The sequence below is a fragment of the Hydrogenimonas urashimensis genome (assembly GCF_016593255.1).
In the GTDB taxonomy this organism is placed as follows: domain Bacteria; phylum Campylobacterota; class Campylobacteria; order Campylobacterales; family Hydrogenimonadaceae; genus Hydrogenimonas; species Hydrogenimonas urashimensis.
In genome coordinates, this window is the sequence record NZ_AP023212.1 from 569,649 (window position 1) to 627,319 (window position 57,671).

The 57,671-nt window shown below is 53.8% G+C and carries 55 protein-coding genes (2 of these 55 cut by a window edge); 18 read left to right on the plus strand and 37 right to left on the minus strand.

Annotation, left to right across the window (positions count from 1 at the left end; all coding sequences use genetic code 11):
- Positions 1-866: the 3' portion of an SPFH domain-containing protein gene (locus JMG82_RS02860; RefSeq protein WP_236579169.1), read on the plus strand. Its footprint begins 4 nt before the window's first position; the window shows 866 of its 870 coding nt (coding positions 5-870); the start codon falls outside the window, past its left edge; its stop codon occupies positions 864-866.
- Positions 867-911: 45 nt separating this feature from the next.
- Here the strand turns inward: JMG82_RS02860 and JMG82_RS02865 are convergent, their stop codons facing one another.
- The 9 genes from JMG82_RS02865 to JMG82_RS02905 all read right to left on the minus strand — a co-directional run bounded on the left by JMG82_RS02865 (position 912) and on the right by JMG82_RS02905 (position 8,282).
- On the minus strand, positions 912-1,427 hold the full coding sequence (locus tag JMG82_RS02865) for a hypothetical protein (RefSeq protein ID WP_201353432.1): 516 nt from the start codon (positions 1,425-1,427) through the stop codon (positions 912-914).
- 62 nt (positions 1,428-1,489) lie between these two features.
- Positions 1,490-1,885 carry a hypothetical protein gene (locus tag JMG82_RS02870; protein WP_201353433.1) on the minus strand — a complete coding sequence of 132 codons (396 nt, stop codon included), beginning with the start codon at positions 1,883-1,885 and terminating at the stop codon, positions 1,490-1,492.
- Positions 1,886-1,893: 8 nt separating this feature from the next.
- Complete coding sequence (locus JMG82_RS02875) at positions 1,894-2,145, minus strand: hypothetical protein (protein WP_201353434.1); 252 nt, start codon at positions 2,143-2,145, stop codon at positions 1,894-1,896.
- Positions 2,146-2,497: 352 nt separating this feature from the next.
- Positions 2,498-2,704, minus strand: a complete 207-nt coding sequence (locus JMG82_RS02880) for a hypothetical protein (RefSeq protein ID WP_201353435.1) — start codon at positions 2,702-2,704, stop codon at positions 2,498-2,500.
- A 193-nt stretch (positions 2,705-2,897) separates the two neighbouring features.
- A complete protein-coding gene (locus JMG82_RS02885) occupies positions 2,898-3,602 on the minus strand; it encodes a 2,3-bisphosphoglycerate-dependent phosphoglycerate mutase (RefSeq protein WP_201353436.1) in 705 nt (234 codons plus the stop codon).
- Entirely contained in the window at positions 3,590-5,725 is a 2,136-nt protein-coding gene (glgP, locus tag JMG82_RS02890; protein ID WP_201353437.1) for an alpha-glucan family phosphorylase, read from the minus strand. The genes JMG82_RS02885 and glgP overlap by 13 nt, the downstream gene beginning before the upstream one ends.
- A 2-nt stretch (positions 5,726-5,727) precedes the next feature.
- Entirely contained in the window at positions 5,728-7,005 is a 1,278-nt protein-coding gene (gene eno, locus JMG82_RS02895) for a phosphopyruvate hydratase (protein WP_201353438.1), read from the minus strand.
- Between the two features lie 30 nt (positions 7,006-7,035).
- Complete coding sequence (locus JMG82_RS02900) at positions 7,036-7,734, minus strand: Crp/Fnr family transcriptional regulator (protein ID WP_201353439.1); 699 nt, start codon at positions 7,732-7,734, stop codon at positions 7,036-7,038.
- Positions 7,731-8,282 (minus strand): hypothetical protein, encoded by a 552-nt coding sequence (locus JMG82_RS02905; protein ID WP_201353440.1) that lies wholly within the window; start codon positions 8,280-8,282, stop codon positions 7,731-7,733. The genes JMG82_RS02900 and JMG82_RS02905 overlap by 4 nt, the downstream gene beginning before the upstream one ends.
- 191 nt (positions 8,283-8,473) lie before the next feature.
- Here JMG82_RS02905 and JMG82_RS02910 point away from each other — a divergent pair, with 191 nt between their 5' ends.
- The 4 genes from JMG82_RS02910 to JMG82_RS02920 are packed head-to-tail and all read left to right on the plus strand — an operon-like array spanning position 8,474 to position 14,055.
- A complete protein-coding gene (locus JMG82_RS02910; RefSeq protein ID WP_201353441.1) occupies positions 8,474-10,339 on the plus strand; it encodes a TIGR00341 family protein in 1,866 nt (621 codons plus the stop codon).
- Positions 10,339-12,207, plus strand: coding sequence for a mechanosensitive ion channel family protein (locus tag JMG82_RS11680; protein WP_236579170.1), 1,869 nt, complete (start codon positions 10,339-10,341; stop codon positions 12,205-12,207). Before JMG82_RS02910 ends, JMG82_RS11680 begins: the two co-directional genes overlap by 1 nt.
- Positions 12,204-13,454, plus strand: a complete 1,251-nt coding sequence (locus tag JMG82_RS02915; RefSeq protein ID WP_236579171.1) for an Nramp family divalent metal transporter — start codon at positions 12,204-12,206, stop codon at positions 13,452-13,454. The genes JMG82_RS11680 and JMG82_RS02915 overlap by 4 nt, the downstream gene beginning before the upstream one ends.
- A 28-nt stretch (positions 13,455-13,482) precedes the next feature.
- Positions 13,483-14,055, plus strand: a complete 573-nt coding sequence (locus tag JMG82_RS02920; protein ID WP_201353443.1) for a DedA family protein — start codon at positions 13,483-13,485, stop codon at positions 14,053-14,055.
- A 68-nt stretch (positions 14,056-14,123) separates the two neighbouring features.
- Here JMG82_RS02920 and JMG82_RS02925 read toward each other — a convergent pair whose 3' ends face one another.
- From JMG82_RS02925 to JMG82_RS02935, 3 genes are all read right to left on the minus strand, one after another.
- The gene (locus tag JMG82_RS02925; protein WP_201353444.1) at positions 14,124-14,903 is read right to left on the minus strand and encodes a TrmH family RNA methyltransferase; all 780 of its coding nucleotides are present in this window, start codon (positions 14,901-14,903) and stop codon (positions 14,124-14,126) included.
- Positions 14,904-15,156: 253 nt separating this feature from the next.
- Positions 15,157-16,488 carry an APC family permease gene (locus JMG82_RS02930; RefSeq protein WP_236579172.1) on the minus strand — a complete coding sequence of 444 codons (1,332 nt, stop codon included), beginning with the start codon at positions 16,486-16,488 and terminating at the stop codon, positions 15,157-15,159.
- Between the two features lie 263 nt (positions 16,489-16,751).
- On the minus strand, positions 16,752-17,816 hold the full coding sequence (locus JMG82_RS02935; protein WP_201353446.1) for an SLC13 family permease: 1,065 nt from the start codon (positions 17,814-17,816) through the stop codon (positions 16,752-16,754).
- Positions 17,817-17,962: 146 nt separating this feature from the next.
- Between JMG82_RS02935 and JMG82_RS02940 the strand changes: the two genes are divergently transcribed.
- From JMG82_RS02940 to JMG82_RS02985, 10 genes are all read left to right on the plus strand, one after another.
- Positions 17,963-18,619, plus strand: a complete 657-nt coding sequence (locus JMG82_RS02940) for a response regulator transcription factor (protein ID WP_201353447.1) — start codon at positions 17,963-17,965, stop codon at positions 18,617-18,619.
- On the plus strand, positions 18,606-19,670 hold the full coding sequence (locus JMG82_RS02945; protein WP_201353448.1) for a sensor histidine kinase: 1,065 nt from the start codon (positions 18,606-18,608) through the stop codon (positions 19,668-19,670). Before JMG82_RS02940 ends, JMG82_RS02945 begins: the two co-directional genes overlap by 14 nt.
- Positions 19,671-19,714: 44 nt before the next feature.
- Positions 19,715-20,413, plus strand: coding sequence for a ferritin-like domain-containing protein (locus JMG82_RS02950; RefSeq protein WP_201353449.1), 699 nt, complete (start codon positions 19,715-19,717; stop codon positions 20,411-20,413).
- Positions 20,414-20,427: 14 nt separating this feature from the next.
- Complete coding sequence (locus JMG82_RS02955) at positions 20,428-20,754, plus strand: EF-hand domain-containing protein (protein ID WP_201353450.1); 327 nt, start codon at positions 20,428-20,430, stop codon at positions 20,752-20,754.
- Between the two features lie 41 nt (positions 20,755-20,795).
- Positions 20,796-22,037, plus strand: a complete 1,242-nt coding sequence (locus tag JMG82_RS02960; protein ID WP_201353451.1) for a TolC family protein — start codon at positions 20,796-20,798, stop codon at positions 22,035-22,037.
- Positions 22,027-23,160: an efflux RND transporter periplasmic adaptor subunit gene (locus tag JMG82_RS02965; protein WP_201353452.1), complete on the plus strand. Its 1,134-nt coding sequence runs from the start codon at positions 22,027-22,029 to the stop codon at positions 23,158-23,160. Before JMG82_RS02960 ends, JMG82_RS02965 begins: the two co-directional genes overlap by 11 nt.
- On the plus strand, positions 23,157-24,308 hold the full coding sequence (locus tag JMG82_RS02970) for an ABC transporter permease (protein ID WP_201353453.1): 1,152 nt from the start codon (positions 23,157-23,159) through the stop codon (positions 24,306-24,308). The genes JMG82_RS02965 and JMG82_RS02970 overlap by 4 nt, the downstream gene beginning before the upstream one ends.
- 192 nt (positions 24,309-24,500) lie before the next feature.
- Positions 24,501-25,226 (plus strand): ABC transporter ATP-binding protein, encoded by a 726-nt coding sequence (locus tag JMG82_RS02975; RefSeq protein ID WP_236579173.1) that lies wholly within the window; start codon positions 24,501-24,503, stop codon positions 25,224-25,226.
- 108 nt (positions 25,227-25,334) lie between these two features.
- A complete protein-coding gene (locus JMG82_RS02980) occupies positions 25,335-27,389 on the plus strand; it encodes a TonB-dependent receptor (RefSeq protein ID WP_201353455.1) in 2,055 nt (684 codons plus the stop codon).
- The gene (locus JMG82_RS02985) at positions 27,383-28,711 is read left to right on the plus strand and encodes a PepSY-associated TM helix domain-containing protein (RefSeq protein ID WP_201353456.1); all 1,329 of its coding nucleotides are present in this window, start codon (positions 27,383-27,385) and stop codon (positions 28,709-28,711) included. Before JMG82_RS02980 ends, JMG82_RS02985 begins: the two co-directional genes overlap by 7 nt.
- Before the next feature lie 36 nt (positions 28,712-28,747).
- Here JMG82_RS02985 and JMG82_RS02990 read toward each other — a convergent pair whose 3' ends face one another.
- From JMG82_RS02990 to acsA, 16 genes are all read right to left on the minus strand, one after another.
- Positions 28,748-29,296 (minus strand): HdeD family acid-resistance protein, encoded by a 549-nt coding sequence (locus JMG82_RS02990; RefSeq protein WP_201353457.1) that lies wholly within the window; start codon positions 29,294-29,296, stop codon positions 28,748-28,750.
- A gap of 259 nt (positions 29,297-29,555) precedes the next feature.
- On the minus strand, positions 29,556-30,464 hold the full coding sequence (locus JMG82_RS02995; protein WP_201353458.1) for a beta/alpha barrel domain-containing protein: 909 nt from the start codon (positions 30,462-30,464) through the stop codon (positions 29,556-29,558).
- A 28-nt stretch (positions 30,465-30,492) separates the two neighbouring features.
- Positions 30,493-32,910, minus strand: a complete 2,418-nt coding sequence (gene ppsA, locus JMG82_RS03000) for a phosphoenolpyruvate synthase (protein ID WP_201353459.1) — start codon at positions 32,908-32,910, stop codon at positions 30,493-30,495.
- A 10-nt stretch (positions 32,911-32,920) separates the two neighbouring features.
- Positions 32,921-33,118, minus strand: coding sequence for a hypothetical protein (locus tag JMG82_RS03005; RefSeq protein WP_201353460.1), 198 nt, complete (start codon positions 33,116-33,118; stop codon positions 32,921-32,923).
- Entirely contained in the window at positions 33,102-34,064 is a 963-nt protein-coding gene (locus JMG82_RS03010) for an LOG family protein (protein ID WP_201353461.1), read from the minus strand. Before JMG82_RS03010 ends, JMG82_RS03005 begins: the two co-directional genes overlap by 17 nt.
- Before the next feature lie 83 nt (positions 34,065-34,147).
- Positions 34,148-34,906: a polyphosphate kinase 2 gene (ppk2, locus tag JMG82_RS03015; protein ID WP_201353462.1), complete on the minus strand. Its 759-nt coding sequence runs from the start codon at positions 34,904-34,906 to the stop codon at positions 34,148-34,150.
- Positions 34,903-37,554, minus strand: coding sequence for a plasma-membrane proton-efflux P-type ATPase (locus tag JMG82_RS03020; RefSeq protein WP_201353463.1), 2,652 nt, complete (start codon positions 37,552-37,554; stop codon positions 34,903-34,905). The genes ppk2 and JMG82_RS03020 overlap by 4 nt, the downstream gene beginning before the upstream one ends.
- Before the next feature lie 79 nt (positions 37,555-37,633).
- Positions 37,634-39,031 (minus strand): MBL fold metallo-hydrolase RNA specificity domain-containing protein, encoded by a 1,398-nt coding sequence (locus JMG82_RS03025; RefSeq protein WP_201353464.1) that lies wholly within the window; start codon positions 39,029-39,031, stop codon positions 37,634-37,636.
- A 91-nt stretch (positions 39,032-39,122) separates the two neighbouring features.
- Positions 39,123-40,451 (minus strand): dihydrolipoyl dehydrogenase family protein, encoded by a 1,329-nt coding sequence (locus JMG82_RS03030; protein WP_201353465.1) that lies wholly within the window; start codon positions 40,449-40,451, stop codon positions 39,123-39,125.
- A complete protein-coding gene (locus tag JMG82_RS03035) occupies positions 40,448-41,221 on the minus strand; it encodes a 2-oxo acid dehydrogenase subunit E2 (RefSeq protein WP_201353466.1) in 774 nt (257 codons plus the stop codon). Before JMG82_RS03035 ends, JMG82_RS03030 begins: the two co-directional genes overlap by 4 nt.
- Positions 41,222-41,225: 4 nt before the next feature.
- Positions 41,226-41,567, minus strand: a complete 342-nt coding sequence (locus JMG82_RS03040; protein ID WP_201353467.1) for a carboxymuconolactone decarboxylase family protein — start codon at positions 41,565-41,567, stop codon at positions 41,226-41,228.
- Between the two features lie 19 nt (positions 41,568-41,586).
- Positions 41,587-41,832, minus strand: coding sequence for an acyl carrier protein (locus tag JMG82_RS03045; RefSeq protein WP_201353468.1), 246 nt, complete (start codon positions 41,830-41,832; stop codon positions 41,587-41,589).
- Positions 41,829-43,118 (minus strand): dihydrolipoamide acetyltransferase family protein, encoded by a 1,290-nt coding sequence (locus tag JMG82_RS03050; protein WP_201353469.1) that lies wholly within the window; start codon positions 43,116-43,118, stop codon positions 41,829-41,831. The genes JMG82_RS03045 and JMG82_RS03050 overlap by 4 nt, the downstream gene beginning before the upstream one ends.
- Positions 43,119-44,102: an alpha-ketoacid dehydrogenase subunit beta gene (locus tag JMG82_RS03055; protein WP_201353470.1), complete on the minus strand. Its 984-nt coding sequence runs from the start codon at positions 44,100-44,102 to the stop codon at positions 43,119-43,121.
- Positions 44,099-45,073: a pyruvate dehydrogenase (acetyl-transferring) E1 component subunit alpha gene (gene pdhA / locus JMG82_RS03060; RefSeq protein ID WP_201353471.1), complete on the minus strand. Its 975-nt coding sequence runs from the start codon at positions 45,071-45,073 to the stop codon at positions 44,099-44,101. Before pdhA ends, JMG82_RS03055 begins: the two co-directional genes overlap by 4 nt.
- Positions 45,074-45,085: 12 nt before the next feature.
- Entirely contained in the window at positions 45,086-46,837 is a 1,752-nt protein-coding gene (gene acsA / locus JMG82_RS03065; protein ID WP_201353472.1) for an acetate--CoA ligase, read from the minus strand.
- Positions 46,838-46,976: 139 nt separating this feature from the next.
- Here acsA and JMG82_RS03070 point away from each other — a divergent pair, with 139 nt between their 5' ends.
- Positions 46,977-47,741 carry a lipoate--protein ligase family protein gene (locus tag JMG82_RS03070; protein ID WP_201353473.1) on the plus strand — a complete coding sequence of 255 codons (765 nt, stop codon included), beginning with the start codon at positions 46,977-46,979 and terminating at the stop codon, positions 47,739-47,741.
- Positions 47,722-48,582, plus strand: a complete 861-nt coding sequence (lipA, locus tag JMG82_RS03075; RefSeq protein ID WP_201353474.1) for a lipoyl synthase — start codon at positions 47,722-47,724, stop codon at positions 48,580-48,582. Before JMG82_RS03070 ends, lipA begins: the two co-directional genes overlap by 20 nt.
- A 17-nt stretch (positions 48,583-48,599) precedes the next feature.
- Here lipA and JMG82_RS03080 read toward each other — a convergent pair whose 3' ends face one another.
- The gene (locus JMG82_RS03080) at positions 48,600-49,121 is read right to left on the minus strand and encodes a PAS domain-containing protein (RefSeq protein WP_201353475.1); all 522 of its coding nucleotides are present in this window, start codon (positions 49,119-49,121) and stop codon (positions 48,600-48,602) included.
- Positions 49,122-49,218: 97 nt separating this feature from the next.
- Here JMG82_RS03080 and JMG82_RS03085 point away from each other — a divergent pair, with 97 nt between their 5' ends.
- Entirely contained in the window at positions 49,219-50,370 is a 1,152-nt protein-coding gene (locus JMG82_RS03085; RefSeq protein WP_201353476.1) for a GGDEF domain-containing protein, read from the plus strand.
- On the opposite strand, the gene JMG82_RS03090 is transcribed toward JMG82_RS03085, so the two are convergent.
- The 8 genes from JMG82_RS03090 to JMG82_RS03125 form a co-directional block, all read right to left on the minus strand.
- Positions 50,367-50,720, minus strand: coding sequence for a metal-sulfur cluster assembly factor (locus JMG82_RS03090; RefSeq protein WP_201353477.1), 354 nt, complete (start codon positions 50,718-50,720; stop codon positions 50,367-50,369). The genes JMG82_RS03085 and JMG82_RS03090 overlap by 4 nt on opposite strands.
- Positions 50,717-51,145: a SufE family protein gene (locus tag JMG82_RS03095; protein ID WP_201353478.1), complete on the minus strand. Its 429-nt coding sequence runs from the start codon at positions 51,143-51,145 to the stop codon at positions 50,717-50,719. Before JMG82_RS03095 ends, JMG82_RS03090 begins: the two co-directional genes overlap by 4 nt.
- Positions 51,138-52,388, minus strand: a complete 1,251-nt coding sequence (locus JMG82_RS03100) for a SufD family Fe-S cluster assembly protein (protein ID WP_201353479.1) — start codon at positions 52,386-52,388, stop codon at positions 51,138-51,140. The genes JMG82_RS03095 and JMG82_RS03100 overlap by 8 nt, the downstream gene beginning before the upstream one ends.
- Entirely contained in the window at positions 52,388-53,140 is a 753-nt protein-coding gene (sufC, locus tag JMG82_RS03105; RefSeq protein ID WP_201353480.1) for a Fe-S cluster assembly ATPase SufC, read from the minus strand. Before sufC ends, JMG82_RS03100 begins: the two co-directional genes overlap by 1 nt.
- Positions 53,137-54,573, minus strand: coding sequence for a Fe-S cluster assembly protein SufB (gene sufB, locus JMG82_RS03110; protein WP_201353481.1), 1,437 nt, complete (start codon positions 54,571-54,573; stop codon positions 53,137-53,139). Before sufB ends, sufC begins: the two co-directional genes overlap by 4 nt.
- Before the next feature lie 116 nt (positions 54,574-54,689).
- Positions 54,690-55,199 carry an NADH-quinone oxidoreductase subunit B family protein gene (locus JMG82_RS03115; protein ID WP_201353482.1) on the minus strand — a complete coding sequence of 170 codons (510 nt, stop codon included), beginning with the start codon at positions 55,197-55,199 and terminating at the stop codon, positions 54,690-54,692.
- A gap of 12 nt (positions 55,200-55,211) precedes the next feature.
- Positions 55,212-56,579 (minus strand): hydrogenase large subunit, encoded by a 1,368-nt coding sequence (locus JMG82_RS03120; protein ID WP_201353483.1) that lies wholly within the window; start codon positions 56,577-56,579, stop codon positions 55,212-55,214.
- On the minus strand, positions 56,576-57,671 hold the 3' portion of the coding sequence (locus JMG82_RS03125; RefSeq protein WP_236579174.1) for a proton-conducting transporter transmembrane domain-containing protein. 320 nt of this gene lie beyond the right edge of the window; only the last 1,096 of its 1,416 coding nucleotides appear in the window; its start codon lies beyond the right edge, outside the window; it ends in the stop codon at positions 56,576-56,578. Before JMG82_RS03125 ends, JMG82_RS03120 begins: the two co-directional genes overlap by 4 nt.

Here is a 57,671-nt window from a genome sequence, read left to right on the forward strand (position 1 = left end):
ACATGACTCTCACCCCCGGATTCTCCATCGCTTTCGTACTCCTCGTCGCCGTTATCGTCATTCTAATCAAAGGTATCCGTATCGTTCCGCAGGGAGAGGAGTGGGTCGTGGAACGGCTCGGAAAGTTCCACAAACTTCTCAAACCGGGTCTTAACATCATTCTCCCTTTCATCGATACGATCCGATCGAAAATGACAACGCGCGACATTATTCTCGACGTCACCAAACAGGAGGTGATCACAAAGGACAATGCGGTCATCATCGCCAACGCCGTCGCCTTCATCAAAATCACCGATCCCGCCAAAGCCATGTATGGCGTCGAAAACTACAAACTGGCCATTCAGAATCTCATTATGACGACGCTGCGCTCGATCATCGGAGAAATGAAGCTTGACGAGGCGCTCTCCAACCGTGAAACGATCAAGGCCAAACTCAAAGAGCAGATTGTCGACGATGTGGCCGACTGGGGAATCACGGTCAAAACCGTCGAAATCCAGGATATCACACCGAGTCCTTCCATGCAGCAGGCGATGGAGCAGCAGGCAGCCGCCGAACGGGAGAGACGTGCCATCGAAACACTGGCCGAGGGAAAGAAAAACGCGATGATCCTCGAAGCCGACGGCAAGCTGGAAGCGGCCAAGCGGGAAGCGGAAGCGCAAATCAAGCTGGCCGAAGCTTCGGCGGAAGCGATCAGCCAGATATCATCTTCCATCGAAGGACAGGCCACCGGTGCGATGTTTCTGCTTGGCGACCGCTACATCGATGCCCTGAAGAAACTTTCCGAATCCGACAACAGCAAATTCGTCGTCTATCCGGCGGATCTTCAGGAGAGTATCAAAGGGTTGTTGGGCAAGATTCGGCAGTAGAGGGGGCCGCCGCAGCGGCACAGCCCCGGATATTCAAAGGGTGTATCAGAGGGCAGAGGCGTCGATGCTTTTCGATTCGATCTCGGCGCGTTCGACCTTGCTCGTTTTGTTGAGTGTGTTGTCTCTGTATTTGAGATAAAGATCACCACCGGCGAAACTTTTCGTACATTTGATAATGATGTCGCGATCGCCCATTCTTTTAAGACGTATCTGTTCAGTCGCATACTCCGGCTTTTCAAACTTGCCGTATTTCTTTTCCATGATCAGAACGAGCACATCCATATTGTTCTGGCACTCTTCCATCGTCGTAAAATATCCGATGCCCCAGATTTCACGAATCTTTTGGCTAAGCGGTGTAATCATGACGTAATATTTCTGGAAATATTTCACTTTTTTGGGCGGAACGACCTCGTAGAGCATATCGCCCGTTCCTGTTTCCTGGCTCGTTTCCGCCTTGTTCTTGTCGAATGTATCACCCAGCTTCAGACCAAACCCCCCGCTTATCTCCTGTGCCAACAGCAAAAGCGCCGACAGCAAAAACAGAGCTGCATACTTTTTCAATTCTCTCTCCTCCTCTTTTTTTTCGGATTATACCGTGATTTACTGACCCTACATTTAAAACGCTATCCCCTCTTTTTCTTCCTTTCAATCAGTACATCCGTTTTGGAACGGAGCCTGCGGGGTGTTTTGAATTTTTCGAGACGTTTCATATAGGGATCGTTCTCAAATTCACCGCCCTTTTTCATCTGCTTTTTTTCCTTTTTCTTTCTTTCTCTCACTCCCAGTTTGAAAATCGACCAGACGATAAGGAGTGAAAAAAAGAGAACGGCCGTCCATTTCATCAGAAGGTAGTGGCTGATATCACCGGTATGCTTTGTCATGACGGAATACGCCGCCATGTCCTGATAGACCGCATCGGCCACATAGATGCCGACAATTCCGATCAGTATGAAAAGAAGATAGCGAAGGTTTCTTTTAAGAAAGAGGCTCAGCGCCGCCCATTTGAGATAATGATACATCCGCCTTCCTAGAACCAGCTGATTCCCAGAAGAGCCAGCAGCGCGACGAGCCCTTTCGTCTTGTACTCACCAACCAGCTTGTCCTCTTCGTCGGCAATGATGATTTCCAATTCTTCATCGGAGAGTGTATCGATATCGACCCTGTTCTCCACAAGCCTCGCCCGCGTCCGCATGATCGCTTTTTCACGCAACCGCAGATAAAATTTCTCCTTCGTCTTACGGGGCAGATACTTCATTTTTTGTAGAATCAAATCTTTCATGCCTCTATTTTAGCATAACGCGTTGGGTCGAAATTTCTTCATCTCTTCGCTTCGATGCGTCGTTTCGAGGATGCTGAAGTCTCAAGCCATTGAGCATCCTGACTGAAACCCCGGGCGCTGTAACGACATTTTGGAAACATAAAAAACGGCTCACCCGGAAGGAAAATACGTTGCAGGCGGAATAGTTTCAACAGGGAGCGCAAGGGAGATTTCATCGAAGATATCGGACAAAAAAAGAAAAAAAGAGCAGATATTCCGACTATTTGGGCTTTTTGAGAGTATGGCGAAAGGTCTTTATCGCGTTCTTCTAGGTCGCCAAAGGGGCAATACCCGCACCTAGGAAACTTTACCGTTATTTTCTTTTTGACAAAAACGGTCGGTGTTTGGAGGCATTTTTCTTTTTTCGGGCAGAGACGATGCCGCTGCCATAGAACTGCTCTTCCTCCCTTTGGCCGTTTTTTGCATCTTTGATTGGCATGATTTTCAATTTGATCGTACCGTTTGCATAACATTCGTATCCGACCACTTCCATATCCTCCTCCTTTTTTCGTTTCGACACAAGAATAGCCACAATCCTGTCTGTCGAAATTCGCACAAGCGTGTGCGTCCTGGGGCAAGCGGGTATTGCATACGAGAGGTTGGAGGCCACATGTTATGTTTTCGCCTATGAACCCAAACTATTCATGGCTCTTTGACACAACACCTATATAATACCATTTTTTCCTGCGGATATCTGTCAGCCAGATAACACTTCAGAGAGTCGCCATTCTCCCCAAATCGGTTTTCCCAAGCAGGTGCAGTGTTTCGTCGAATTCATAGACGATCGGTTTTGCGGTGGGTATCTCCACTTTGACGATCTGCATGGGTGTCAAATGCTCGATCGCCATGACAAGGGCTCGCAGCGAATTGCCGTGTGCACTCACCAGGACCGTTTTGCCAAGAGCCAGTTGCGGCGCGATCCTTTCGACAAAATAGTTGAGTGTACGCTTGCGGGTATCTTTCAGCGATTCGCCGCGAGGCAGAAGCTGCGGATCGATTTTCCGATACTTCGGATCACTCTCCGCAAGACGCGGATCACCCTCCTTCAACGGCGGCGGCGGGGTGTCATAACCCCGTCTAACGGCGAGGAATCTCTCCTCTCCCACCTCTTTTTTTATCTCCTCTTTGTTGTGCCGCTGCCAGGCACCGTAATGACGTTCATTGAGTTTCCAGTGTTTGATGCAATCGATATGTTCCCATGCCATCTCCTTCATGACGATCTGAGCCGTATGGATAGCCCGCCTGAGCCACGAAGCAAAACAGATATCCGGATAGAGCCGGTACCGTTTCAGAATTTCACCGGCCTCCCGTGCCTCGGCAAGACCCCGTTCGCTCAGATCGATATCGGTCCAGCCGGTGAAGAGATTCTCCCGGTTATAAAGGCTCTCTCCGTGACGCAGCAGGATCATTTTTCCCATGAGAGGCACACTTTCGAAATGGGGATGTAGAACTTCCGCAGATAATCTTTCATCATGCGCCGGCCGCTGAATGCGGGGGCGATGCTTTTGATCGAAGCTTTCATCCGGCCGATCCATTCTGCAGGGTAGTGGTGCTCGTCGATCGAGTAATAGAGAGGAACGATCTCTTTTTCGATGATGTCGTACAGGACAGAAGCATCGGCCGCATCATCGGAGATGTCACCGCCGAACGCCCAGCCGTTTTCGCCGTTGTAGCCTTCGGGCCACCACCCGTCGAGTACCGAGCAGTGCAGCGTTCCGTTGATCGCCGCTTTCATGCCACTGGTGCCGCATGCCTCCATCGGAACGAGCGGATTGTTGAGCCAGACATCGCAGCCGCGCACCAGGTATTTGGCGACATTTTCGCCGTAATCCTCGACAAAGGCGATACGCCCTCTAAACCGCGGATCCTGAGCCACCTTGAATATGCGCTGGATGATCTGTTTGCCGGGCGTATCGGCCGGATGGGCCTTCCCGGCGAAAATGATCTGAACCGGCCGGGCGAAATTGTCGATGATTTTCTCCAGACGATCCAGGTCGTGCAGAATCAGGTCGGGACGTTTGTATTCCGTCATGCGCCGTGCGAAACCTATCGTCAGAACATCGGGATCGAGCATCACCCCTTCGGCCATCGCCACGACCGGATCGATACCCTCGTCGGACCATTTGCGGCGCACCCGCTCGCGGATAAAATTGACCATTCGTACTTTGTAGGTGTAGTGCAGGCGCCAGATCGTCTCGTCGTCGATTTCATCTATCCGCGACCATAGATCGCGGTTGTCCTGCATGTTGAGCCAGTTTTCTCCCAGTACGTGGTCCAGCTCTTCTGTCAGTTCATCCCCCAGCCATGTCGAGAGGTGCACCCCGTTGGTCACGTAGTCGATCGGTACGTGTTGGGCACTTTCGCGGTCGAATACGTTTTTCCATATGCGTCTTGTCACGTCGCAGTGCTTTTTGCTGACGGCATTGCGGTGATTGCACATCTTCAGGCCGAATACCGTCATGTTGAAACCCGATCCCGTGGCATCGGGATTGATGCCAAAATCCATGAAACGCTCCCTGTCCATCCCAAGGCGTTTCCAGTAATCCTCGAAATAGTGGCTCATCATATCGAAGCTGTAGACATCCGTAGCGGCCTGCAGGGGTGTATGGGTCGTGAACACGGAAGTCTCTCTCACCTTCTCTATCGCATCGTCGAGTGAGAATCCCTCGTTTTCGATAAAACTCCGTACCCGTTCGAAAAGAGCGAAGGCAGGATGTCCTTCGTTCAGATGGAGGATGCTGTATTCGATGCCCAGCTTTTCAAGTACACGGTACCCCCCGATGCCCAGCACGATCTGCTGGCGAAGCCGTTGGTTCATGTCCGGCGTATAGAGATGCGACGAAATCTGGCGGTCCCAGGGATCGTTCTGTTTTATATCGGTATCGAGCAGATAGAGTCTCACCCGTCCCACATTGACTTTCCAGACAGATGTATAGACCGGCGGGTCGATAAAGGGTACCTGGATCGTGAAATGGTTGCCATCTTTGTCGAGTACCCGTTCAATGGGTGCCCTGTCCTTGTCGATCGTCTCGTTGGCACCGTTTTGCCATCCGTCGCTTCCGATGATCTGGCGTACATATCCTTCCGGATACATGAAACCGATACCCACCATCGGCAATCCCATATCGCTCGACTCTTTCAAAATGTCACCGGCCAGGAAGCCGAGCCCGCCCGAATAGATGGGCAGCGAATGGTGTAGACCGTATTCGGCGCAGAAGTAGGCGATGGGCAGAGGCTCCTCTTTGCTGTAGACTGTCGTGTCGTCCATATACTGCCTGAAAAGCGCATAGACATAACGGTATTCACGCATGAAACCTTCGTTTTGAACCAGTGCCTGCAGCCGTTTTTGGGAGAGTTTTTTCAAAAGTTCGATCGGATTCTGACCGCTCTCTTTCCACAGATAGGGATTGATGAGTCTGAAAAGATTTTTTCCAGGCGGATTCCATGTCCACCAGAGGTTGAGTGCGATTTCGCCGAGTCCCGCTATCTCCCCGGGCAGCTCGGGAATGGCAATATTGGCGGAAGGATCACGTCCCGGCATCTCTATTTCCAGTAATAAAGCGCGTTGGATTGCAGCAGATCTTCTATTTCAAGCAATCGGTTGTACTTGGCGAGTCTCTCGCTGCGGGATGCCGATCCGGTTTTCAGATGGCCGCTTCCCATCGCCACGGCGAAATCCGCCAGGAAGGTATCGGACGTTTCGCCCGACCGGTGCGAAAGAAAGGCACGCCACCCGTTTTCAAGACAGAGGCGCACCGCATCGACCGTTTCGGTAACCGTACCGATCTGATTGAGTTTGATCAGCGAGGCATTTGCCGCATGTTCCCGAATGCCGCGGCGAATGAATTTTGTATTGGTAACGAAAATATCGTCGCCGACGACTTCGATTTTGTCACCAAGCTCTTTCGTAAACTTTTCAAACCCTTCCCAATCCTCTTCGGCCAGCGGGTCTTCCCAAAGAACGATCGGATACTTTTCGACCCACCGTTTGGCAAGATCGATCATTTCGTCACTCGACAAAATGCCGCCACCCGACCACTTCAGATCGTATTGTCCTTTTTTGTCCACGACGAAAGATGTCGCGGCACTGTCGATGGCGATGGAGATATCGACACCCGGTTCGTAACCCGCTTTTTCGATCGCTTCGATGATCAGATCCATCGCCTCTTCGTTGCTTCCGAGATTGGGGGCGAATCCGCCTTCGTCCCCCACCGCTGTCGCATACCCCCTGGCTTCGAGTATCTTTTTGAGTGTATGGAACGTTTCGGCCACGTACCGCAGTCCTTCGGAAAAGGTGGGTGCACCGAGCGGCACCGCCATGAATTCCTGAAAATCGACACTGTTGTCGGCATGCTCACCGCCGTTGAGAATGTTCATACAAGGAACCGGGATTCTCCGCGCTTCCGAACCGCCGAGATAGCGGTAGAGTTCGGTTCCCTGACTTTCGGCCGCCGCCTTCGCGACCGCCATCGAGACACCGAGTATCGCGTTGGCGCCCAGGCGCGCTTTGTTTTCGGTTCCGTCGAGCTCGATCATGAGGCGATCGATCATTGCCTGCTCTGTGGCATCGAGCCCAACGACCTCCGGTGCGATGATTTCATTGACGTTTTTGCACGCCTGCAGCACCCCCTTGCCGTTGTAGCGGTCAGGATCGCCGTCGCGCAGCTCCACCGCCTCAAACTCGCCCGTACTGGCCCCTGATGGCACCGATGCGCTCGCTTTCGTGCCATCTTCAAGCGTAACGAATACGCGAACCGTGGGGTTTCCCCGTGAATCCAGAATTTCGATCGCTCTGAGCGATGCAATGTTGCTTTTCGACATAATCGGCTCCTTTTTAGAATAAAATTCCTCTCAAAGATTATAGCGTTTCGCCAGTTCCTCCAACTTTTTCACGGCCAAATATCCGCGTTTGTAGAGAATGATTTCATCCTCTTTGAGTTTTCGCAGCTGCGCCGTTACGACAGAACGGACCGAGCCAATCATTTCGGCAAGAAGTTCATGGGAAAGATTATTGATGATTTTTACCGGATAATGATTTTCACCACTCTTTTTTTCCTTTTCCGTATGCCTGAGAATCAGCTTGGCAAGCCTTGTTGCGGTATCGTCGAAAACGACGGTTTCGGCGAAAGATTCGAGATGTCGCATCAGTTTTCCGATATAGGGAAGAAAACGTTCATTCAGTTCGGGATAGGTTTCCAGCCAGTTGCGTGCCGTCGCCATAGGCACTCTCAGCATATAGGTATCCGATACGGCGACAGGCGAAGCGATATGTTTTTGGCCATCAAGAAGAGACAGAACATCGAACACATCCCCCTCTTTGAGAAGAAAGATGACGATGCTCCGGCCACTGTGGGGATCGGTCTGCATCAGTTTGACACGCCCCTGCACGACAATATTGAAGGTCTCGATACCTTCGTCGTTGTCGATATCCATCGACTTTTTCCAGAATGTCAAACGGCACGCCGAAACGATTTTGTCCAGTTCCTGAAAATCGAGACCACTGAAGAGTTCCGACTTGCCAAGGATATCGCATACCATTTCGTGAGTCATTCCGGCCATCCTTGAGAAATTTCGGAACGTAAGGAGCCCTCTTCTGTCGTTGTTTCAATCTCGAGAAGATTGCGGTAGGTGAACAGGAGAGTACTGAAATGGGCAAATCCGTTCTTCGCTTTTTCCATCGTCGCTTTCTCTATCATCGGCCTGGAAAAGAGTGCGTTGTACCGTTTCAAGCCCTCAAGTGCCGCACGGAAGCACTCTTCGTACACCATGCTTTTGCCGTCGAATCCGATCAGAACATTCGGGTCTGTGTCGTCTAACATGCCGATTTTTTCAAACTCTTTGCGCAAAACGCATCTAAGATGGTTGTCGATACATTCTATCATACTCTCGGCAAAATCGTTTACAGTCTCTCTTTTTTCGATATCGTTTCCTTCCAGATTTTCATGCAGTCTGACGAGGATATCGAAGCAAAAACCTTCCTCGACACGGCCGTGTTCAATGCTCGAGAAAAAAAGATACCTAAAATCCCTGTAGATCTGTGTCGATATCTCTTTGAAGATGCGAATGTTCATCTTTTTCGCCTTTTTCAAAACTCTCATTTGAAAATTCGTTAATGATAACAAAACGGAAACTCTTTTTATGTCAGCTGACTGACATTCTCCTATGCCAAACCGGAAAGATCGACGTGACGGCAGATCCACTTTTTCCAATGGCGTTTTTTCAGGAATTACAGAGGTGTGCTGCAATACAATAGTTGAAGTCCATCCTTATCACCGGTTGAAGGAACAGAATGTCTTCACCCATTATTTTGCTGCATGACCACCGGTTTGAAAAAGCGCACCTCGATGAGCTTTCAAAGAAAATAGAGGAAACGACGTCGCGACCGGTGGAGAGGCACATCTTCAAAAAAAGAAAGAAAAATTTCCCCGACGGCTCTTTGATTTTCGTTGTGGTTCCCGACGAAGAGTTCAGGGAGTGGCTGCTACACATAGGCGACCTTGATGTGACGATCGTTCTGATACCCTACGAGCACAATCCCCTTCAGCAGGCTTCCTACGCCATTCCCAACAAGGCCGAGGAGGCAATAGCACTGGCGATTTCCGAATCCGCCGGAAAGATCAGCTCCCATATTCGGTGCGACGGCAAACCCGTCATCGGATGCGTTACGGTGGGCGCTTCCCGCTGGCTCGAACGTGCGGGCATCGTTGAAACAGTGCGAAGACTCTTCTCGATGCGTTTGCGAACCTTCCATATAAAAACGGCGAAAGAGCAGGAGATCAAAACGGCCGCCCTGATGATCGAAGCGGGAGACGAGTCGCTGCTGAACAGAAAACGATCCTATTTTTTCAAAGCATCAGACAATCAGTGCCGGCGAGTAGCCGCCGTCATCTACGCCCCTCAGAGTATCGTGGGTGCTCTGAAACTACGGCTTTTTCTGGCCAACAAAAAACGCGAGGAGGCCGAGAACCTGCCACCGGGTATCGGCACGCTGAAAACCGAAACGCTGACAATAACCTCTCCCGACAACCAACCTTTCCCCTTCGCATACGACGGCAAAACGGAAAGGAAGCGAACCCTTGTCATCGAGAGTGTACCGATGAAAGCCGCCATTCTTACGGGTGCCAGCTGCGTGGGCGGCGAAGAGAAGGAGAGCGTACGGATACAGAATCTCCCCACCGACAGCGATGCGATCGGCTTTTTCTCGAAAAAGCCGCTGCCGCTCGTACCGATCGCCGACGAAAGCGCTTTCGCCGAACTTTTCAAAAAACTCCGCGATTCGGCGAAGATCCGGCGCGCCTATCTGATACTGCTGCTTGTAAGCATTTTCATGGCGGCTGTCGGCCTCTTTCAGAACTCCTCACCCACCATTATCGGTGCGATGATTCTTGCCCCGCTCATGGGTCCCATCATCGCCTTTTCGATGGGGGCTATCCGTTTCGACGAAGCGCTGATGAAAAACAGCATCAAAACCGTTCTCTTTTCTGTTTTCCTCGGTCTGGCCGCTTCGGCATGGATCGCATGGTCCATGCCTTTTGCTCACCTGACCGACCAGATGGCGATGCGAACCCATCCCACCCTGCTCGATCTCGCCGTCGCCATCTTCGCGGGCATCGCAGCCGCCTACGGCTACGCAAACTCAAAGGTCGGGGAAAGTCTCGCCGGTGTCGCCATCGCCGTGGCGCTCGTACCGCCGCTGTGTGTTTCTGGCATCGGCATAGGCTGGGGGTCCTGGAGCATCTTTTCCAATGCGCTTCTTCTTTTTCTCGCAAACATCGTCGGCATCGTCGTCGCCTCCGGCGCCATGTTCTATCTGATGGGATACGCATCAAGAAAATACGTATCCACCGCCTTTTTCATCAAGTTGATGATGGTGGCGGTGATCGCCATCCCTCTTTGGCTCTCGACTCGCACACTCCTGGCCGAAGAGCACATCTACAGCGAATTTTCGCAGATCAAACGCATCGAACTGCCGAAAAAACGGGTTCAGATCCAACTTTCGCGAATTCTGCACAAAGAGGAAGGCACTTTTGCCGTCGTCACAATCACCGCCCACAACGGTCTGACGCCTGAGGAGAAATCTCTCATCGCCCGGCAGATCAAGACGAAGCTGGGAGAGAATGTGGGTCTGATATTCAATTTCAGGGAAATCTACTGATGAAAGTTTCAAAAGGCTTTTTCGTATTTATCGTCTCTTTTTTTCTTCTGCTTCTGACGGCCCCGTGCCGCGCAGCGGAAATCAATGCCACGATTGCCGAGGGCAACGTTTCACTCTATTCGGCTCTGCTGAAACAACTTGAAAGCGAAAGTACACAGAGCGAAGAGGAAAAACTCCGCAAAGCTCTTTTGAAAAAGCTGATCTACCTCGAAAAATCGGGCCACATACGCAAATTCGAGCTTGCCGTGCCCAAAAACGAAGAGGAGTACCGCTCCCTCATAATCCAGTACGGCAACTGGTCCCTTTCCAAAAAGGAGCTGAAGGAGAATATCAAACAGCTTGGAGAGAAAATCGACGTCATCCACAAACAGATCGAATCGCTCGATCCAAAGGATCCCAAAATCGCCATTTTACAGTTGCAGTATGCCTTCTACCTCAAAGGAGTGCGTCTCTACCGCAGAAAACTGGCAATGTATCTGAGTCTCATCGACAGGGCACCTCCCTATTTCGTCAAAGGAGTAACAGAGGTTACATTCGATCTCAACGCGACACAGACCCATCTCAGGCACATCGAAGAAAAGCTGCAGGATATAGAAAATGAGATAAAGTCCTACGATATCGAGAGAGAGCGACTGAATCTGCTCGGCAAGACGGAGATGGTCCGCAGGCTCAACTACGGCATCCAGGTGCTCCAGGCGAAGCGCTACAGCATTCTGACCGACAAACTGGCCGAAATGTTCATTCTCTACTCCAATGCCCTGAAACGCCACGACAGTGCCGAAACTTTCGCCCTGCAGAGCCGTATGATCGAAATTATGGAGAGCTTCTTCCCCTCCGAAGTCAGGAACGACCTACGCAATCTCTTCACCACGATGGACACCTCCATCCTCGGACACGCCGAGACGATCAAAGGAGCGACATTCGAAGAGATAAGACAGACAGCGCTGACGTTCTGGAAAAAGCTCAACCGGCCTCTCTTTTCGATCAACCAGACTCCCATCAGCACATTCAAACTGATTCTCGCCATCGTCATATTCGTACTTGGCATTCTGATCGGCACCCTTTATAAAACCTATCTTTTCAAACTTTTCCGAAACCATCGCAGCGTCACCCAGTCGACGCAGACACTTCTGGCCAATCTCGGCTACTATATCATCGTCATCATCGCCTTTTTCATCGCCCTCAACACGATCGGTGTGAGTCTCTCCTCCATCGCGCTCGTAGCCGGAGCGCTTTCGGTGGGTATCGGTTTCGGGCTCCAGAATGTTGTCTCCAACTTCGTTTCGGGTCTGATTTTGATGTTCGAACGCAGTATCAAAATCGGTGACTACATCGAATTCGACGAAAACCTTCGCGGCCATGTGACCGACATCCGGATGCGCTCGACGACGATTACCACCAATGCCAATATCGACGTCATCGTCCCCAACCAGGATCTTATCCAAAACCGGGTCATCAACTGGACCATGAACGACCGCATCCGCCGATTCGACATTCCATTCAGTGTCGCCTACGGCAGCGATGTGCACGAAACCCAAAAGGTCATCCTCGAAGCCCTCAAGAAGAGCGGTTTTGGCGACGTACTGGAGACGCCGACCCGTTTCAGCCGTGTCATCATGACCGCCATGGGCGAAAGCAGCGTCGATTTCGAACTGCATGTCTGGATACGCGGATGGGAAACTCTCTATCCCAAACGCACCCGATCCAGGTTTCTTGTTCTCATCTACGATGCGCTTTACGAAGCGGGTATCGAAATACCTTTCCCACAGCGGGATCTGCACATCCGCTCCGTAGACGGGGAGATTCCGCTGAAACTCGACACGGGTATACGGCCGGACACTTCTTACAACGGCAGGCCTTCGCATTGAGCCTAAAAGAGAAAATCCGCGCCGACATTATCAAAAATCGGCAGCGACTGGAAAAGCTCGGGCCGGGACTGATAACCGGCGGTGCCGGTGACGATCCGGCCGGAATCGTCACCTATACGATGGTCGGCGCTTCTGCCGGTTTTTCTCAGCTGTGGCTGCTCTTGCTTTCTACCCCCATGATGATCGCCATCCAGAACATGGTCGCCCGTATCGCTATCGTCACAGGTAAGAGCCTTCCTGAAATAACCACTGCATTCTATTCCAAAAAACTGACCGTCGTCATGATCTTCGTTTTGGCAATTGCCAATATCTTGACGATCGGTGCCGACCTCAACGCCATCGCAGCCATTCTTCATATTCTCAGTGGTTTTCCGACCGTCTATTTTCTCATTCCCATCACGGCCCTTATCGCCTATCTCATTACATTCGGCAAATACAGAAGCATCAAAAAAATCCTCATTACCCTAACGGTCGTACTGGGAGTCTATATTCTTTCGGCCGTTATGGCCAAACCACCGCTTTTGGCGATTCTTCGAAACACTTTTATTCCCAACATGGAATTTGAAAGAGCCTGGGTCATTGCGGCGCTGGCCCTGCTGGGTACCACCATATCGCCCTATCTTCTTTTCTGGCAGGCTGCCGAAGAAAAAGAGGAAAAAAAGAGTGTCGTCCAGGCGTATGAAGTCGACTTGGATACGATGATAGGCATGATCTGGTCCAATCTTCTGGCCTATTGCATAATTATCACCGGTGCCGTCATGCTTTACGGTACCCATGCCGATATCCAGGATGTCGGCACATTGGCCCATACCCTCAGACCGGTCTCGGACGACTACGCCTTCGCCCTTTTCTCTTTCGGCATCATCGTTTCCGGTCTTCTGGCCATCCCCGTGCTTGCCGGCTCGACCGCCTATGCCGTCGCCGACACTTTCGGATGGCGCGAAGGAATGGATTACAAAGTCAGTGACGCCAAAGGCTTCTATATCGTCTTTGTCGGGGCGCTCATCGTCGGTGACCTTGTCGACATAATCCCTGGTATCACGGTCGTCGATGCACTCTACTACTCCCAGGTACTCGACGGCATGCTGATTCCCGTTTTGATCGGTATCGCCATGATGATCGCCAACAACCGCAGGATCATGGGCGAATACCTGCCCGGACGGTGGGGCAATCTGTTCACTCTGTTCGCCCTGCTCGTCACACTGGGGCTTACCACTCTCATGGTCTGGCAATGGATCACTTCATGACCGCATCTCCTATTAGAAAGTATGAGAAATGATGCTGCAGCTGTTCGCTTTTCCCATTCATCTGCTTCTAAACCACGGCTATACCGCTCTTTTCATCTGGAGCATCACGGAGGGAGAAATCGGTCTGATGCTGGCAGGTTGGCTTGCATCGGAGCACAAAGTCTTCACATACAGCCATATTATTCCTGTCGCCATTGCAGGCGCAGTCATCGGAGATCTCTCTCTTTTTCTTTTTGGACGTATTTTCGAAAAAAGAGCCTTGGCCTGGCTCGAAAAATCGCCGGGAAGAAAGGCGAAAGCCCAAAGCTGGCTTCGCCGCTGGGGATCCGCGGTTATCGTTTTCGAACGGTTCGTCTACGGCACCCACATTCCGGCACTGCTTACCATCGGAATGTCGGGGTATCCTTTCTTGAAGTTTCTCTTTTTCGACATTATCGGCATCGTCATGTGGGCTTTTGCGTTCGTATCGATCGGGTACTATTTCGGCGATACCGCTATCAATCTGATTCTTCTGGTCCAAAAAAACGTCATGGTGGTACTCTTTTTCATACTCCTCTTTGCCATGATTCTTTATTCTCAAAACGAAGAGGAGACGCGATAACATACAAAACACTTTCACAAAAGTGAAACTGCAATTGGAATAATCGTCGGATTCTTATCTGAAAATTCTTAGCCGTACCGAAGCCGGTACATCACGATGGCACCGGCGGTGGCGACATTGAAGCTTCTGACATCCGGTTCCATCTCGATGCGCAGGAGTGCATCGCACCGCTCGAGCATCGCACTTGGGACGCCTTCTTCTTCGTTGCCCAGTATCAGTACCCATCGAAGGGGTGGTGAAGCATATTGCGAAAGGGGTGTCGCGTTGGCCGATGTCTCAGCGGCCAGGAGCGTATATCCCAGATCCCGCAGCCGCTCCATGGTTGCGATGGCATCATCGTAGCAGTGGATTCTCAACCGGGTCACATGGCCGGTACTCACCCGGATCGCCCGGCGACCGTAGGGATGGGGGCCGGCGGCTGGGACGACATAACCCCCGACACCCAAAGCGGCGGCATTGCGGGCGATGGCACCGACATTTTCCATATTGTTGAGTCTTGAGAGCATGACGATGCGGTCAGGAAGTTCCCTCAGTGCAATGTTGTCGGGCCGTATGGCATGAGCCATAACATTGTGATGGATTTTGTGCCCCACGATCTTCTCCAGCAGCCCTCTTTCTGCCAGATAGACCACGGGCACCCCAGCTGCCTCGATACGACTTCGCTCTTTTTCGAAATAGTCCGGCGTACAGAGCAGGCTGCAAAATTCCAGACCGCTCTCGAGCAATTGTTCCACGACACGCGGCGAATCGGCCACGAATCCCCCTTTTTTGTCGAAACGGTTGCTACGAAGAGTTCGATAGAGCGCCAATTCGGGAAGATCGAGGGTTTCGAGATGGTGGATTTTCATGAAAAGGCCGCTCCCGTCCGGTTTGATTAGTGAATGTTAGCAAAAAACTTCCGATTCCTGCTAAAGAACGGTTCTGGCAAAGGCCAACTGTTGAAACCCTGTACGCACGCGAACAATTCGACGCCGCAAACTGACGCAAACGGATCTGACCGTCAAACTTCGGCGTCTCATGAGCCTAAACCCTATCCGATGCCGTATCATGTATCATCGCCCTATACCTACGATATCGAGTGGAGGGTCCGGTAGTATCACCCTACTTCTCGAGTTCTTCATAAAAGCGCTTCACATTGAACAGATCGACGATCTGACGGGAAACGACGCGCCTGGTAAAAAAACGCAGCATCACTTCCACCGCGAAAGCGAGGGCGAAGGCACCGAGCAGATAGTAGCCGATCATCGGGTCGTGCCGGCTGTTGTAGTAGAGGGTCAAAGCGGTAATGCCGAACATCGCCACGATGGCAAAGCCAATGACCCAGACGTTCGCGCCCGTCTCCTTGATGCGGAAAAGGTGTCCCACATGGGTCAACCCCTGCACCACCAGCACCGCAAGCGCCGCGACGGTCGTCACTTCGGAGAGATTGAAAAAGACGATCAGAGGAACGATGAGTAGGGCGCTGATGATCAACCCTTCGAAAGAGTGGAAGACGTTGTAGCTGTAGACTTTGGGCAGATTCCCCTCTTTGGCCATCGTATAGCCGATCTCCGTGGCGGCGTAGAGGGTAGCGTTGATGGCCGAAGCGGTGGCCAGGAGGGCCGTTGCGGCCATGATCTTGAAACCCCAGACGCCGAAGATCGGCTTGGCGGCCTCCGCCAGGGCGTAATCTTTGGTTGCGATGACTTTGGAAAGGGGCAGATTGCCCAAAACGGCGATAGAGACGAGAATGTAGAGTGCCGCCACGATGCCGATGGCCCACATCATCGCACGCATCATGGTGCGCCGCGGGTCATCCATATCTTCGATGGTATTGGTGATGACGCTGAATCCCTGATAGGCGAAAAAGGTGAGCCCGATGGCGAACAGCATATTCTGAATGGGCGGCATCTCTTTCATCGAGAGATATTCGGGATGGACCGTAAAAAGCGCGGCAATGGCGAAGACGACGAGAATCGTCACCTTGATGAAGACGAGGATGTTTTCCGATTTAGCGACGATGGAGGCACCGATAAGATTGATGAGGGTGAAGAAGGTGACGATGCCGATGGCAAAAACGTTGACCACCAGCGGGTCCTGATTTGCGTGGGTGAAGGTACTCGCATAGGCCCCGAACGATTTCGCCACCGCCGCCAGGGCGATAAGTTGCGAAAAATAAAAAAGGACACTGGCCGCGCCCGAAAAGACTCCCTCGCCGAAACCCTGGACCAAATACTCCACGATCCCCCCGCGCGAGGGATAGCGAAGAGCCAGCTTCGCCAGCGAATAGCCGCTGAGCAACGCGGCGATACCGCCGAAGACAAAAGAGAGCCAGACGATATTGCCGGCAATGGCGCCGGCCTGGCCGATGACGATGAAGATGCCCGCCCCCACCATCGAACCGATACCGAGAAAGACGGCACTCCATAGACCGAACGCTTTTTGGTTTGCCATCATCATCCTTTAGTTCACTGATATTGCGTTATCATACCATTTTGGTCAAAAAACGTATGCAACCGAGGTTACACTTTCATGCTGAAGATATTTTTCAATTTTCTTTGGCGAATCCCGCAAACTTTAAATCTGCATTGAATCAATTGATACTACCTAAAAAGCGGAACATCATTTTAAAATCTATGATATCGTAACTCCAATGGGATGCAAGAAACGCTCAGTCCCCGCCAAAGAATGGGCTTCGCCCATGCTTTGCATAACATCTAATAGAAAAGATAGAAAATTGCATACCCCGCGAAGAAAGCGACAAACCCCGCCCCGACGAATTTTCGTACAAAAGAGAGACTCTTTCCCGCTTCGGCACCGGCGACATAGATGCGGTAGGTGATGAGATTGGCCAACGCCGCGACGAGGGTACCGAAACCGCCGACGTTGGTCCCCCACAGCAGCGCCTGCCAGTTGCTCGTGAACTTTTCCATCAGCAGGGTCGTGGGCACGTTGCTGATGACCTGGCTCATAAGGCTGGAGAGGATAAAGATATGCATCGGATGTTCCAGCGATGCGCCGATCATCGCCTGGATATTGGTGGTAAGCCCCAAAAACGCGATGAAAGTCAAAAGAAGGGCGTAATCGACTTTCAGGCTTTTTCGGTCGAAAAAGAGAGCGAAAACGAGCGCCAGCAGTGCCGTGCCGGTCGGCAAGATCCGAAGGACACAGAGTACGACGATAAGCAGAAGGACGCCATAGATCAGTGCCAATGGCTGACTTATGGGCCTCTTTTTACGTTTCGAGCCGGAGTTGGGACGGTTTTTGAGGAAGAGGGCCGCTATGGCAAAGAGCAGAAGCATTCCGAAGGAGAAAGGCGCGATGGTCTGGATGAAGGGTATGGTCTGGAGTTCGTAATAGCTGAAAATGAAGATATTCTGGGGCGTTCCGAAAGGGGTGAGCGCCGCACCCGCGTGGGCCGTCAGCGCGACGAGGATGACGAGATTCTCTTTTTCACGGATATTCATAGCCATGACGATGGGCAGAACCGTCACAAGCGCCACGTCGATCGTGACGAACATGGAGAGTACGAACGTGACAACGACCAACAGCAGAGGGATGCGTCCCCTTTTCTCCAACACTCTGGCGATCATACCGAGAAGTTGGCTGTTTTCGATCCCCTTGACGACGACGAAGAGGGCGAAGAGAAGAAAGATCGGCTCCATCTCCTTTTCGGTATAGAGAGGCCAACTTTTCAGATAGAGCGAGGTAGCTGCCAAACCGGCTAGTGAAATAAGAAGCAGCCATTCGTCGATCAAAAAACGTATCAACCTTTTTCCCATATCATCCCGTCTATCTGTCCATTCCGTTCATTATAACATCATCGGAGTATATGATCGTCATAATTATCCATGGTTTAGATTCAATAGAATCTGAAATCGATATGGGATTCACGTTGCGTTAATGTCATAATCCATATAATGGTGCCATGAAAGCGAAATTTCTCCTTCTCGAAGATGACGAAATTCTTTCCGAAACATTGGTCGATATACTCGAAAGCCATGGATTTTCCGTTACGCATGTCATGACGGGGGAGGGTGCGGTCGATGCGACGTTCTACGAACGATTCGATCTTTTGATTTTGGATGTCAACGTCCCCGGCATCGACGGTTTTTCACTGCTTGAAAGTCTCAGAGACGCGGGTGTCACGACGCCGGCCATCTTCATCACGGCACGCACCGACATCGCCTCCTTGGCCCATGGATTCGATGTGGGTGTGGACGATTATCTGAAAAAACCCTTCGACTTCGACGAACTGCTCATCCGCATCGACGCTTTGCTTAAAAAGGCGTACCATGCCCGCTCCGACGAGATCACGGTCGGGGCATTCCGGTATTTGATGGGACGAAACGAACTTTACGAAAAAAACTCATACATCCCCCTGCCGCCCGCGCAGCTAAAACTCGTCAAACTCTTTTTCCAACAAAGAGGCCACACCGTCCCGAAAGAGGTTTTGTTGGAGATATTGGCCGAAGGGGACGAAGCGAGCGAAGGGGCGCTGCGGGTACACATCGCGAAATTGCGCAAAATCGGTCTGCCCATTTTGACCGTGAAAGGCATAGGATACCGACTTGAAACGGCATGAAAAACGGGCATTCTGGAAATTCTTCCTTCTCTATTTCACGAGTGTGGCGGCGCTGGTGCTGGTGGCCGGTTTTTTCTATTTTCAAGAGTCCAAAGCCCATATGCTCAAAAGCGAAGAGTTCTCGCTCATAGAGTTCGCCCGTCACATCAAGATGGGCGGTCCGGCCGGCGAGTTTTCCGACGCTTACGCCTACCGGTTCATTCCCGCGAACAACCGTCATATCGACATTAGAAATTTCACCGTTCGAAACGGCCGTTTCGTCAAGATTATCCCGATGCCTCTGGGCGATGTTTACCTCGAAGTGAGCAAATCGACCCGTGCTTACCAAGAAGCGTTGCACGATTTGCGTCTGCGAATATGGGCCGTGCAATTTCTCATTTTGCTCATTTTTGGCCTCATCAGCTACCGATTGGCCAAAAACGCCATCAAGCCGCTCGAAGAGAGCATCGAACTGCTAGACCGCTTCGCCAAAGACCTTATCCACGATCTCAACACCCCCGTCACCGCCATCAAACTCAACTTGTCGCTTTTGAAAAAGATCCCCGCCCTTCACGAATCACGCGTGCTGCATCGCCTGCAAAAAAGCGTGCATACCATCTCCGAACTGCACGAAAACCTGACCATTCTTCTCGAAGAGAAAACCTTTCAGATGCAGCGCACCGATCTGTGCTCCATCGTCCAGGAGGTGGTGCAGATACAAAAACCGCTCTATCCCAACCTCGATTTTTTCGTCGAATGTCACCACTTCTTCGCCACCGTCCATGCCAAAGCCTTCAAACAGTTGCTTCAAAACATCGTCTCCAACGCCTGCCGCTACAACCGCCCCGGGGGGTTTGTCAAAATCTACACCCGTGGCCGAACCCTCATCGTCGAAGATAACGGCATCGGCATAGAAAATCCCCAAAAGATATTTGAGCGCAACTACAGCGAAAGCGGAAGCAGCGGCATCGGTCTTGACATCGTCAAACGCCTCTCCTATGCCATGAACATAAAAATTAAAATCGAATCTTCCAAAAACGAAGGAACCCGCTTTCTCTTAACGATGCGTTAATACGATCATGCGACAATGCACCATCTCAAACAAAGGAGATGGTGATGGAACACTCTATCCTTTCTGTAGTTGTATCGGCGACATTGGTAATGGCCGGCATGGCCGGTTGCGGTGGTGGCGGCGGTAGCGGCACACCCTCGTCCACCGAGTTGACGGATGCGCAGAAGTACTCTTTGGCTTATATGTGGAACGAAGAGAAGCTCGCCAAAGATATCTACCTCGCTCTGAATGAAAGCCTGCCCCACACCACTCTTTACAACATTGCCACACGCTCCGAAACCCAGCATGAAGCGGCTGTCGAAGGGTTGGTACAGCAGTACGATATCAATATCACGAATCTGAAAGACTATCAGGTCAGCTACTCCGAAGCAGAGCTCAGAGCCCTGCCCGCAGGGAAATTCGCCGTACCCGAAATCCAAAACCTCTACGACAAGCTCTACCTTAAAGGAATGCAATCTTTGGAAAGCGCCCTGCAGGTCGGCTGCATGGTTGAAGTGACCGATGTGGAAGATTTGGACAGATATATCACCACCGCGGGCGGCAACATGGATCTTGTCACGGTATTCACCAACCTCAGAAGCGGCAGTTACAACCACTACTGGGCTTTTGACAGAGCGCTTAAAGCGATCGGCGTTGCGAACGGTTGCTGCAGCCTAGGCGACAAATACTGTAAAACGCCCGAAGAGTACCCGGCAACCAACGGATCAGGCAACGGCAACCAGGGATACCGTGGCGGAAGATAACATAGGAGAATAAAATGAAACGAACACTTTTGATCGCCGTTTTGGTCATTACAGGAACCCTCATGGCAAGTCAGGGCATGCAAAGGCCGTCTTTTGCCGATTTCGACAAAAACGCGGATGGTAAAATCAGCCCCCAGGAGTTCGAACAAACACGCCAGGAACGGATGAAAAAGATGGCCGAAGCGGGGCGGATGATGCGTCACGTGGGTAATGCCCCGCAATTTGGCGATATCGATACCAACCATGACGGATATCTGGAGAGAAACGAGTTTCAAAAACATCGCCAACAGTGCCGACAACGCCGAGGGCAAGGCATGGGTATGGGAAGAAACCGGTATTGATTCTATCCTCATCCACAAACACTGGATACAAAGGGCATCAGTTGAAATCAATTATTGCTGTTTTCTTCGCTTTCACCCTCTCATCCTGGGCCGATACACTCACGCTTGATAAGTGTATCGATATGGCGTTGAAAACCCATCCGGATATCAAAGCGTGGCTTTATAAAACCGAGCAGGCGAAAAAGGATGTTTCCGTACAAAAGAGTCTCCGACTGCCGCAGGTGACGGTTTCGGCCGAATACGACCCACAGCGTACCTACGTCATGCCCCAGTTGGGTACTTTTCATACCATCGACGATGACGGTTGGAGTGTCGGCGCCCAGCTGCGTCAAAAAGTTTACGACTTTTCCCAAACGACCGGCCACATCGAAGCGGCCAAAAGCCGTAAGGAGATCGCCCGGCTGAGCAGTGAAGAGGCCAAAGCCCTCATGCGCTACCGGGTCAAAACGGCCTATGCCCTGGTATTGGTGCAAAAGGCCGCTTTGATCGCCCGCGAGAAAGACCTGGCGGCCAAAAAAGCGCTCTACGAACAAGCCAAAGCGCTTTATGCCCAGGGGCTCAAGACCCATGCCGATGAAATCCGCTTCTACGCCAGTGCCAAAGCGGCCGAAGATGCCCTAGCACAGGCACAGGCGGCTTTCACGAAAGCCCGAGATGCCCTCGCCGCGTTGATCGGTCAGCCCGTCGACGAACGAACGACCCTGCAGGAGGAGGTTTTGACCCGAATCTCCCACCCCTTGGAGGATCTGAACACGACACTCTCCCGTAACCTGCAGCTTCGAATCGCGCAAAAATCGATCGACGCGGCCAAAGCGGAAGCCAAAGCGGCTGAAGGCGCGAAATTTGGTTCTGTCGAAGCCTTCGCCCAGGCTTCCCACGTGGGCGCCCTGAACGAATACGATACGACACTGTTGGGCATCGGTTACACCCTGCCCCTTTACAGTGGCGGCCGGTTGAGCGCCCAGGCCCAACGGGCAAAAATCGAACAACTCGTCGCCGCCTCCCAGAATGAAAGCGCCAAAAGAGCCATCGTTCAGGAGTTCCAAGGGCTTCTGGCGGATTTGCAAGCGGCCAAGCGGGGAATCGAAGCGCGCAAAGCGCAGGAGCGCGCGATGGAAGAGTCGAAAAGGCTCATTGATGCCCGCTACAAAGCGGGGCTGGAGACCTACGTCGCGGTACTGGATGCCCAGGCATCATGGCTGGATGCCAGGTTGGGGCTGCTGAGCGCCCACTATTTGCAAGCGACATCAACTTTCAGACTGGAGTATCTCAATGGCCAATAGATCGATCAAAACCGCCCTCTTTCTACTGCTTGCCGGCCTCGCCGGTTGGCTTTTCTATGAAAAAGTTTACATTCCCAAATCAACCTACCAGGCCGTCACGGCCAAAGAGGGTGTGATGGAAGCAACGGTCTTCGGTATAGGAACGGTAGGAGCGAAAAATCTTTACCCCCTCTGTTCCGTCACGGGTGGCAAACTTCTGACGGTTGCGAAAGAGGAGGGAGAGTGGGTGAAAAAGGGGGATATCATCGCCCGCATCGATCCCGTGGATCTGCCCCAGCAGCTCGAAGCCGCCCGTGCGACGGAGCGAAAAGCCCGTTTCGAGATAGAAGCGGCCAAAAAATCGTTGGAAGCTCTCCAGGCACAAAAACGTCTGGCAACGATCACCTACCAAAGATATGCGACGCTCAAATCCCAAGGATTTGCCGCAAAAGCCGAATATGACAAAGCCAAAGCCGACCTGGATGCGTTAAAGGCACAGATCGCGGCGGCGAAATCCCAGATCGCGGCTTCCAAAGCCCTGGCACGCCAAGCCGAGCACAACGTCAAAGCGATTGAAAAGCGACTGACGACCTTGACGATCACCGCGCCGTTTGACGGTTACGTCGTCAAAAAAGAGGCCCGTGCCGCCCAGACCATCGCACCCCAGGCTCCCATTCTCACGCTGGTCCGCCCCGAAGAGGTGTGGGTACGCATCAACATCGACGAACGGATCAGCGGACGCGTGAAAGTTGGCCAAAAAGCGAATATTCACCTGCGCTCCCATCCCAAAGAGGCGATGACTGGTCATGTGGCACGCATCGAGCCCGAAAGCGATCCGGTCACCGAAGAGCGCATCGTCGACATCCGGTTCGACCGGCTGCCTCACCCTTTCTACCTCAACGAACAGGCCGAAGCGCGTATCGCGACGGGAAAAATCGACCGTGCCGTCATTCTGCCTACCAAGGTTTTCACCCATGGCGGCGTCTGGGTCTACAAAGATGGAAAAGTCCATTTCAAAAAGGTGGAGATCCTTGCCGAAAACGAGGGCAGAGCCGCCGTCCGCGGCATCGAAGCGGGAAGCAAGGTTCTAATTCCCGATCCTCACAAAAAACCGTTGTTTGAAAACGGGAGCGTTCGGCTGTGATCGATCTCGCTTTCAAAGATATCGCCCACGCTAAGCTCAAATTCCTCGTCACCGCCATGGGGGTGGGGATGCTGCTGGGTATCGTGCTCATCATGGTCGGAGTCTACCGGGGGATGGTCATCGACGCCCAGGTGCTGCTCGACGACACCGGCGCCGACCTCTGGATCGTCCAGCAGGATACCCTGGGCCCCTTCGCCCAGAGCTCCCGGATCCACGAAGACCTAAAAAACACCCTCCGCGCCCAGCCCGGCATCGACAAGACCGCCGCCATGGCCTACATGGGCTTTCAGGTCCGCATACCCGGTGGAGAGATGAAGCGGATCTACAGCGTCGGCTACGACCCCTTCGGCGCCATCTGCCCCATCAACCCCAAGCGCCTCGTCGCCGGCCGCCCCATCGCCAAAGCCCACTACGAGACGGTGGTTGCCAAAAAGCTCGGCTTCAAACTCGGCGACAAGATCCCCATGGGGCGTGACCTCTATACCGTGGTCGGCATCACCAAAGGGGCCGTCTCCTCCGGCGGGGAACCGCTGATCTATCTGAGCCTCAAGGATGCCCAGAAATTGCAGTTTCTCTACTCCAACGCCCGCATACGAAACGACCGGGCCAGAGGCATGAACGTCCAGGCTGACCAACACCTGGTCAACGCCATCGTCGCCACCTTGAAACCCGGCTACAACCCCGACACCGTGGCAGAAAATATCCGCCGATGGAAGCATCTGAGCGTCTACACCGACGCCCAGGAGCGCTGGGTGCTCACCGTCAACGTCATCGAAATGGCCAAAAAGCAGATTGGGATGTTCACCGTCATCCTCATCGTGGTCTCCATCATCATCATCGCCCTGATCATCTATACGATGACCCTGGAGAAGATCAAGGAGATCGCCATCATGAAGCTGGTGGGCATTCCCAACGCCATGATCACCACCATGATCGTCAAGGAGACCCTGGCATTGGGCGTGCTCGCCTTTCTCTTCGCCAATCTATTCGCCCATTCCATCTGGGACAAGTTCCCCAAACGGGTGGTGCTGGAACGGCCGGACGCCTGGGGGCTCTTCGCCGTGGTGCTCGTCGCATCGATCCTGGCTAGCCTCTTCGGCGTCTTCAAGGCGATCCGCGCGGATGAACGGCAGGCGATTGGGGGATGATGGGTCATTGGTCATTGGTCACTGGTCATTGGTCATTGGGAATGACGAATATGGCATTGGGCAATAGGCATGGGGCATTGGTGGTAAAGAGGTACGGGGTCTGCCCCAATGCCTCATGCCGATTTGCGAAGCAAATCTCAATGCCCTATGCCTTTTTTGAAGTCTTGAAACCGTATGGAAAAGGGTATTTCAGTGAGTAATAATAGAAACGATGTCGGCATTCGCGTCGAGAATCTGACCAAAATCTTCGGCAAAGGGGATACGGAGGTCCATGTTCTCGACAATGCCTCCATGGAGGTCAAGAAGGGGGAGTTCGCCGCGCTCGTGGCTCCCAGCGGGGCCGGGAAGACGACGCTTTTGATGATGATCGGCTGCGTGGAGAAGCCAACCAGCGGCAAAATCTGGCTGGGTGAGGAGCTGGTCTGGGACGAGGACCACTGGAGCGTCCGAGATCCCCGACGCATCCGGCGGGAAAAGCTGGGCTTCATCTTTCAGGCGCATTACCTGATTCCCTTTCTGAATATCCTCGAAAACGTTATCCTCATCCCTACCACCAACGGCATGCCCCGCAAAGCCGCCGAACAAAAAGCGATGGAGTTACTGGACTATTTCGACATCGGCGACAAAGCCCACGCCATGCCCAGCCAACTCTCCGGCGGCCAGAACCAGCGCGCCGCCATCGCCAGAGCTCTCTCCAACGATCCCCGGATCGTCCTGGCCGATGAACCCACCGCCGCGTTGGACATGACCCGTGCGGTCAACGTCGTCAAAATGCTGCGTAAAATCGCCAAAGAGCGCAACGTGGCCATCATCATGGTCACCCACGACGCTAGGCTCCTGTCCTACTGCGACAAGATCCTCTCCATCGAGAACCGCAAAATCGTCACCAAAACCCAGGTGGCCGAGGAGTTTGTTTAAAAACATCGATAAGAGAGAAAATTAACGTAAAGTTAACATTATCTTAATTAATGCTTAACATTTGATTGTTATGATTCATTTTCAGAATTTCCACGACAAGGATCGAAAATGAAGAAAAGCTTTCTGCTGCTCTCTCTGGCTGCCGTATGGGCCATGGCAGATGAAACACTTGCACCGGTGAGTGTCGTCGCTGTAGGGGAAGAGGAGCCAGTCATCCAGCAACCGCTCAGTGTCTCCGTCAAAAAGAAAAAAGAGATCGAGCTCGATCAGGTGATATTCCAGAAAGATCTTTTCAATTCTCTCTCCGGTGTCCGCATCGAACAGACCGGGTCGGTCTTCGGGCATATGACCTCCATACGTATGCCGATCAATACCGGCCCCTACTACCTTTTCACTCAGGATGGCATTCCGGTACAGTCATCAGGGTTTTTCAACCATAACGGCTTGGCTTACACCAGTTTCGACAGCGCCTCTTCCGTTGAGGTTCTCAAAGGCGCAGGAACGGCCCTTTATGGATCGGACGCCGTCGCCGCCGTCGTCGATGTGCAGACACTCCAGGCACCTGCCAAAAAGCCGGAAGCGAAGGTATCGGTACGCGGCGGAAGCGACCAGTACGCCAGCGGCTACGTCGAAGCTTCTGCGCCCATCGACGAAGATAGCGGCATTCGGGCCAATGTCAACTACGTCTACAGCGGCGGATGGCGGGACCACACCCAGGCTTACCGGATGGCAGGCAATTTCCGCTATGACACACCAATCGGTGAAAACAACGTCCTCAAACTTCTGCTCAACGCCACCAAAACCGATGCCGAACAGGCCGACAGCTTCAACGACTATAAAAACATCGAAGACGGCTCCACCGCCGCCAGCGACGATCCGGACTATTTCAAAGCCCTGCAGAAAACCGACGTACGCCGTAAATTCGACTTCGCCCGTATCAGCGCGGAGTGGAGCAACTACAGCATCGAAGATCTGGAGGTGGTCGTCACCCCCTACATCCGCTACAACCGGAACCGCTACGTCGCCACTTGGCAACCCAATCTGCCGAGCAATGACAACGAATTGACAACGTTCGGCCTGGTGCAGCGCAACAACTGGGATTTGGGCCGGGGACGCATCATTTTCGGTTTCGATACCGAATATACCAAGTCCAGCCTCGAATATACCCAGGACTTCGATATCACCACAACGGGATGGAAACCAAAAACTTATGTAGCGGGTCCCCTCTACGACTACGATGTCGACTATTTCGCCATCGCCCCCTATCTGCATGGCGAACTCGATGTTACATCGACCGTGCGACTGACCGCGGGCCTACGCTACGACTACAACCGCTACGAGTACACGAACAATCTCGAACCCGACAGCGTTGATCCCTCCGGCACCTACTTCCGGCCGGCGGACCGCACCGACAGTTTCAACCACCTCAGCCCCAAAGTCGCCCTCAGCTACATGCCCTCACCGGCATTCAACCTCTATGCCCGCTACGCCAACGGCTTTCGCATTCCCCAAGCCTCCAGGCTCTACTCCATGAAAGCCGGTTATGAGAATGTCCGCCTCGATCCCGAAACCAGCGACACCTATGAAGTGGGATTGAAAACCCTTTTCAACGATCATCTCTTCGTCGACATCGCAGCCTACTACATGTCCATAGACGACACCATCATCCGCTACAAAACGGAGAATGGAGACTACTATTACGACAATGGCGGCGCAAGCATCCACAAAGGGATAGAGCTCACCACCGCCTACGAGATCTCCAAAGCGTGGCGTATCAAACTGGCCTACGCCTACTCGAGACACAATTACGACAACGACCCCAAATACGGCGACAACGAGCTGCAGCAGGCCCCCAACCATACGGGAAACCTGCGGGTCTTCTACAAGCCTCCCGTATTCCCGGGTCTGGAGGTGATGGGTGAATATGTCTACGTCGGCTCCTGGTGGCTCGACGACGACCATGAAGCGGGCAAATACAAAGGGTACCGACTCGGCAATCTCAAAGCGACCTACCGCATGAACGACCGACTCAAGCTCTTTGCTAAAATCGACAATATCACCGATGAAAAGTACGCCGTGATGGCCCGCTACGCCTACGGCAAAACGGACTATACCCCGGGCAGTCCGGCACAGGGATATCTGGGCATCGAGTACCAATGGTGAAACTTCACCGCTGGCACAGGCGACTGGGCCTGAGTGCCGGTGCCGTGCTTTTTCTGTTGGGGCTGACCGGTTTTTTTCTCGACCATGACCAGTGGCGTTTTCTCTATACGCTGCGCCTCCCTTTTTCGAACCACGCCCTGGAACATGCCGAAAACCGCCTCTTCGAAAGCTACCATATATACAAAGGAAACGGCCCTGAAACGGTCGTTTGCGGCAAACGGGGCATATTCGCGCGCCGGGACGGAAGTTCAAGCTATTCGCTGGTACTTGATCGTACCTGCAACGCTTTGGCCCAACAAAACGGCACACTCTACGCCGCCACCGACGACGGTATCTACACAAAAAATGCAAAAAGCGGCTGGAAACGGCTAGCGTTGGCCGAAAAATGGGTCAACGCGATGGCCCTTCACGGCGACAGACTATTCGCCGCGGTGGACAAAAGCGGCCTCTACCTCCTCGACGCGAAGAGCGGAGCTATTCTTGAGAAAGGAAGCGTCCATCTAAACCCCGATGAACTCGGTTTTCCCATCAAACTCTCCCGTTTCGTTAGGGACCTGCACTACGGCCGCGGGCTTTTCGAAGCCCCCTGGTCACTCTGGATCAACGACTACGGGGCATGGATACTGCTATGGCTAACGATCGGCGGACTTGTAATATGGTGGCGTATAAAACATAAAAGCGGAGGGAAAAGTACACGCCGCTGGATCCGTTGGCATGCCAATCTGTGGAGTGTCGCTGCGATCGTACCACTTTCGATACTCGCGATCACCGGCCTCTTTCTCGATCACGCGGGAACCCTTTCGGGCTTCATGCGCTCCGTCACCATCCCTTCCGTGCTGCTACCGCCGGTCTACCGCTCGCTGCAACACGATATCTGGTCGGTCGATTACGACGGAGCCACCTATCGCATCGGCAATCGCTACGGTATCTACATCAGTTCCGACATGCGGAAGTGGCGTTTGGAAAACAGAGGCTTCGCCTATCGACTGGTCCGCCATCATGGCACCCTCTACGTCAGCGGCATGGGGGCGCCCAACAGAATTTTAGAATCGCAAGGCTACAGGCCCCTGCCCCATACCCCCCATATGTTCAAAAGCATCGTCGAAACAACAGAGGGTTATCCCCTCTTCTTTTCACCCCACAACCCGGGTGTCGCACTGCCCCATTTCAACGACGCGACGCTCTACTCACTACTTCTGACGATCCATGACGGAACCTTTTTCGCCGAGTGGTGGAAATGGGTCGACGACTACGCCGCCGTCGCGTTGCTGCTGCTTCTGGCAACCGGGGTGATACGATGGTGGCGAAAACGTTTTCACTGATATTGGGTTTAGTACTTACACTTCGTGCCATCTCCTTCATTCGCTTTTTTTCAGGTAGCTGCCCAGGGTGATGAGTATAATGCCGTCGAACAGCAGGCTGATTCCGACGAAGAGCCCTACCAGGTAGAGGGAGGAGAAGGGCCATCCTACGAGGAAAATGATAGCGAGCACGAGGGATAGAAGGCCGTTGAGCAGCCACATCCACCACCCTTTGGCCGGTTTCATCGCAAAAGCGAGGGCCATGTTGCCAAAAGAGTCGAAAAAGAAGTAGATGGCCAGCAGCAGACCTACGGCGGCGATGCCGGGGAGCGGTTTGAAGATGAGCAGAAGGGCCGTGATGACGAGTACGAAGGTTTTGAGCCATCCCAGCCAGTCGCTTCGGTCACTCATCCAAGTGAAGTAGCCGGTCATCAGGCCGCCAAACAACATCATCCAGGCGACGAAAAAGACGACCGCCACCGACATCAGGCCGGGGAAGATGATCCCTACCAGGCCGATCAACGCGAGGATAATCCCTGCCACTTTCGCATTCTTTGCGACTCTCTCCTTTGTCTCCGGGTCCATGTCAATCCATAGTTGCCACATTTTTCATCCTTTTCGTTAAATTTTACTTTATCATATCGTAATGTAGTGAAAAAGTTCCGCTACCTGAGTTACAACCAGGGTAGTTCAAAAGTAAGGTTTAGGAAGGTTTTTGAGCGATCCTGAAGGCGTCCGTTTGCACAGGAGGTGCAAACAAACAGCCCAAAGCCTTCTCGCGGAGGTTTTTGGCCCAATATGCACTATCCGACCGCATTGGTGGATGGGCATTCGAAGCATTCTACACCCGGCTCAGTTCCAAGCTTCAGTTTTTTAAAATTTTCACTGCGTCTTCGACACTGCGGTTTTCGCAGGTGATCGCATAAATGGCATCGGCCATCTTCACCGCTTCTTCCAACGGACGCTGGTGAATGTTGCGTCCCGTGCCGTTGCCACGGCTGCGGCCGATATGTATCTGATCGTACAACTGGCGGAGGAAGACGCTCTCATCGATCTTGGATCCCCCTTCGCACAATACACCGGTACGTCCCGCCGCCTGGGTCGCCTCCTGCAGCAACGCCGCGTCCGCTTCACCGTCTGTGGCATAGGACACCTTGACCTTGGCGAAGTCGGCACCCAGACAGGCGGCCACGCCCGCCGCTCCGGCGATCAGGTGGGGATCGTGCTGGTTTTTGACATAGGGCCCTTTGGGATACATCCAAAGCACCGCCAGCATGCCGTGTTCATGCGCTTCGTGTACGATTCGTGCCGCTTCGCGCAACATGGCATGCTCATGCTCGCCGCCCAGATAGACCGTATAACCGACACCGCGGATATCCAGGCCGCTGCTTTCGCGGAAACGGGCCACATCCCCCACTTCCAGCCACTGCTGGGAATAGGGGTCTTTGGCTTCGTAGGGGACCAGATTCGTTTTGGAGTTGAGTTTCACCAGGTACGGGACATTGCGGTACTCCCGCCCATAGCGGGAAATCAACCCGAACTGGGTCGCAAAAACCCCGATCTTCGCCCGGGACGCGATCCGGAACATATGCTCCGGGTCGTTGTCCTCTTCGGGGATTCCCTCCCCATGGAAATCGTTGTTGAGATGTTCCACCTTCTGGTCGCCAGCAAAGAGCATCAACCGCCCGCTGCCGCCGGTACTCTTTTCAAAATTTTCAAGAAAAACGCCCTCTTTTTCCGCCGGTACGTCGGCCGGGAGATATTTTGCGAACATTTTGAATCCTTTTTTTCTTTGGACACCTTCATTTGCGTCCCAGCTTCTCCTCCAGCTTCACCACATCCCGAATCGTGCGAAGAACGCTGTCGGGGTTGAGGCTCATGGAGTCGATGCCAAGCTTCACCAGAAACTCCGCCACTTCCGGGTAGTCGCTGGGTGCCTGGCCGCAGATGCCGCTGTGGCGATGGTTGCGCTGACACCCTTCGACGGCCAGCTCGATCATCTTCAGTACGCCGGGGTCCCGCTCGTCGTAGTCGAAGGCGACGATTTCGCTGTCGCGGTCGACGCCCAGGGTCAGCTGGGTCAGGTCGTTGGATCCGATGCTGAAACCGTCGAAGATTTCACTGAAAGCGTCGATCTGGATGACGTTGTTGGGAATTTCGCACATGACGTAGATTTTGAGACCCTTCTCCCCTTTTTTCAGGCCATATTTGGCCATGGTCTCGACCACCTTTTTACCCTCTTCGACACGGCGGCAGAAGGGGATCATCAGGATGATGTTCTCCATTCCGATCACCTCTCGGGCACGCTTCATCGCCGCGCACTCCAGGGCGAAGCCCTCTTCGTAAGCGGGATGGCTGTAGCGGGCCGCGCCGCGGAAGCCGATCATCGGGTTGTCCTCTTCGGGCTCGAAGAACTTTCCGCCCGTGAGCGTGGCGTATTCGTTGGTTTTGAAGTCACTCATCCGTACGACGCAGGGGTTGGGGTAGACCGCCGCGGCGATGGTGGCGACCCCCTCGGAGAGGGTTTTGACGAAGAAATCCACCATATCGTCATACGCGCGGCTCAAAGTTTCCAGCTGTTCGCGGGTGGCGTCGTCGACCTTTTCGGGATGCCTCAGCGCCATCGGGTGCGCTTTGATATATTCGTTGATGATGAACTCCATCCGCGCCAGGCCGATACCGTCCACCGGCAAAGAGGCGAGGCTGAAGGCCTGGTCCGGGTTGCCCAGGTTCATCATGATCTCGGTTTTGGGCTTGGGCAGGCCGCTTAAGTCCACCTTCTCAATCTCGAAGGGCAGGATGCCTTCATAAACGAATCCACTCTCCCCTTCGGCACAGCTGACGGTGACATCCTGGCCCGTTTCGAGGATCTTGGTCGCCCCTTCGGCACCGACGACGGCGGGAATGCCCAGTTCCCGGCTCACAATCGCGGCGTGACAGGTGCGGCCCCCTTTGTTGGTGACGATGGCCGCGGCGGTTTTCATCACCGGCTCCCAGTCGGGGGTCGTCGTGTCGGCCACCAGGACTTCGCCTGGCTGGAACTGGTCTAGATGTTTCACGTCAGGAATATAGCGGACTTTGCCCTGGCCGATCTTGGTACCCACAGCGCGGCCGGTCACCAGGACCCTGCCCCGCTCTTTGAGATGGTAGATCTCCAGAATGTCGCCTTTTTTCTGGGATTCGACAGTCTCCGGACGGGCCTGCACCATGTAAAGATGCCCGTCTTCACCATCTTTGGCCCACTCCATATCCATCGGCTTGTGGTACCCCGCTTTTTCGGAGTAGTGGCGTTCGACCTTGATGGCGTAATCGGCCAGCACCATCACGTCGTCGTCGCTGATACAAAAACGGCTGCGTTCTTCGGGTGTCGTTTCGATGTTCTTGGTGTATTCGACCGCGATATTGTCGGTATTGAGAGTGTCGGTGAAGACCATTTTGAGCTCTTTGCTCCCAAGGCGCCGCTTCAAAACGGCACGGAAGCCCTTTTCGTAGGTCGGTTTGTGAACATAAAAACTGTCGGGATCGATGGTCCCCTGCACGACATTCTCCCCCAAGCCCCACGCCGCGTTGATGAAGACCACGTCTTTGAATCCCGTCTCGGTATCGAGGCTGAACATGACGCCGCTGGCCCCTTTGTCGGAACGCACCATTTTCATGACCACCACACTCAGGTAGACTTTGGCCCAGTCGAAGTGGTTGTCGTGCTTGTAGTGGAGGCTGCGGTCGGTGAAGTTGGAAGCGAGGCAACGTTTGTAGGCATCCAGCAGCGCCTCGTCGCCTTGGATGTTCAGGTAGGTGTCGTTCTGCCCGGCGAAGGAGGCTTCGGGAGAGTCCTCCGCCGTGGCGGAAGAGCGAACCGCCAGAGAGAGATTTTCACCGTATTCCTCTTTGAGTTTCGCGTAATTGGCGACAATCTCCTCTTTCAGGTCGTCGGGTATTTCGGATTCGATGATCGCTTTGCGACACGCCTCGCCCGCTTTCTGCAGCGCCTCCACATTGTCATAGTCGAGTCCGTCAAGGTATCCGTGAAGTTTCTCTTCGAGGCGGTTGGCCTGAAGATAGTGTCGGTATGCCGTGGCCGTGACAGCGAAGCCGTTGGGCACCCTGACGCCTTCTTGGGTGAGGTTGCGGTACATCTCTCCCAGCGATGCGTTTTTGCCTCCTACTTCGGGAACATCTTCGATACCGATTTCACTGAACCATCTGACATACGTGCTCATAGCGATCCTTTTACAATGTATGGGGTGGTGACATCATCACCATGTTGAAAAAGCCGCCGAAAAGCATCCCCAACACCACGAAGATAAAATAAATGATAAACAGTGCCGGAATCGAAGCCAGCGCCAGCTTCACCATAAACCATACCAGATCCCAAAAAGGAATCTCCAGGCCCGAAACGATCACTCTTTCTTTATCGCACTTTTCCATGTTGCGGTTTCTCTCCTTCCGTGTAGACGCGATAGAGGTGCGTCTTTCTTTCTGTATGCCAGCCGATGATGTGCTTGAATGCCTCTTCGGCATTCTCGACAATCGTGAATATCTCCAGATCTTCGGGGGCTATCATCCCCTCTTCGACGAGTACATCGAAATCGATGATCCTCTTCCAGTAGCGATGGCCCACGAGAACGACAGGAATTTCCGGATTCTTGCGGGTCTGCACAAGCGTCAATACTTCGAACAGCTCATCCAATGTTCCGAATCCACCGGGATAGGCCACCAGTGCCTGGGCACGAAGCATGAAATGGAGTTTTCGAATCGCGAAATAGTGGAACTGGAAACAGAGTTCCGGGGAGATGTAGGGGTTGGGATACTGCTCATGGGGCAGATTGATATTGAGGCCGATGGTTTTCGCTCCCACATCGTAAGCACCTCGGTTGGCTGCTTCCATGATACCCGGACCGCCGCCAGTCATCAGAATGACCCGGTTGTCTTCAGGACCCGTCCCCGCTTCGCCGATCATCCGGCCAAAACGGCGGGCATCGTCGTAATAGGTGCTCATTTCCACCATCCGCTCCGCTTCGCGCAGTTCGGCCAGAAGTTTGACATTGTCCGGATCGGCATCGAGTTTTTTCTGCACCGTTTTGAAGTGTGCGAGTGCGGTTTTGCGTTCCTTGATGCGCGCACTCCCGAACACCACGATCGTATGCTGCACATCCAGGTCCGTCATGATAAGTTCGGGTTTTAGATAATCCAACTCCAGTCTCACTCCACGGGTCTCGTGGATTCTGAGAAATTCCGGATCTTCTTCCGCCAGCCGGTAGGATGGTGAGTTCATCAGCTGTTGAACAAGCTTCAATGCTTTCGGATCTTCCGATTTCGGTTTAGGATGCTGCCAGGGCAGTTCATGCCACCTTTTTCGCCCGGTTTTTTTCATAAGACCCTCCTGTGATATGAATATTCTATCCAAATTGCCTCGTTTTGGTCGCAATGGCCAAAAACAGCACAACAGGCATCACTCTATGGCGCGATGAGTCCTTTTTCGTAACAGACGGGATCAAATTCGCACACCACATCGGTATCGTATACCAGCAGTTCGGCGTTTTTGCCAGGGTACTCCACATGGGCGAGAAAGTGTTTCATCACGTGGATGCGCGCCGTTTTTTTGTCATCGCTGTGGACCACATGCCAAGGGGCGAAGACAAAAGAGGTTTTGGCGAACATTTCGTCTCTGGCTTTGGAGTACTCTTTCCACAGTCTCTGGGCCTGCTGGTCGATGGGACTCAGTTTCCACTGTTTGAGAGGATCTTTTCGACGCTCTTCGAGCCGTTTTTTCTGCTCTTTTTTGGAGATGTCGAGGTAGTACTTGAAAAAAAGCATCTCCGAGTGGGTCAGCATCTGTTCGAAACTTCCTACCTCTTTCATGAAGAGCCTGTGCTCTTTTTTCGTGCAGAACCCCATCACCTTCTCGACCCCTGCCCTGTTGTACCAGCTGCGGTTGAAAAAGACGATCTCCCCGCCGCTTGGCAGATGGGGAACGTACCGCTGGAAATACCACGACTTCCTGTCACGGTCGCTCGGTTTCCCCAATGCGACGATACGTGCCTCGCGGGGACTCAGATGCTCCGTGAAGCGTTTGATCGTCCCATCCTTTCCCGCGGCGTCCCGTCCTTCGAAAACGACGCATACTTTTAGATCCTTTTCGATCACATGGCGCTGGAATTTGACCAGCTCCACCTGCAAACGGTAAAGCGTTTTTTTGTAAATCCTTTTGTTCATATCACCTCGATTCCCAGTTTCCTGCGATAGTAGCGCAAAACCGCGACTTTGACCACATCGTTGAATACGAACCATGTCAGTGCGTAAGCCCACATGAAAATAGCCCACTCCCACCCGATGGGCGTCATGAGTCCGAATCCATAGACGGCGATGATTGTACCGATGATGCGTGTCGAAAATGTGGCACCGAAAAGTATCAGCGACGGCCAGGGACGTTTCCAGAACCAGTCATCGATACGGGTATTGTAGATGGTCCCGTGACCGGCGATGACCATTTTGGCGAAAAAGATCGACTGGACAAAAGCTTCGTAGCTTTTGATGTCTCCCATATCGACCCATAAAGGCACATGGGGCAGGAAATCGGCACTTTCAGGATGCGCCTTGAGATAGACCATAACGATGTAGAAGATAAGAAAGGAGCTCAAAACGCCGGCGACTCCCAACCAGGAGGAGAGGATGAGCATCTCCCTCATGTCCCAGCGCACCGGCTTTTTTCTGATCTTCGTGTTGTCGTAGGCAATTGTCAGAATCGGAATATCGTTAAGGAGTGCGAGTACGATGATCATGACGGTCGTCAACGGATAGAACTGGAAGACGACAATAGCCAGCGTCATGAAAATCACGATACGGATTGTCTCGGCGATGCGGAATATCGTATAGCTTTTCATCCGCTCGAAAGTGACCCGGGCCTGCTCGATCGCATCGACGATCACCCGCAGTCCCGGTGCCATAAGAACGATGTCCGCCGCCGCCCGGGCCGCGTCGGTGGCTCCGCTGACGGCAATGCCACAGTCTGCCTTTTTGAGAGCGGGAGCATCATTGACGCCGTCTCCGGTCATACCCACGATATGGTCGGCCTTCTGCAACTCGTCGACGATGAAGTATTTGTCTTCCGGAAACACCTGCGCAAAACCGTTGGCCTCTTCGATTGCGGCGATAATCTCCGATTCGTGCCGTTTGACCGTACCCTTGGGTATCGGCATATTGTAGAGCTCACGTTTCACCTTCTTCATGATATCGCGGACGATTCGATCGATCTCGTCCTTGCTCGCATCGGGATGGAACTTTTCTGCGATGGCACGGGAGAGCACTTCGGAGAGGTAGATGTATTCGACGATCGTCTCTCCTTTGAGTTCACGGACATCTTCGATCCTCTCTCCTATGCCAAGAATTTTTGCGATATATTTCGCAACGGCGATATTGTCTCCCGTGACCATCTTGACCTCGACGCCTTTGGAGAGCGCCTCTTCGATCGCCTCTTTGCTGTCTTCCCTCGGTGGATCGAAGAGAGGAATCAACCCCACGAAATGGTAATAGTCCTCTTCGCACAGCCGATAGGCCACCCCGAGAGTCCTGAATCCTTTCTCGGCAAAGTTTTCCACTGCGTCGTAGGCCTTTTTCTTGTCGAATTCGTTTTCGTGACACTGCTCAATGATTACCTGCGGTGCGCCTTTGGTGACAACCAGGCATTTTTTGCCGTTATAAAGTCCCTCGGTCCGCTTGTGAACCGGATCGAAAGGCAGAAATTTGGTGAGTTCGTAACGCTTGAGCGCATCACGCATATTGTGTGCGTCGATGTATTCGAAAATCGGTTTTTCAATCGGATCGCGGTTTTCCTCTTTGCTGGCCAGCGCCGCATAGAGCATCAGCTCTTCGGCCGTATGGCCGTCGGCGACGAAAGGATCGGCCAGGCTCATGCGGTTTTGGGTCAGCGTACCGGTTTTGTCAGAACAGAGAATATCCATGCCCGCCATCTCCTCGATGGCTGCCAGACGGCTGACAATCGCCTGCTTTTTCGCCAGACTCATGGCTCCTACCGCCATGGTGACGGTCAAAACCGCAGGCAGTGCCACCGGTATCGCCGAAACGGTCAAAACCAACGAAAAAGCGAGAAGTTCCAACGCATTTTCATGTCGATGAAGTCCCACAAAAATGATGATGAGAATCATCACGACAGTCACTGCAATCAGAAAATCCCCTACACGTATCACCATTTTCTGGAAATGGCTCTGCTGCTCCCGCTCCGCTTTCGCAACAAGACCCACTGTCTTGCCGAAATAGGTATTCAAGCCTGTCGCGGTGACCTGCGCCACCATCTCTCCCTGTTTGATGACGGCATTGGCATAAAGAGTATCTCCGGCTTTGCGGGTCACAGGAAGCGATTCGCCGGTAAGTGCGGATTGATCAACCAGCAGAAAATCGCCCCCGCCGAGCAGTTTGGCATCGGCAGGCACGATATCGCCGATTTTCACCTTGATGATGTCGCCAGGTACCACTTCACGGGCCGGAACCTGTTTCCAGACGCCTTCTCTGAGCACAAGCGCACTGCGCGCCAGTTTCTTCTTCAGCACAGCGATGGCGTTGAGGGCTTTTGTTTCCTGATAGAAATCGACGATGGCATTGACCAGGAGCATGATGAGGATGATGACGAACTCTTCGGTATGATGAACCGCCAGAGCCATGAGACCGGCCGCTTCGATCATCCACGGGATCGGTCCCCAGAATCGTTTCAGAAGCCGGCGGAACCATCCTTCTTCCCTCTCTTCGATTTCGTTGTATCCGTACTTTTTGAGTCTTTCGGCTGCCTCCTTTTCATTCAGTCCTTTCCACTCTCCGGAAGCGACGGCAGCAGCTTCTTCGGGGCTCATCGCGATTTGCGTTTTCGCTGGAGCTGTTTCCGTACGGTTCCTTTTTTTTCTTCGCCTTCTGTGTGACATCTTGCCTCCCTTACAGATAGATGTTTTCTTCCGGTGCCACGATATGGGCTTTTTTCCCCATACGTTCTTCTATGACTTTTCTGAAAATCCTCTGTTTGTCGTATTCGCCGTGAATCAGAAAAATTTTGCCCAGATTGTCGAAATGGTTCATCCAGTCGATCAATTCACTCTGGTCCGCATGGGCGGAAAAACCGTTGATCGTATGGATTGAAGCGCGCACCACCACCTCTTCGTGGTAAATGCGTATATGCCGTTCACCGTTGATGATGCGCCGTCCCAATGTCCCTTCGGCCTGATAACCGACAAAAAGCAGTGCGTTTTTTTCGTTCCAGAGACGGTGTTTGAAATGGTGAAGGATGCGTCCGCCGGTACACATGCCGCTGCCGGCGATGATGATGCAGCCGCTCTCAATGTCATTGATCTTTTTCGAATCTTCGGGTTTGAGGGTATATTTGACATAGGGAAACTCGAAAATGGTACCGTCACGTTTGAGATAGTTGTTGCACTGCCGGCTCAGCTCTTTGTGATAGGTGTCGTAAAGCCGAGTGGCACGGATAGCCATGGGTGAGTCGAGAAATACCTGACACGTCGGAAGCTCCCTGCTGTCGTACATCTGTTTGAGGATACAGAGTATCTCCTGGGTCCGCTCGATGGCGAAGGAGGGAATGAGCACGTTGCCCTGGTTGAGCAGCGTATTGACGACAACTTCTTTGAATTCCGCCACACTCTCCTGTATGCCTTTGTGGTTCCGATCGCCGTAGGTCGACTCGATGTAGAGGGCATCCGCCCCTTTCACATAAACAGGATCGGGCATCACCATATCGTTGTGATTGCCAAGGTCACCGCTGAAAACGAGCGTTTTGGCTTCACCACCCTCGACGATATCGAGTTCGATCGTCGCCGAGTCGAGAATATGCCCCGCATTGCGGAATGTCGCTGTCACATCTTTGGCGATTTCGATGGGTTCGTCATACTTGACGAATATCATCGGCAAATCGTAGACCGCTTCCACGTCGTCAGGGGTATAGAGCGGTTCTTTGACACTCTTTTCCGCCCCTCGGCGCTGTGCTTTTCTAAAACGCGTCTGATACTCTTCCAGCATCAGATGGGCACTGTCGAGCAATACCACCTCCGCCAGGTCCATCGTCGACTTGAGCGTGACGATGCGCCCGACAAAACCCTCTTTTACGAGTTTGGGAATGCGCCCCACATGGTCGAGATGGGCATGGGTGACAAGCAGAATATCCACATCCCGGGGATTGAAACCGAAAGGCTCGTCATTGCGATCCTCGACGGTTCCCTGGAACATTCCGCAGTCTACGAGGATTGTCGGCCCTTTTTCGATGCGCAGAAGATGGCACGAACCTGTGACAACCTCAGCCGCACCGAACGATTGAATGACAGCCATTTGGACCCCTTTGGTTATTAACCGATATTTTTCATAAAACAGTTTCACAATCCACACGGGCTGCGAAACAACAGGAACAACTCTTTTTTATCTACAGTCTGCGAAACGCTCTCTCAAGCGACTCACTGAATGTCGGATGGGCCAGAACCGTCCGGCGGGCCAGTCTGGCGTCCATCTCTCCTGCCAGAGCCATCGAAACGACGGCGATCAGCTCTTCCGCGTCGGGGGAGAATATCTCGCCCCCGAGAATGAAACCCTCATCGTCCGCATAAAGGGCCATTACACCCAGATCCCCGTCGTGGGTATGGGGAAAAGGAAGACCCCGCAAAAAAACGGTACTCTCTTTGTAGCAGACACCGCTCTTTTCGAGGTCCGATTTCGATTTCCCGACCGATGCGTAACCGCATGGCAAGGTATGGATGAATTTGACCACATTCTCCAGATTGAGCGTCTCCGGTTCATCCCCCACTATTTTCGCCACCACATAGAGTACCTCGGCACGTGCCGCATGGGCGAGTTGGAGCTTGCCGTTGCAGTCGCCGATGGCGTAGTGGTTCGGCAGGGTCGTTTCGAAATGGTCATCGGTGACGATGCCTCTGCTGTCCGTTTGGATCTCGTCACACTCCACGGCCGAGACGTTCGCCCTGCGGCCCGTGGCCACGAGCAGCATCGGTACGTAATGGTCGCTGCCGTCTTCATAGAGAATATGCACGCCTCGTCCGGTGGTTTTGGCGCTTTTGATCGAACGGTTGCGCAGAAGCGTCACCCCGAGTTCCTGCATCTGGCGGAAGAGATTTTTCGAGATGGCCGGATGCGCTTTTCTCAGCAGCGTATCGTGCCGCCATATCAACTCTGTCGGCACCCCCGATGAAGCGAAGAAACTGGCTGTCTCCAATCCGATGGCTCCGTCGCCATAGATCGCAATTTTCTCCGGCAGCGTGCGTATATTCAAAATCTCGTCGCTCGTTACGACCCCTTTACCGTCGTATTCGATGCCATCGGGAATAAAAGGCGACGATCCCGTGCCGATCACGACATGGCGCGCCGTGATTTTTCTCTCTTTGACTCTGACGGTATGCGGAGCCGTGAGAAATCCTTCACCCTCCATGATATCGACCTTCTCGCACTGTCTCATGATCGCCTGTGTGGCCGATAGAAGAAGCTTCTCCTTCTCGTCGTCGAGCCTCTCCATCTTCAACGAAATCGATCCCTCGAAATGGGGATTTTTGGAAGCCCGCACCGTCTCCGCAGCGCCCAGATACATTTTCGAAGGTATGCAGCCGTTGTGAAGGCAGGTCCCTCCAAGATGCGACGGATTTTTTTCGACCAGCGCCGTCTTCAATCCCCTTTTGGATGCGACAACGGCTCCGGCATAGTTGAGGCCGCCGCCAAGAAAAAGAATGTCGTAATCGTAGGTCATTGAATCGCACCTTTGTAAAATTCCGGATCTTCCGCCAGTCGTTTGATCGTCTGCATGAACTCCGCGGCCTGCCACCCGTTGATGAAGCGGTGGTCGATCGTCAGTGTCACACTTATCTGCCCCTGTTTTTCGCTGCCGATCGCCGCGATGCCCGTATCGTTCCGGTTGACGAGCGCATCGAACCGTTCGATGCCCGTCATACCGAGATTGGAGATCCCGAAGGTCGAGCCGATCAGATTCGCGGCGAGTACCCTTCCGCTTCTGACCCTCTCTTTGTAGGCTTTCAACTCTTCGGCGATCTGAGGGGCACTCTTTTTGTTGACATCTTTGAAAACGGGCATGTAAAGGGCTTCGCCGTGCGCCATCGCCAGCGAGATCGACGCGTTGGGCCAGAGCTGGTAAGTATGGGTATCGAGCGTCATACGGGTCGAGGGGTTTTGCATCATCGCCTCCGCGATCAGTTTGAGGATCCAGACCGTCAGCGTCAGCTTTTTGGTTTCGTGCGCACGAAGAAGTGTCGCGTCGATGCCGTCATAGATGCGATAGACCGGCTTTTTCGCCGCTTCGCTGACATTTTTGATGATGACCTGCTGAATCGGGCTCAACGGCTGCGGAAGCGGGACTTCATGCGCCTGGATATAGGCCTCAATATCCTCTTCGCTCACCCTCTCTTTCGAGACAAAAAGCTCGGGCGAGAGCCGGTACTGCATCAGTAGCTTCCATGCCTGCGGCGAAAACTTTTCGTTTTCCGTATAGATGTTGTGGTTCATACTCTCACTTTGAGGTGAATTCGTCGATCGCTTTTTCGACCGGGATCATATACATCAGCGCCGGACCGCCGTGCATCAGCACCGCCTGCAGCGCCGCATCGATAATCTCCTCTTTCGTCGCCCCCGCATCGAGCGCCCCTTTGACATGGAGCGAAATGCACCATTCACACTGCGCGGCGACGGCGAGGCCCACGTTGACGAGCTCTTTCATCTTCGTATCGAGCGCCCCCGGCTTTTCGATGGCGAACATGAATTTGTGAAACGCTTCCATCTGTTCGGGGGACTCTTTTTGCAATCTTGAGACAAGTTCCTTGATCTCTTCGAGTTTTTTCGTGTAGGTTCCCATACCGTTCTCCTTTTTGTGGTTATTTTATCCGTTCCGCGAAATAGTCGACCATGTGTTCGAGTGTATCGACTTTTCCGTAGTCCTCTTCGGGCACTTCGACACCCGGTTTCTCGGCCAGTGCCGTCAGAAGGTTGAGAAAATCGTACGAATCGATCTCCAGCGACTCCTGCAGATTCTCCTTTTCGGGAATCTCCTCACCTTCGTGTTCGGGTGCGATCTCGTAGATCGCTTCGACGATCGTCTTTTTTATCTCCTCTTTGGTCATTGCAAATCCTCCGGTTTTTGTAATAGCTTCTCGAGTTTGGCCAAAAAAAGCGCGCCCGTGCGTCCGTCGGTAGCCCGATGGTCTCCTGCGATCGACGCTTCGACGACCTTTCTGACGGCGATGGCGTCACCTTCGGCCCACGGCCTCTCCATGATGCGCCCGAATCCCACCAGCGCCACCTGCGGCGGATAGATCACCCCATAGACCTTTTCGACTCCCAGATCGCCCAGATTGGTGATCGTGATGGTCTGTCTGGTCATTTGCGAACTGGTCAGTTTGCCGCCGCGTGTCCGCTCGATGAGATCGGTGAGCGCTTTCATCGTCTCGTCGAGGTTTTTTTCATGTGCATCGATCAGGGCAGGTGTGATCAGACCTCCCTGCCGCCGCGCGATCGCGATGCCCGGATGGATTTCAGGGCTGACGATCGGCCCCTCTTTCCAGAAACCGTTGAGCTCGGGGACCGCCTGGAGCGCCTTGACGACGGCGCGGATCATAAGCGCAGCCGGAAGGATGCGCTCTTTTATCGAACGCTTGGCGTTGAGTTCTCTCAGCCACTCGAGGGCTCTGGTCATATTGATGGGGGTAGAGAGATAGTAGTGGGGAATTTCGGCGTTGGAGCGGCTCATCGCCGCGGCGATCGCCATGCGCATCGGATCGGGTTTCGAAGCCGAGGGTACGGCACCTTTTTGCTGCATCCGCTTTGCGGCCTCTTCCACATCTTTCGCACTGATCTTTCCATGCACTTTCCGTGCTAGCTCTTCGAGATCGACTCCGAGCTCCCTGGCCCGCTTTTTCGCCAAAGGGGTGGCCCGCACACGAACGGGAACTTCAGGTTTTCTCTCCCCCTCCGCCCGGCTTTCGGCTTTGGCCGGTGTTCCGAATATCTCTTCGGCCGCACTTTTCGGTACTTCCGAAGCCGAAGCGGACGATTCGGCCGCGGTTTCGGTTTTCATCGCCTCTTCTTCTTGTTGGGGTTGCGCCTCCTTTCCGGACGGGGCGGAAAGTGCCGCGATCGTCTCTTCGATCTCTTTTTTTATCGTCGCATCGTCGTCCTTTTCGGTGCGAATCACCGCCAGGGGGGTTCCCACCGGATACTCCACACCCTCTTTCGCGACGATCTTTTCGACCTTTCCGTCTTCGTAGACCTCTCCTTCGATGACCCCTTTGCTCGTTTCGATGTCGGCGATGACATCCCCTTTTTTGAGTGTATCGCCCTCTTTCGCTTTCCATTCGGCAAGGATGCCCGATTCCATATCCGCACCCAGGCTCGGCATCTTGTAGATCATCTACGCCTCCTCCATCACGGCTTTGGCCGCATCGACGACCTTTTCCGGGCTGGGAATCGCCGCATCTTCAAGATGCTTCGCGTAGGGGATCGGCACCTCTTCGCTGCAGACCCTGCGCATCGGGGCATCGAGCTCGAAAAAAGCCTGTTCGTTGATGCGCGCCATGATTTCGGCCGAAATGCTGCCCGAACGCCACCCTTCGTCGACGATCAATACCCTGTGGGTCTTTCTCACCGACGCAATGATCGTCTCGTCGTCAAGCGGTCGCAGCGAACGCAGATCGACCACTTCGGCCTCGATCCCCTCCTTGGCGAGGGTTTCGGCGGCTTCGAGCGCTTTGAAAAGGTTGATGCCGTAGGCGAAAATCGAGAGGTCCTTCCCTTCGCGCATCACCTTCGCTTGCCCGATCGGAAGGGGCTGGGCGGAGGTGTCGAGTACCCCTTTCATATTGTAGAGCAGCGAATTTTCAAACAGTATGACCGGATCGGGATCGGCCAGCGCCAGGTGCACCATATCGTAAGCATCCTGCACCGTCGCTGCCGTCAATATTTTGAGCCCTGGTATATGGGCATACCACCCTTCGAGCGAGTGGGAGTGCTGGGCCGCGAGCTGTTTGCCCGCCCCGGTGACCATGCGTATAACAAGCGGCACGTTGTACTGCCCGCCCGACATATGCAGCAGGTGGGCGGCGTTGTTCATGATCTGATCGAGTGCGAGCAGGGAAAAGTTGACGGTCATGATCTCGATGATCGGACGCATCCCGTTCATCGCTGCACCGATCCCCATACCGGTGAATCCCGACTCGCTCAACGGGGTGTCGACAATGCGTTCGGGACCGTATTTCTCCAAAAGCCCCAGACTCACGGCGTAGCTTCCGCCGTATTTTCCCACATCTTCGCCCGCGAGAAAGACCCGTTCATCCTTCTGCATCGCCGTATCGATCGCCATTCGGACCGCTTCGCGGTTGGTGAGTTCCTTTTTCACGATGTCACCTCCTCGGAATAGACGAACTTCGTCAGATCGGAAACAGGCTCCCATGTTCCTTTTTCTGCAAAATCGACCGCTTTTTCGACCTCTTCTTCAATCGCCTTTTCGATGGCGGCGGCGTCGATTTTCTCCCACATTTCCTTCTTTTGGAGGTATTTTCGGAAAGTGACGATCGGCCCCTTCTCCTTCCATGCCTCTATCTCCTTCTTCGTCCGGTAGCGGTCGGGGTCGAACATCGAGTGGGCACGGAAGCGGTAGGTCTGGCACTCGAGAAAGACGGGACCCTTGCCCGAACGGATATGCGCCACCGCCTTTTTGGCCGCATCGTTGACTTTGACCACGTCCATGCCATCGACACGGTGCGCCTCCATCCGGTAGCTTTTGGCCTTTTTGACAAGGTCGGGCTCGGACTCGGCCCTTTCGATATACGTGCCCATGCCGTAGAGATTGTTTTCACAGACAAACAGCACCGGAAGCTCCCACAGCTGCGCCAGGTTCATCGATTCGTGAAACTCCCCTTCCGCGACGGCGCCGTCACCGAAGAAACAGACCGTGACACGTTTGCGTCCCATCCGCTTGTCCGCCAGCGCGATGCCCACCGCCAGCGGCAGGCCCCCACCGACGATCGCATAGCCGCCGTAGAAGTTCTTCTCTTTGTCGAAAAGGTGCATCGACCCGCCGCGTCCGCGCGAGCACCCCTCCATCTTTCCGTAGAGTTCGGCCATCACCTTTTCGGGCGGGATGCCTTTCAATATCGCATGGCAATGTTCCCGGTAGGTCGCCACCACCCCGTCGTCGGGTTCGATGGCATCGATGATGCCCGTCGCCACCGCCTCTTCACCGATATACAGATGCAAAAACCCGCGGATCTTCTGCTCGGTATAGAGCTCGGCGCTCTTTTCTTCAAAACGCCGGCACAGCAGCATCTGACGGTAGAACTGTTTCGCTTTTTCCAGACTCAGGCTCATCTTTTTTTCCTCCTATTTTTCGAGTGTCGACGTATCGCCAAGAGGCAGGCCGAGCTCCATGGCCCTCAAGAGGCGCCGCATGATCTTTCCGCTGCGTGTCTTGGGCAGATTCTCCATGAATTCGATCTCTTTGGGAGCGATCGCCACTCCCAGTTTCTTGCGTCCGAATCCGATCAGTTCACGCTTGAGCTCCTCGCTGGGTTCATACCCTTTCTTGAGCGAAACGAACGCTTTGACGATCTGTCCCGCAACCGGGTCGGGTTTTCCGATGACCCCCACCTCGGCGACGGCCGGATGCTCCATCAGCGCGCTTTCGACTTCGAAAGGCCCCACCATGTGACCGGAGGTCTTGATGATGTCGTCGGCGCGTCCTACGAACCAGAAATAGCCGTCCTTGTCCCGATAAGCCAGATCTCCGGAGATATACCATCCGTCCGCGAACGATTTTTTGTATTTCTCTTCGTTGTGCAGATATCCCCTGAACATCGAGGGCCAGCCGGGTTTGAGGGCCAGGTCGCCCTCGACGCCCGGCTCTGTGATGACAGTGGCGGTGCCATCGTCGTTTCGCCGCACGATCGCCGCCTCCACACCCGGAATCGGACGTCCCATCGAGCCGGGACGGATCGTCTGCGACAGATAGTTGGCGATCATGATGCCCCCGGTCTCCGTCTGCCACCAGTTGTCGTGGATCGGCATCTTGAGCTTCTCCATGCCCCACCATACCGCTTCGGGGTTGAGCGGCTCACCGACACTGTGTATCAGTCGCAGATGGCTCAGGTCGTACTCTTTGAGAGGATCGACATCGAGCCGCATGAGCCTTCGGACCGCTGTGGGTGCAGTGTACCAGACATTGACCTTTTCATCCTGCAGAATTTTGAACCAGCGCTCGGCGTTGAATTCCGCCTCATCGACGACATTGGTGATGCCGTGCAGCCACGGGGCGATGATGCCGTAGGAGGTTCCGGTGACCCAGCCCGGATCCGCCGTGCACCAGAAGACATCGTCGGGATGGAAGTCAAGCACGTAGTAGCCGGTGACCCAGTGGGTATAGATCGCTTTGTGGACATGAATGACACCTTTGGGCTTTCCGGTCGTTCCACTGGTGAAGTGCAGCAGCGACATATCCTCGGGATCGGTCGCTTCGATCGTGAAATCTTCGGAAGCCTCCGCCATCAGTTTCGGCAGAGATAGAACCTTTTCATCCCGATGCTCCTTCGCATCGATCAGCAAGATATATTTGAGTTCGGGTACCTGATCGACGATGCCCGCAACCTTTTTGTCATAGAGGTGTTCGGTGGTCAACAGCCCTTTGGCGTCGCCACCCTGCAGCCGCTGAAGAATCGGTTCGGGACCGAACTGGGCAAACAGCGGGCACATGACACTTCGGTTTTTCAAGATCCCCATCACACCGATGTAGAGTTCGGGAACACGGGGAGAAAGAATGTAGAGACGCTCCCCTTTTTCGAAACCGAGCTTTTTGATGACATTGGCAAATTTGTTGGTCTCCTTTTTCAACTGGCCGTAGGTATAACTCTTTCTGTCACCGTTTTTGCCGTACCATACCAATGCCGTTTTATCTTTCAATGCCCCGTTGGCATGCCTGTCGATCGCTTCGTGGGCGATATTGAGCCCACCCGAGGGAAGCCCGTCGAAATGTTTTCCCACCTCCTCCCACGAAAAGGTTCTGTACACTTCATCATAATCGAGCAGATTGGGCTTTACCGGCAGTTTGTCGATATCTTTCTCTATCCATTTTGCCTTCATCTTCTCCTCCTTTTTTTCTTTTAAGGCCCTTTAATAGATAGTATAATAGAAAAAAGTAAACGGTATGTATCTATAAACTGAATTTAACCTTAACAAACTCTGAAAGTGAAGCGATCCGATGAAAACATGGCGGCTGATAATGGATAGGGAAACACTCTCCGCGCCCTGGAACATGGCGGTAGACGAAGCGCTGTTGCGCAGTTTCAAAAGCGGCGACCTTCCTGTGCTACGCATTTACCGGTGGAAACGCGCATTGAGTTTCGGCCGATTCAGCCGTATCGAGGATCTCATCGAAATGGGATTGCTGCAACAAAAAAGACTCTCCTACGCACGACGCATTACAGGGGGCGGCATTCTGGTACATGGAGGTGATATATCCTATGCGCTGATCGTCCCCGCGTCGTTTTCGAAAGAGCTTGGGGTGAAAGGGTGTTACCGCCATCTTTGCCGTTTTCTGATAGAATTTTACGAAAGACTGGGGTTGTCGGCGGCATTCGCCGCCGAGGCGGGAGTGCCCGAAAGCGGTTCTGGGATCTGCCTCGCAGGACATGAAGCCTACGATATCGTCATCGACGGCATGAAAATCGGGGGAAACGCGCAGCGGCACGGCCGTGAAGCGATGCTGCAGCACGGTTCCATTCCGCTGTGGTATGAGGGAGAATTTTTCAAACCTCTTTTTCTCAAAGAGTCCGGACTGGATGAAACCGCCTCGCTGCGAAAATCCGGAATTACTCTTGGTGTCGAGAGTTTGATGGAAAAGTTGATCGAAACTTTTGCGGCCACGTTTGACGCCAGGCTTCTGACAGGGGGCCTCACAAAGCGCGAAGAGACGGCTGCCAGAGAGCTCTATGCCCGCAAATACAGTCAGGAGAGTTGGAATCTTCATGCAAACGAACCCGCTTAGAAAACCACCATGGCTGCGCAAAAAGATCACCCCCAGCACCCTCAGAGAGGTCGAAGCGATGCTTGTGGAGGGGGGATTGCGTACTATCTGTCAGGAGGCGCTCTGCCCCAATATCGGCGAGTGCTTTTCCAAAAAAGAGGCAACCTTTCTGATACTCGGCCATCTGTGTACCCGCGGCTGTACCTTCTGCAATGTCACGAATAAAAGACCCTTCCCGCCCGATCCCGACGAACCGAAGCGACTGGCCGATACCGTCATCAAGATGGGTCTGCGCCATGTCGTCGTCACGAGTCCGACACGCGACGACCTCCGCGACGGTGGCGCTGCACATTTTTGCGAGACAGTCAGGGCCATCAAAGCCAGGGACAGCAAAATCGTCGTGGAACTGCTCGTTCCCGATTTTCAGGAAAACGAAGAGGCCATCCGTGCCGTTGCACAAAGCGGTGCAGAAATCGTAGGGCACAATATCGAGACGGTTCCCCGCCTCTATCACATTCGCAAAGGAGCCGATTACGGACGTTCCCTGCGCGTCCTGCAAAAACTGCATGCGGCCAATCCCGCCATGGCGACCAAGAGCGGCATCATGCTGGGACTCGGTGAAAAAAGAGAGGAGGTTTTAAAGACGATGGAAGATATTCTAAAAACAGGCTGTCGGTTCCTCAGCATCGGGCAGTATCTGGCTCCCGGCCCGCGGCATACGCCCGTGGTCGAATATGTCGCCCCCTCTCTTTTTGAATTTTATCGCACGGAAGGGGAGGCCATGGGATATCGCTATATCAAAAGCTCCCCCTATACCCGTAGCAGCTACATGGCCCATGAGTATCTCTCAGGCGGGTGCTAAACATTGTCGGATTTCACTCAGACAATATCGTCGATCAGTCGTTCCACACTTTTTTCTTCCGAATCGGCGCGTGCTTTAAGTTTCTCGTAGGTCTCGACAGAAAGGTACATGACGCTGCGGACATTCTCGCCCTCTTTTCGCCGCATTTCGTCATAGACTCTTTGCATTTCGATGCGTTTTGTCCTGGGAACAGGCGAACGGATCGATTTGTATTCGACCACTTTGCCCTCTTTGTAGACACCGGAGATGACGGCATAGACCCAGTAGTATCCCCGGTCTTTGCGCATGTTTTTCACATACCCTTCCCACGTCTTTTCCGCTTTGATGGTCTCCCACATCTCTTTGAATGCGGATTTGGGCATATCGGGGTGGCGGAGAATGTTGTGCGGCTTTCCAATCAGTTCTTCGGGAGAGTAGCCCGAAATTTCGGCAAAGGTGTCATTGACATAGGTAATGATACCTTTTAGATCCGTTCTGGAAATGATCACCTGGTCTTCCGGTACTTCCGTCTCTATGAACATATCGAATGTGATATCCATCATTTCTCCTGATTGCTCTGATAAACGGATTATATCTTTTTTTGCTTGTAACCCTGTTGATCAATATCATAGGCAAAAGTGCCGATATAGTTGATATATGAAAAAGATTCGCAAAACGATAGAACAGAAGCTGAAAAACTCTCTGCCTTTTCATTGGCTGCAGGAGGATGAGGCGCTGTTGCAGAAAAAGCTGGACGATCACAGAGCATTCGCGAGCAGGCTTTTTCTACTCGGCACCCTCATCGGCAGCGGTCTTTGGGTCTGGGACTACGTGATCGATCCCGTGGGAGCCGTACAAACCGTATGGCTGCGTCTTGTGTTTTTCGTCTTTTTGCCTGTTCCGTGGTTGTTTCAAAACATCCGAAACTTCAGATTTCTCAGTTCTCTTCTGATTGGTGTCATTCTGGTAACGGAAGTTGCGTTTGTCAAAATCCTCACCCACCTGCATATGGGCATGGTTTACGGCATCGGCGGTTTCATGTACTATATGCTTCTTCCACCACTGGCACTGCAGCCTTTTTCTTTGCGATCCAACATCGTTTTCATTCTCATGGCGGCGCTGGTTCCCCATCTGGTGGCCTTGGCGGGATGGGCACCGGGCTTCGAGCATCTCAATTACGCCGTACTCATCTGGCCCGCCGCCTTTTTGGCGATTATTATCCAGTATTTCTATGCCAACGAATACAAAAAACGGTACGAACTGGAAAAGAGGCTCCAGAAAATGTCCTACACCGATACGCTCAGCGGCCTATACAACCGCCGCTACTTCATGCGATACATGGAAAAAGAGTGGCAGCGCTTCCAACGCGGCGGCGAACCTTTTTCTCTGCTTATGATCGACATCGACCATTTCAAAAAGATCAACGACACGTATGGCCATCCGACAGGTGACGTGGTGATACAAAAAGTGGCAAAACTGCTGCGCCGTGAAATCAGGGAGATGGATTTCGCTGCACGTATCGGTGGAGAGGAATTCGCCGTCATTCTTCCCGATACTGACGAGCAGAAAGCGGTTGAAGTGGCGGAGCGCATCCGACAGCAGGCCGAATGCCGCCGCTTCACTGTCACGGGAAAGGAAAAGATTGATTTCAGGCTGAGCGTGGGGATCGCGATAGCACAAAACGGTGACGACATATCACAATTGATGAGGGCTTCCGATCAGGCCCTCTACGAAGCGAAAAAACGGGGGCGAAACCGTGTCTGTTTCTACAGCGACGGAGTCATATGCCCCATCAAAAAGAGCGCTTAAAGCAGCCCCATCTGCAGTTTCGCTTCGTCGCTCATCTTCGACTGATCCCAGGGCGGGTCGAAGGTGAGTTCCACCTCCACCTCCTCGATGGAGTGGTCTTCGATGCGCGACGGGATGGAGCGGACCAGGTCGACGATCACTTCGGACATGGAGCAGGTGGCGGAGGTGAGGGTCATGACCACTTTGCACCGATTGAGCCGGCTGACGGGGTCTTTTTCGCATTTGACATCGTAGATGAGGCCCAGGTCGTAGATATTGACCGGAATTTCCGGGTCGTAAATCTTTTTAAGCTCTTCGACGAGCCGTTTTTCGGACTCTTCGGGCGTCATTTCTCTGGGATCTTTGCTCATAATCTCCCCTCCTTACACGCTTTGGCGTAGTCGTAGACTTTTTTCAAAAAGGCTTCCAGGCTCTGCTGCCGCACGGGCGAAAGCAGCTCCACGATTCCCAGTTCCTGCAACTTTGCCGGGTCGAACTTTAAAATCTCGTCGGGCGAGCGGTCGTTGAAAATGTCCAGCAAAAGCGTGAGCATCCCTTTGGCCATTTCACTGGTCCCTTCACCCCGCAGGTGCAGTCTGCCCTCTTTGCATTCGGCCGCCAGCCAGGCAGGCGAGGCGCACCCTTTAATGAAGGTGTCGTCGTTTTTCAGTTCGGCAGGCAGGGTCGTATGCCGTTTCCCCAGGTCGAAAATATATTCGATCTTCTGTTCCGGCGTCTCGAAGAGGTCGAAATCCTCCTTGTAACGGGCGATGGTGGCTTCTATACTCTCAGCCATGGTTCTCCTCCTTCATGAGATTCTCCTGGCATCCGTGGCAGGTTTCCAGGCAAGTGACATGGCTTTCGCCGTAATAGACCTTTTCGAACTCCCCGTAGAGGCGGTTGCGCAGATTTTCATCTTCGATAAGGTCGATCATCTCGTTGGCGAAGGCGAGTATCAGCATCTTTCGTGCCTCCGCTTCGGCGATGCCCCTGGCCCGCAGATAGAAGAGCTGTTCCGGGTCCAGCTGCCCCGTCGTCGCCCCGTGGCTCGCCTCCAGCTCGTCGATATAGATCTCCAGTTGCGGCTTGGCGGCCATGTAGGCGCCGTCACTCAGCAGGATCGCCTTGGAATTCTGGTGGGCCTTGGCGTACTTGCCGCCGGAATCAACCTTGATGAGCGCATCGAAGATGCCCCGGGCTTCGTCGCCGAGAATCGTCTTGGCCCGCTGGGTGCTGAGAGAGTAGCTCCCCTCATGGACGATCTGTGAGACGATCCCCCGCTGTGCCCCGCCCTCGGCGTAGATCAGGTGGAAAGCCCTGGCCTCCGCATCCTTCGCCAGGGTCACTTTCAGAGGTTGCAACCCCCGTCCTGCCCCGTAGTCGAAGGTGTGCAGTCCCAGGTACCCACCCCTACCGATTTGAACATCGTGGGAGAAAACGGGGGTATGGCTCTCTTTTAAAAGCGTCTGCTGCCCTATCCACTTCAAAGCGGCGTAGTCGCCAATGACAAGGTCCCACCCCTGCAGCACGAAAGCGCCCGGGGCATCCCCTTCGAAGCGCTCCTCCACCTGCACGTTGGCATGAGGCTCCAGGCGCACCTCCAGCCGGTAGGCGAGCAGCTTCTGCGGTTCGCTGAAGCGGTGGACGATCCGCACCTTCGCATCGCGCTTGAAGCGGACCACGACGGTACGCAGCGCCAGCAGATGCCCCAGGTAGTAGAGCGGGTCGAAATGGCCGGCATCGACGGCACCGCCGCCCGTTATCTCGACCTCCACCGCGTCGCTCCCGGGAACCTCGGTGACCACCCCGTCGCAGATGACCAGCGCATTGGCGCGTTCGGGCTTGACCTGGCTGTTAACGACCCGCTCCCACTCCCTCTCAATCAGGGGGCGGGGGTCGAAATAGCGGTAGGCTTCGCTCTTTTTGGTGGGAATACCCAGCTTGGCCAGACACTGCGCCGCCTTCTCGCGCCCCTTAGGTGCGCCGCAGCTTTGCAAGATGGCACCGGCATCCAGGCTTGATAGATCCAGGGGCCTCATCACGCCTCTCCGATGGCGCCGTAACCCTTCTCTTCGAGTTCGGCAACCAGCTCGATGCCGGCGGTTTTGACGATCTTTCCGTCTTTGAGAACGTGGATGTAGTCGGGCTGGATATAGTCGAGAATCCGGCTGTAGTGGGTGATGACCAGAAAACTGCGTTTGCCGTCTTTCATCTTGTTGATCCCTTCACTAACCGAACGCAAAGCGTCGATATCCAGGCCAGAGTCGATCTCGTCCAGAATCACCAGGTCGGGTTGGAGCATCATCATCTGCAAAATCTCGTTGCGCTTCTTTTCCCCGCCGGAGAAGCCTTCGTTGAGGGAGCGGTTGATCATCTCCGTTTTCATACCGAGTTGGGTCAGGTACTTCTTCATCTGGCGCAAAAACTCCGCCGCATTGAGCTCCGGCAGTCCCAGATGGGCCCGGCGTGCATTGACGGCGGTGCGCAGAAAGTAGGCGTTGTTGACCCCCGGAATCTCCACCGGGTTCTGGAAACTGAGAAAAATCCCTTCCAGTGCCCGCTTTTCGGGCTCCCAACCGGTAATATCCTCTCCCTTGTAGAGGATCTTCCCTTCCGTCACCTCCACGTCGTAATGGCCCACGATCGTCTTGCTGAGCGTCGATTTGCCCGCCCCGTTGGGCCCCATGATCGCATGGACCTTGCCCTCTTCGATCTTAAGGTTCAATCCCTTAAGGATCTCCTTCTCGCCGATTTTGGCATGCAGATTCTCTATCTTCATCAATTCGCTCATCCTACGCTCCCTTCCAGTGTCAGATTCAATAACGCTTTCGCCTCGACGGCGTACTCCATCGGCAGTTGGCTGAAGACCTCTTTACAGAAGCCGTGGACGATCATACTCACCGCATCCTCTTCCGAGATGCCCCGCTGCCGCAGGTAGAAAAGCTGCTCGTCGCTGATCTTCGTCGTGGTCGCCTCGTGCTCGATCTGCCCGTGGGCGTCCCTGCTCTCCAGATAAGGAAAGGTATGGGCGCCGCACTTATCACCTATGAGCAGGCTGTCACACTCGCTGTAGTTGCGCGCGCCCGTGGCTTTGGAGCCGATCTTCACCAATCCGCGGTAGGTGTTCTGCCCCTTCATGGCACTGATCCCTTTGGAGATGATCGTCGATTTGGTGTTTTTGCCCAGATGGATCATCTTGGTGCCCGTGTCGGCCTGCTGCGCGAGGGTCGTGACGGCCACGGAGTAGAATTCGCCCACGCTGTTGTCCCCTTTGAGAATGCAGCTGGGGTATTTCCAGGTGATGGCCGAACCGGTCTCCACCTGCGTCCAGGAGATTTTGGCGTTCTTTTCGCAAAGCCCCCGCTTCGTGACGAAGTTGTAGATGCCGCCTCGGCCCTCTTCGTCGCCGGGGTACCAGTTCTGGATGGTCGAATACTTGATTTCTGCCCCCTCCAGGGCGATGAGCTCCACCACCGCCGCATGGAGCTGGTTTTCGTCGCGCATCGGGGCGGAGCACCCTTCGTTGTAACTGACATAGCTTCCTTCGTCGGCGATGATGAGGGTCCGCTCGAACTGCCCCGTGTTCATGGCGTTGATGCGAAAATAGGTCGAAAGCTCCATCGGGCAGCGCACCCCTTTGGGGATGTAGACGAAGGTGCCGTCGGTAAAGACCGCCGAATTGAGCGCGGCGAAGAAGTTGTCGTTCATCGGCACGACGCTGAACATGTACTTCTTCACAAGCTCCGGGTGGTTGTGGATCGCTTCGGAAATGGAGCAGAAGATGATCCCCTTCTCCTGCAGCTCCTTCTGGTAAGTTGTCTTCACCGATACGGAGTCGACCACCGCATCCACCGCCACTTTGACCCCCGCCAACTGCTTCTGCTCCTCCAGGGGGATGCCCAGTTTTTCGTAAGCTTCCAGAATCTTGGGGTCCACCTCATCCAGGCTCTCGACCCCTTTTTTGGGCGCCGCGAAGTAGCTGATGGACTGGTAGTCGATGGGCTCGTACTCCAGATGCCCCCAGTGGGGCTCTTCCATCGTTTTCCATTTCTCGTAAGCCTTGAGCCGAAGCTTGGTCATCCACGCCGGCTCTCCCTTTTTTTTGGAGATGAACCGGATGACGTTTTCATCCAACCCCGGCGGCACGGTCTCCTCTTCGATGTCGATCTCAAAACCCAGACCATACTCGCCGGCCACCGCTTTTTCAAGCTCTTTTTCAGCCATTTCTACGTCCTTTTAACTCATGTTACGCATTAGTCACTATCAGTTAAGAAATCAGAGACTTTTTGTCTGTTTTATTTTTAGCACAATGGAGGGGGAATGTCAAATTGAGGGCACTTCTAATCAAGAGAGCGCAAAAACGCCAGCAATCCCCGCATGATCACCTCCGGGCTCGGGGGGCAGCCCGGAATGTGGTACGCCACCGGCAGGTGCGCTTCGGCCGGGCCTTTGATGGCGAAACTTTGCCGAAAGGGCGCCTGCATCACGGGGCAGTCGCCCAGGGTGATGCACCATTTGGGTTCGGGAATCTGCTCCCAGGCATCCATGACATGATGGTACATGTTGAAAGTCAGCACACCGCTGAGCAGCATAACGTCGGCATGACGTGGGGAGGCGACGAAACGGATACCCAACCGCTCCAGGTCGTATAAGGGGTTGGAAAGCGCGTTGCACTCCGCTTCGCAGGCGTTGCAACTGCCGCTGTCGACCATACGGATCGCCAGGGACCCGGCGAAGCGCTTTTTGACTTCATCCTTCAGTGCCGACCGAATCTGTGCGATGTCGTTTTCGAATCCCCGATGTTCCGTCACGACACCCGTCAGTGCCCGCTTTTCCCAAAATCTGAGCATATCAATCCTTTTTCACAAATCGTTTCCCGCATAACTCAGGTCGCAGCTTTTGTTGATGAGGGGAAAATCGGCGATGATATTGCCCGGCATCATCAGGTGCAGGGCCTGCCAGTTGATGAAACTGGGATCACGCGCGAAAAAGCGGTCGATGGCGCCATCTTCGATCTCCACCATCATATAGAGCTCTCCGAGGGAGCTTTCGACGAAGGCTTCGTAACGGCCCTCTTTCGCAAAGGAGACCTCCATCGAAAATGCGTCACGCTCCAAAAAGCGGTGCATCATTTCGAGGCTGTTTTTCACCTCCGCGAGGCGGACCTTGAAGCGGGCGCCCACATCACCGTGCGCCCGGGTCTGCATACGGTAGCCGTGCTCGATGTAGAAGGGGGTCATCCTCACATCCACCGGCACACCGCCGGCGCGGGCGACGACGCCGACGCAGTCGTATTTGACCGCCTTTTCGTGCCGCAGACGCCCGGTGGTGTCGAGGCGGTCCCACAGGGAGGGAATATCCATAATCCACTCCTCGAACCATGCCGCCTCTTTGGCCATCCGCTCCAGCCAGGCCAAAATGGGCTTGGTTTCGATGCGCTGTTTTCGCCAAGTCACCGCACCGAATCCGAAGCGGTGGCCACTCAGCGACGCCATCATCCGCCGCCCCTCTTCGGCCAGCCGCGACGCATAAGCCAGCGCTGCGCCGAATCCCGCGTCGTTTGGGATGAACCCCAGGTCGATCCAGTGGTGGATGAAGCGCTCCAACTCCAACAAAAAGGCGTGATACCGCCGCAGCGGCAGCGGCACCTCCACCCCGGCCGCCTGCGCGGCGATATCGCGCCAGGCGATCTGGTAGGCGACGCTTTCGTTGCCGCTGATACGCTCGATGATCGGTTTCGCTTCCGCCAGCTTCATCCCCTCGACCATCTTTTCGATGCCGCGGTATTTGTAGAAGTGGCGCACCTCCTGGTGGAGCATATCTTCGCCCGCCTGGGAGAAGTGGAAATGGCCCGGTTCGATGATGCCCGCGTGAATCGGCCCCACCGCCACTTCGAACACCCCGTCTCCGCCGACCGCTTCGAATTTGTAGGGGGTGAATTCGGCGAAATCGAGGGTGTTTTGCGCAAAACTTTTTTGCATCGGATGAAGATTTTTGGGAAAACGCTCATGGTGCACCAGCGGCCTGCGGTCGAACGCCCCCTCGATGAAGATGCCGAAATCGTCGCTCAGTTTGCGTTCGAACCAGATGGCGGCGGGATGGGTCGTGGCGATGGTAGAAATGGCGGGAGCCTTCGCATCCAGATGCACCGATTCGGATGTTTCGTCGTAGCGGGTGACCACTTCGATGGCGTCGCCACGGTCGATGGCGTAACGGGCGATCAGTCTCATGCCACACTCCTTAAAAAAGCCAATCCCGAAGGCGCAAGCAGCAGCACCAGTGCCACCGCAAACAGCAGCAGCGCCAGCAATTCACTGGCATAGACCTGTTTTTCCACCGTTTCGCCTTCATATTTCATGGACTGGTAGATGGCGACGAAGCGGTAGAAGATGACCGAAAGCAACACCAGCAGCAGTCCGATCGCCCCGATCATCGCCGGCAGATGGTGGGTCTGCTTCGCCGCGTCGATCATGGCGCTAAAACCATAGAGTTCCGAAAAGAACATCGGGCTGGGCGGCAGGGAAACCACCGCCAGCATGAACAGCGACACCAGAAACCAAAAGAGCGTACCCTTGATACCCTTGTACCCCCGCAGCGCGCCGGCGATATGGTAGCGCCCCTGGGACTCCAGCACACCGGTGGAGAGAAAGAGCGCGGGCTTCAAAAAGGCGTGGGCACCGAAATGCAGCAGTGCCGCAAAGGTGCCGCCGCTGACCCAAAAGAGCGCGATGAGTGCCATGTGCTCGATGCCCGAAAGGGAAAAGAGGCGCATGAAATCTTTGGTGCGGTAGATGAGAAAGGCGACGATGAAGAGTGTCAGCAGCGCATAGACGAAGACGAAAAAGAAGAGATGCGCATGGTTGACGCTATCGGCGATGCGGCTGAAGCGGAAGAACCCCACCATCACCGCACTCTCCAAAATTCCGCTGAAAAGCGCCGCCACCGGATAGAAGGAGGCACGCTCGATGTTGGCCAGCCAGAGGTTCATGGGAAAAAATCCCATCTTCACGAACATTCCCACTGTCGCAATCGCAAAGCCCATCTCGAACAAAAACGGCGCGCGGATAACGTCGGTGCGGCTCTGCAGCGCGCTGAAGAGCATGGCATCTTCTCCCAGCGTCGGTTTGGCGGAGGCGTAGATGAGGATGATGCCAAAAAGCACCAGCGAAATGGCGATGGCACCGACGATCATGTAGTTCCATGCCTCTTTGTGGGCGGCGGGGGTGTCGTTGGTTTTGATCATGTACACGGTCGAAAGGGTCGCCATCTCCAGGCCGATCCAGTAGATCCCCATGTGGTTGGCCAGGATGGAGAAGATGAGC

Bases quoted from the DNA above. Each gene is read 5' to 3' on its own strand.
- JMG82_RS02870 (WP_201353433.1), bottom strand. From the start codon at position 1,885: ATGTATCATTATCTCAAATGGGCGGCGCTGAGCCTCTTTCTTAAAAGA.
- JMG82_RS02875 (WP_201353434.1), bottom strand. From the start codon at position 2,145: ATGAAAGATTTGATTCTACAAAAAATGAAGTATCTGCCCCGTAAGACG.
- JMG82_RS02885 (WP_201353436.1), bottom strand. From the start codon at position 3,602: ATGGGAAAAATGATCCTGCTGCGTCACGGAGAGAGCCTTTATAACCGG.
- glgP (WP_201353437.1), bottom strand. From the start codon at position 5,725: ATGCCGGGACGTGATCCTTCCGCCAATATTGCCATTCCCGAGCTGCCC.
- eno (WP_201353438.1), bottom strand. From the start codon at position 7,005: ATGTCGAAAAGCAACATTGCATCGCTCAGAGCGATCGAAATTCTGGAT.
- JMG82_RS02900 (WP_201353439.1), bottom strand. From the start codon at position 7,734: ATGACTCACGAAATGGTATGCGATATCCTTGGCAAGTCGGAACTCTTC.
- JMG82_RS02905 (WP_201353440.1), bottom strand. From the start codon at position 8,282: ATGAGAGTTTTGAAAAAGGCGAAAAAGATGAACATTCGCATCTTCAAA.
- JMG82_RS02910 (WP_201353441.1), top strand. From the start codon at position 8,474: ATGTCTTCACCCATTATTTTGCTGCATGACCACCGGTTTGAAAAAGCG.
- JMG82_RS11680 (WP_236579170.1), top strand. From the start codon at position 10,339: ATGAAAGTTTCAAAAGGCTTTTTCGTATTTATCGTCTCTTTTTTTCTT.
- JMG82_RS02920 (WP_201353443.1), top strand. From the start codon at position 13,483: ATGATGCTGCAGCTGTTCGCTTTTCCCATTCATCTGCTTCTAAACCAC.
- JMG82_RS02925 (WP_201353444.1), bottom strand. From the start codon at position 14,903: ATGAAAATCCACCATCTCGAAACCCTCGATCTTCCCGAATTGGCGCTC.
- JMG82_RS02930 (WP_236579172.1), bottom strand. From the start codon at position 16,488: ATGGCAAACCAAAAAGCGTTCGGTCTATGGAGTGCCGTCTTTCTCGGT.
- JMG82_RS02935 (WP_201353446.1), bottom strand. From the start codon at position 17,816: ATGGGAAAAAGGTTGATACGTTTTTTGATCGACGAATGGCTGCTTCTT.
- JMG82_RS02940 (WP_201353447.1), top strand. From the start codon at position 17,963: ATGAAAGCGAAATTTCTCCTTCTCGAAGATGACGAAATTCTTTCCGAA.
- JMG82_RS02950 (WP_201353449.1), top strand. From the start codon at position 19,715: ATGGAACACTCTATCCTTTCTGTAGTTGTATCGGCGACATTGGTAATG.
- JMG82_RS02955 (WP_201353450.1), top strand. From the start codon at position 20,428: ATGAAACGAACACTTTTGATCGCCGTTTTGGTCATTACAGGAACCCTC.
- JMG82_RS02965 (WP_201353452.1), top strand. From the start codon at position 22,027: ATGGCCAATAGATCGATCAAAACCGCCCTCTTTCTACTGCTTGCCGGC.
- JMG82_RS02980 (WP_201353455.1), top strand. From the start codon at position 25,335: ATGAAGAAAAGCTTTCTGCTGCTCTCTCTGGCTGCCGTATGGGCCATG.
- JMG82_RS02985 (WP_201353456.1), top strand. From the start codon at position 27,383: ATGGTGAAACTTCACCGCTGGCACAGGCGACTGGGCCTGAGTGCCGGT.
- JMG82_RS02990 (WP_201353457.1), bottom strand. From the start codon at position 29,296: ATGTGGCAACTATGGATTGACATGGACCCGGAGACAAAGGAGAGAGTC.
- JMG82_RS02995 (WP_201353458.1), bottom strand. From the start codon at position 30,464: ATGTTCGCAAAATATCTCCCGGCCGACGTACCGGCGGAAAAAGAGGGC.
- ppsA (WP_201353459.1), bottom strand. From the start codon at position 32,910: ATGAGCACGTATGTCAGATGGTTCAGTGAAATCGGTATCGAAGATGTT.
- JMG82_RS03005 (WP_201353460.1), bottom strand. From the start codon at position 33,118: ATGGAAAAGTGCGATAAAGAAAGAGTGATCGTTTCGGGCCTGGAGATT.
- JMG82_RS03010 (WP_201353461.1), bottom strand. From the start codon at position 34,064: ATGAAAAAAACCGGGCGAAAAAGGTGGCATGAACTGCCCTGGCAGCAT.
- ppk2 (WP_201353462.1), bottom strand. From the start codon at position 34,906: ATGAACAAAAGGATTTACAAAAAAACGCTTTACCGTTTGCAGGTGGAG.
- JMG82_RS03020 (WP_201353463.1), bottom strand. From the start codon at position 37,554: ATGAGCCCCGAAGAAGCTGCTGCCGTCGCTTCCGGAGAGTGGAAAGGA.
- JMG82_RS03025 (WP_201353464.1), bottom strand. From the start codon at position 39,031: ATGGCTGTCATTCAATCGTTCGGTGCGGCTGAGGTTGTCACAGGTTCG.
- JMG82_RS03030 (WP_201353465.1), bottom strand. From the start codon at position 40,451: ATGACCTACGATTACGACATTCTTTTTCTTGGCGGCGGCCTCAACTAT.
- JMG82_RS03035 (WP_201353466.1), bottom strand. From the start codon at position 41,221: ATGAACCACAACATCTATACGGAAAACGAAAAGTTTTCGCCGCAGGCA.
- JMG82_RS03040 (WP_201353467.1), bottom strand. From the start codon at position 41,567: ATGGGAACCTACACGAAAAAACTCGAAGAGATCAAGGAACTTGTCTCA.
- JMG82_RS03045 (WP_201353468.1), bottom strand. From the start codon at position 41,832: ATGACCAAAGAGGAGATAAAAAAGACGATCGTCGAAGCGATCTACGAG.
- JMG82_RS03050 (WP_201353469.1), bottom strand. From the start codon at position 43,118: ATGATCTACAAGATGCCGAGCCTGGGTGCGGATATGGAATCGGGCATC.
- pdhA (WP_201353471.1), bottom strand. From the start codon at position 45,073: ATGAGCCTGAGTCTGGAAAAAGCGAAACAGTTCTACCGTCAGATGCTG.
- acsA (WP_201353472.1), bottom strand. From the start codon at position 46,837: ATGAAGGCAAAATGGATAGAGAAAGATATCGACAAACTGCCGGTAAAG.
- JMG82_RS03070 (WP_201353473.1), top strand. From the start codon at position 46,977: ATGGATAGGGAAACACTCTCCGCGCCCTGGAACATGGCGGTAGACGAA.
- lipA (WP_201353474.1), top strand. From the start codon at position 47,722: ATGCAAACGAACCCGCTTAGAAAACCACCATGGCTGCGCAAAAAGATC.
- JMG82_RS03080 (WP_201353475.1), bottom strand. From the start codon at position 49,121: ATGGATATCACATTCGATATGTTCATAGAGACGGAAGTACCGGAAGAC.
- JMG82_RS03085 (WP_201353476.1), top strand. From the start codon at position 49,219: ATGAAAAAGATTCGCAAAACGATAGAACAGAAGCTGAAAAACTCTCTG.
- JMG82_RS03090 (WP_201353477.1), bottom strand. From the start codon at position 50,720: ATGAGCAAAGATCCCAGAGAAATGACGCCCGAAGAGTCCGAAAAACGG.
- JMG82_RS03095 (WP_201353478.1), bottom strand. From the start codon at position 51,145: ATGGCTGAGAGTATAGAAGCCACCATCGCCCGTTACAAGGAGGATTTC.
- JMG82_RS03100 (WP_201353479.1), bottom strand. From the start codon at position 52,388: ATGAGGCCCCTGGATCTATCAAGCCTGGATGCCGGTGCCATCTTGCAA.
- sufC (WP_201353480.1), bottom strand. From the start codon at position 53,140: ATGAGCGAATTGATGAAGATAGAGAATCTGCATGCCAAAATCGGCGAG.
- sufB (WP_201353481.1), bottom strand. From the start codon at position 54,573: ATGGCTGAAAAAGAGCTTGAAAAAGCGGTGGCCGGCGAGTATGGTCTG.
- JMG82_RS03115 (WP_201353482.1), bottom strand. From the start codon at position 55,199: ATGCTCAGATTTTGGGAAAAGCGGGCACTGACGGGTGTCGTGACGGAA.
- JMG82_RS03120 (WP_201353483.1), bottom strand. From the start codon at position 56,579: ATGAGACTGATCGCCCGTTACGCCATCGACCGTGGCGACGCCATCGAA.